The organism is Streptomyces albus subsp. albus, assembly GCF_000725885.1.
Lineage (GTDB): Bacteria > Actinomycetota > Actinomycetes > Streptomycetales > Streptomycetaceae > Streptomyces > Streptomyces albus.
This window is the reverse complement of record NZ_JODR01000018.1, coordinates 115,344-173,014: the sequence shown is the minus strand read 5'-3', so window position 1 is coordinate 173,014 and position 57,671 is coordinate 115,344. Positions and strand designations below refer to the sequence as shown.

The following is a 57,671-nucleotide window of genomic DNA, read 5'->3' as shown; positions in this document are numbered from 1 at the left end:
CCCGCCCTCGACGACTACTACCAGCCCTGGACCTACGACTACGAGACCCTCACCACCGCCCCGCTCGGCGACGATCTGCCCACCGCGCGCCCCCGCTCCCTCATCGACGGCACCGACACCGAGATCACCTGGGGGCCCAACTGGGACGACGATCTGGGCGGCGGGCCCGCGCATCTGGCGGACGATCCGGTGCTCAAACGGCTCGGTGAGGTCGGCGAGCGGGTACGGCTGGAGTACGAGCAGGCGTTCATGTTCCACCTGCCGCGCATCTGCGAGCACTGCCTCAACCCCACGTGTGTGGCCGTCTGCCCCTCGGGCGCGCTCTACAAGCGCATCGAGGACGGCATCGTGCTGGTCGACCAGGACCGCTGCCGCGGCTGGCGGATGTGCGTGTCGGGCTGCCCGTACAAGAAGGTTTATTTCAACCACCGCACCGGCAAAGCGGAAAAGTGCACCCTATGCTACCCGCGCATCGAAGCGGGCGAGCCGACCGTCTGCTCCGAGACCTGCGTGGGCCGCCTGCGCTACCTGGGCGTCATGCTGTACGACGCCGACCGGGTGGGCGAGGCCGCGGCCACCGCGGACGAGAAGGACCTCTACGAGGCGCAGTTGGCCTGCTTCCTCGACCCGGACGACCCGCTGGTGGCGCGTGCCGCCGAGGAGTCCGGAATTCCCCACGACTGGGTGACGGCCGCCCGCCGCTCCCCCGTGCGGGCCCTCATCAGCCGCTACCGGATCGCGCTGCCGCTCCACCCGGAGTACCGCACCATGCCGATGGTCTGGTATGTGCCGCCGCTCTCCCCCGTCGTGGAGGCCCTCACCCGCGACGGTCACGACGGTGAGGACCCCGCGAAGCTGTTCGGCGCCATCGACTCGCTGCGCATCCCCCTGGAGTATCTGGCGGGCCTGTTCACCGCGGGCGACACCGGCCCCGTCGAGGCGGCGCTGTGCCGGCTGGCGGCGATGCGCTCGTACATGCGCCGCATCAACCTCGGCGAGGAACGCGACCCGCGGCTGGCTGAGGCCGTCGGCATGGAAGCCGCCGACATGGAGGAGATGTACCGGCTGCTGGCAGTGGCCAAGTACGAGGAGCGGTACGTGATCCCCACCGGCTACACGGGCGAGGCGCCACGCGACCCCGCCGCAACAGGCTGCGGACTCGAGACCGAGGGCGGCCCCGGTATGTACCCGGACCCGGCGGAGACCTTCCACTCCACGGCACCGCTCGCACACATCCCGACGCAGACCGCCGCCCAGGCCCGCGACACGGGCGCCTCCCCCACCGCCGGACGGCTCAATCTGCTCGGCTGGAACGGAAAAGGCCGGCCCGCCGGTCTCTTCCCCCGTCGCCGGAACGGGGACGGCTCATGACCGCCCCGCTCGTGCACCAGGCCGCGTCCCTCCTGCTGAGCTACCCGGACGACGGCTGGCCGGCACGGCTGCGGACCGTCACCACGACGCTGGAAGAGGTGCCCGCCGCCTCCTGCGCCTCCCGTGCCGGGCTGCTGCGGTTCTGCGCCGAGGCCGCGGACGCCTCCGGGCTGGAGCCCGCCGCCCGCTATGTGGCCACTTTCGACCGCAGCAGGCGGCGCACCCTCCATCTCACGTACTACACCCACGGCGACACCCGCGCCCGGGGCGCCGCGCTGGCCGCCCTCAAGGCGTTGATGCGACAGCACGGCTGGGAGGTGAGTCAGGGGGAGCTGCCCGACTTCCTGCCGGGCGTCCTGGAGTTCGCGGCCCGTTGTCCTGAGCCGGGTGGCCGGCTGCTGGCGGACCACCGGGCGGCGCTCACCCTGCTGACCGAGGCACTGGCGCGGTACGGCAGCCCCTACCGTCATGTGCTCGGCGCGGTCCTGAGTACCCTGCCGGCCCCGCCGCGCGCCGAACGTGCCGCCGTGCGGGCGCTGGCGCGGTCGGGGCCGCCCACCGAAACCGTCGGCCTGCGCACCGCCGCGCCGCCCGCCCCCGGCACGCCCGCCCCCGTCCCGTTTCCCCGCACGGAAGGCACACTGTTCTCCCGCACGGAAGGCCCACGCCGGTGACGCACCTCCACATCGCCCTGTGGGGCGTCCTGCCGTACCTGGTGCTCGCCGTTTTCCTGGGCGGCACCGCATGGCGGTACCGCTACGACCGGTTCGGTTTCACCACCCGTTCCAGCCAGCTGCACGAGAGCCGGCTGCTGCGGGTGGGCGGACCGCTGTTCCACTACGGACTGTTCTTCGTGTTCTGCGGCCATGTTCTGGGGCTGCTGGTCCCCGAACAGGTGACGGACCGGCTGCGGGTGAGCGAGCACGTCTACCACCTCAACGCGCTGATCGCGGGCGGGGCGGCCGGTCTCGCCGCACTGGCCGGCCTGACGGTGCTGCTGTGGCGGAGACTGCGGGTACCGGCCGTGCGCGCCGCCACCAGCCGCAGCGACCGCGTCGTCCTGCCCGTGCTGCTGGTGGTGCTGCTGGCCGGGCTGGCGGCGACCGCCTCCAGCGGGATCTCCGGCTCCTACGACTACCGGCTGGGCGTGTCCGTGTGGTTCCGCAGCCTCTTCGCGCTCGACCCGGACGTGGCGGCCATGCGGCAGGCCCCGCTCGTCTACCAGGTGCACGCACTGCTGGCGATGGCGCTGTTCACCCTGTGGCCGTTCAGCCGGCTGGTGCACGCCTTCACGGCGCCGCTGGGCTACCTGGTGCGCCCGTACATCGTCTACCGCTCCCGGGGCCGCACCGTGCCGCCCGGCGGGCCGCGAGCCCGCCGGGCACGCCGGTAGTCCACCCGGACGTTCCCGGCCGTCCTGCGCCGCGGGGGTCCCGGCGGTTATCGTCGGGGCGGCACAGGGACGGCGTGGGCCATCAGGGGGGGGGAATGCCGTATGACATCGGGCCGAGGCCGCCTGCTGGCGGTGAGCGATCTGCACGTGGGCATGGCCGACAACAGACCGGTCACCGAGTCACTGCGTCCCCACACGGACGAGGACTGGCTGATCGTGGCCGGAGACGTCGCCGAGATCTTCGCCGACATCGAATGGGGACTGCGCCTGCTGGCCGAACGGTTCGCCCGCGTCATCTGGACACCCGGCAACCACGAACTGTGGACCCCGCGCGGCGACGCCGTCCAGTTGCGGGGCGCCGCCCGGTACGCGCGCCTGGTCGAACTGTGCCGCTCCCTGGGCATCCTGACGCCCGAGGACCCCTATGCGCGCTGGTCGGGCCCGGACGGCGAGGTGGTGATCGCGCCGCTGTTCCTGCTGTACGACTACACCTTCCGAGTACGCGGGACGCGCACCAAGGAGGAGTCACTGGCCCGGGCCCACGAGGCCGGTGTCGTGTGCACCGACGAGTATCTGCTCCACCCCGACCCCTACCCGACGATCGACGCCTGGTGCCGCGAGCGGGTGGCGGCCACCCGGCGGCGCCTCGACGCTCTTGACGCGGACACCCCTGTCGTCCTGGCCGGCCACTGGCCGCTGCTGCGGGAGCCGACCGACGTCATGTGGTACCCCGAGTTCGCCCAGTGGTGCGGTACGGAACTGACGGCCGACTGGCACACCGCCTACAACGTGGCCGCCGTCGTCTACGGCCATCTGCACATCCCCCGCACCACGTACCACGACGGGGTCCGCTTCGAAGAGGTCTCCGTCGGCTACCCGCGGGAATGGCGCCGCCGGGGGCACCCGCGCGGGCTGCTGAGGCAGATCCTGCCGGCCCCGGCGGCCGGCTGAAACCGCTCAGCCGGCCGGCCGCACCAGCGCCTTCGCACGCCGCACGACAGCGAACAGCAACACCGCGGTCACCCCCGCGGCAACCACCACGGGCCGTACGAGGGACGAGACCGGCGCCCCCGCGTCGAGGACTCCGCCCAGCCCGAGAGCGGCCGTCAACGGCCCCACGGCGGACACGAACGGAGCCGCGTACCAGCCGAGGAAGACGAAGACACTGGCGTCACCGGCGGGCGTCACCAGCCCCAGCGACAGCAGTTCCGTACGCACCGGTCCGCGCGCCGCCGCCAGCACCGCCGCGGCGGCGAACGGCGGTACGCACAGCGGCATCAGCAGCAGTGCCCGGCCGCCGCCCTGCAGCGCGAACGGCACGGCAGCCGCCAGCGCGAGCAGCACACCGGCCGCCACCGGCACCAGCACGTGCATGAGCAGCAGAGTGGGCAGCCGGAACGGTGACCACGAGGAGCGCCGCAGATCGTCCGTCTCCAGCCGCGCGGTCTCCGCGAGTCTGGCCACGCCCAGCCAGCCGAGCGCCAGCGCGGCAGCCAGCACGATCAGCCGGGTTCCCCCGTCCAGCGCCACCGCGAGGGCGGCCGTGCCGGCACCGGCGCCCAGCCACAGCGCGGCGGCGACGAGCCGCTCCGGTGCGCGCAGCAGGGCGAGGGCGTCCCGCCACACGACGGCGAGCCGGCGCGAGCGCGGCACCCGCAGCCGGCGGCGTGCGCCGGTGGTGCCACCTGCGAGGGCTTCGGTGACGGCGAGCCGCGCGGCGCGCAGTTCGGCGGACCACAGCACGGACGTCACGGTGGCGACGGTCGCGGCGCGGGCCCGCAGCCGCCGGGTCGGCACCGTCCCCGCCGCCTTGTCGGCGTGCAGCACGGCCGCCGACGCGGCGACGGCCAGCAGCGCGACGGCCACCGGCCAGCCGGGCGCCTGCCCCGTCACGGCGTGCACCACCGGCAGCGCCGCCCACCCCCAGGGGCCGGACCACAGTTCGGCCGTCTCCAGGACCGTCGACCGGTGGCCCGCCGCAGCCCACGCCGCCTGCCCCGCGAGCAGGGCAACCGCCAGCAGGACGTACGGCGTCAGAGCGCGCACCCGGTCCGCCGCCCGCCCGCTGCGCTCCACCTGGAGGGCGAGCGCGGCGGCCAGCGGCGGCAGGCACACACCGGCGGGCGCACACAGCGCCAGCGCCTCCCCCAGCCCGGCCAGCCCGGTCAGCCGCAGCAGCACCGCACCGCCGACGGCGCACAGCGCACCGGCGGCCGTCAGCAGGCCCAGCGTCCACCGGAACACCGGCCGCAGCATCCGTTCCCGGCGCAACGGCTGGGACAGCAGCCACGACAGGTCGGGGCGCGAGACCAGCACGGGGCCGCGCCACAGGGCGTCCCGCGCGGCGAGCAGCGCCAGCCCGCAGGCCAGCAGCAGGAGTACGGCCGGCAGGGCCCGCCGGAGCGCCTCGGTCACACCGTCCTGCGCGGCGAGGTGTTCCAGGTCGCGCACGAAGCGGTAGCCCAGGGTGCTCCCGTAGCCGACGGCGAACAGCAGCGCCACGTATCCGCTGACGGCCAGATCGCGGCGGCGCTGCCCACGGTGGGCCCGCCGCTTGTCCCGCAGCAGGCGCAGCGTCTCCTCGGTACGGTCGTCCTCCGGGCCCCAGGCGGCACCGTCGTCGTCCTCCTCGTCGGTGGACGGACCGTCAGGGCCGGTCCCGTCGCCGGCCGCGTCGGCGGAGTCGTCGGCCGTGCGCGCGCTCCCGGGGCCGGGAAAGGCGCGCGGTGCGGCGCCGTCATCCTCGTCGCGGGAGGGAGCGTTGTGGCCGGGGCCGGTCTCGTGGGCGTCCTCGCGCGCCTCCTCGCGGATGTCCACGTGAGCGTCCTCGCGGAGGTCCACGTCGGCGTCGCGTGTACTGCGCCCGCCCTGCGCACTCTTGCGGCCCGCTCCGGGCGCACCTTGCGAGCGGGTGTCCGTGCCGGTCTCCGGGCCGGTGGCCCGCTCCGGGGCCGCGCCGGTGGCCTGGCCAGTGCCCGGAACGGCACCGGAGGCAGCGGGCGTGACCGCGCGGGTGGCCGAGTCGGCGCGGGTGGCCGTGTCCGGGCCGGTGCCGTCCGTGCCGGACCCGGCCGCCTCGCCCGGCGGCACCGCACCGTCCACCGGCACCGCACCGCGCGGCGGTACCGAACTGTCCACCGGTGCCGCTCCGTCCGGTTGCCGGGACCGGCCGGCGGTCCCCGTCATCCGGCACCTCCGAGGGCACCCGGAGCCACCGGTTCCTGGGCGCTGTCGAGCACGTCGGGGCCGCCCTCGGCGATGATGCGGCCGTCCTCCAGCACCAGTACGTGATCGGCCACGGCACGCGCGAGTTCGACCTGGTGGGTGGCCAGGAGCACGGCCACCCCGTCGTTCTTCTCGGCCACCAGGAGTGCGGCGAGCCGGGTGCGGGCGCCCGGGTCGAGCCGCTGCTCGGGCTCGTCCAGGACGAGCAGGTCACGGGGGCGGACGAGTGCGGCGGCCAGTTGGAGGGCCTGTGTCTGCCCGGAGGAGAGCGCGGAGGGCAGTTGGTCGGCGTGGCCCGCCAGGCGCCGGTCGGCCAGCACCTGGTCGATCCAGGCGCCGGCGTCGGCCACGTCGTGCGCGACGGTGATCAGCTCCAGGTGCTCCCGGACGGTCAGGTCCGGGTAGAAGGCCACCGTGTCCCCGGTGACGGCGACACGGGCGCGGACCTGCGGATCGTCCTCGTCGACGGGACGCCCGTCGAACAGCGCCGTCCCCGTTGTGGGCCGGTCCCGGCCGCAGGCCAGGCGCAGCAGTGTGGACTTGCCGGAGCCGTTGTGCCCGAACAGGACGGTGCACCGGCCCGCGGCCAGTTCCAGGTCGAGAGGATGGAGTGCCTGCCGCTCGCCGTAGCGGCGGCTGACGCCGGTGAGCCGCAGCAGCACCGGGTGCTCTCCCCCCTCGCCCGCGCCGTGGTCCTGCGGGCGCGTGCGTTCCTCCGTCATGAGCCGGTTCCCCCTCGTGTGCGTTCCGTCTGCCCGGTCATCCGTTCCGGGTGCCGGGCCGGTGCAGGACGTGGACGATCACGTCGTGCCCCAGGAAGCGGTCGCGCCGCCCCGGTGTGAACCCCAGCCGGGCCGCGACCTTCGCGGAGGCCGTGTTGGCGGGGTCGATCATGGCGGTGAAGTAGGGCACGTCCAGTGCGGCGAACCCCCACTCCAGGCAGGCCCGTGCCGCCTCGGTGGCGTACCCCTGCCCCCAGGCGGATCGGCGGAAGGTCCAGCCGGCTTCGACCTCGTCGAAGACTTCCCAGTGGTTGAGGCCGCAGCGCCCGAGGAAGGCGCCCGTCTCCTTCAGTTCCACGGCGCACACTCCGTGTCCGCGCTCGTCCCACTGCTGTTCGATCTCCGCGAGCCGCTGCCGGGCCTGTTCGCGGGTGTAGGCCGGTACGAAGCGGGTCACTTCGGGGTCGGCGTGCAGGTCGACGAACGGGTCGAGATCGTCCGCGGTCAGCGGACGCAGCACGAGCCGCTCGGTCTCGAGGAGCGGACCGGAGTTCCCCGGTCCGTAAGGTCTGGTGCGGACGTATCCATGGCGGTCATGCTCTCAGAACGCCGTACCGGCCCTCCGGCCGGTCGGAACCGGTGCGTAACGGATTGTCGGTGCCGCGCGTCATACTCCTGTCACAGCCCGGCGCCATGCGCTGACCCTGGAAGCGGTGAGTTGGTTAATCTGCATGGGCAGCGCGTCGTGTGCGGCGTGCGGGTGCGGATCTGACGGGGAGGGGACGTCGATGCCGGAGACTCGGGGGAGCTCCGATGAGGGCCGGACGCCGGGGCTGCGTCCACGGCGGCTGGTCGACGACACCACGAAGGACGAGGAGGAGCGCGGCCCGCGGGGCCTGGCCGCGCTCCGAGCGCGCTGCGCGGCGCTCGCCGCGGCGGCGTGGGCGGCGGTACGCCCGACCAGACGCCGCGCGACGGGTTACATCGCGCTGTGTTCGGTGGGCGCGCTGGTGGGCACATCGGTCGTGGTCGGTTCCGGCAAGGCGGGCGCGGTGCCCGATCTGGCCGACATCGGCGCGTGGCTGACGAGTTCGCGCACGGGAGAGGCCGCGCACGCCAACGGGCTGACGGGTGACGTGGACGGCAAGGTGAAACTGCCCGGCATGACCGATCATCCGGTCTCCGTCTCGCAGGACGGCAAGACGGTCCTGGTGCTGGACGAGAAGACGGGCAAGCTGGTGCGAATCGACCCGTCGCAGCTGACGGTCGAGCAGTCCTCCCGCTACGGCGCCGGGCTCCAGTTGGTCTCCGGCGGCAAGTACGCGTATCTCGTCGATCCCGTCAAGGCACAGGTGCAGCGCATCGATCCGGTGCGCACGACACCGATCGGCGCTCCGGTGGACCTGGGCGCGGGGCCGCTGGGCAAGGCCGTGGCGGACCCGAAGGGAACGCTGTGGGTGCCGGTGCCCCGCAAGGGCACGGTGGTGCCCTTCCCCCACGGCAAGAAGGCGCGGGGCATCAAGGTGGCGTCCGGCGGTGGCAGGCCGGAGTCGCTGCTGATGACCCTCGCCGACGGCCGGCCGGTGGTGACCGACACCAGGGCGGGCACGGTCACGGTGCTGCGGCACACCGGGCGCGGGATGCGTTTCCAGCTGCCGGACGCAATCACCAAGGCCCCGGCGGACGCGGTGCTGGTGCCGTCCGCGACGGCCGGTGACGTGGTGCCGGTGCTGGCCCGCACCTCGGGCCGCATGTCGCTGGTCAACACCCGTACGGGCTCGCTGCTGAGCGCCTCGCTGGGCTCGGGCAGCCACGACTACGGCACTCCGCAGGTGCTCGGCTCCAAGGTCTACGTGCCCGACCACACCAACGGCACGCTGAAGGTGTACGACACGGAGGCCGCCGCGATCACCGAGCCGGTGAAGGTGACCGGCAAGCGGGGCAAGCTGAGCCTGTTCGTCCGCGACGGTCTGCTGTGGGTCAACGACGAGGACAACGAGACCGCCGTCGTCATCAACTCCTCGGGCCGCGTCAACCGCGTCCACAAGTACGACACGGATGTGCCCTCGGGCCGTAAACGTGACGAGGACACCCCGTCCGGCGACGACGCCAGGCGCGATCCCGACCCGGGCCGCGACGCACCGGACACCGCGCCGCAGGCGCCCAGCGGGCCGGGCCGGGACGAGTCCCCCTCGGGGCCGGACGGGCCGGCCGGGAAGCCCGACAAGGGCGGCGCCGCGCGCAAGCCGGTGCCCCCGGAGAAGCCGCAGCCGCCCGAGAAACCGAAGGACGAGGAGGAGCCCGAGAAGCCGAAGGACGAGGAGGAGCCTGCCAGGACGGAGCCGCCGGGCACCCCGCAGGCGCAGTCCGGCCCGGGCACCGTCACGGTCACTTTCGCGCCCTCGCCCGGTGTGAAGCCCACCGGCTACCGGCTGGAGGGTGCGCCGGCCGGTGCCGAGGTGAAGCCGGGCAAGGTCGGTCCCGACGGCCCGTTCACCTTCGAGGTGAAGGGTGGTTCCTGTGACCAGCAGTACAGCTTCTCGGTGGTGGCCGAGTTCGCGGGCGGTGAGACGGCGGAGTCGGGCCGGTCCGTGCCGACCCGTCCGTGTGTGGCGCCGGGCGCACCGCAGAACGTGAAGACGGCATTCCCGCAGGGCGGCCGGGGCATCGACCTGAGCTGGCAGGCGCCGGCGAACGCGGGGAACGGCACCAAGTACGCGGTCAGCGGTACCGGTTTCGCCGCGCAGAACGACCTGGCCCGGCCGCGGGCGGCACTGCGCGGGCTGAAGAACAACCGGACCTACGACATCACCGTCGCCGCCCGCAACGCGGCCGGGGCGGGCGGCACCACGCCGGTGCGGGTGGACCTGTCGAACGTGCGCAACCTGCGCATCGCCGACAACGTCGCCGACGGCAATGAGGTCGGTATCCGTTCGGTGCCCTCCACGAAGGAAGGCGGGCGCCTGGGCGAGGTGCCCCCTGGCGAGACACCACCGATAAAGGTGATCTGCCAGGTCAAGGGCACGGAGGAGACGCACGACTCCTTCGGCTGGAAGAGCGACATCTGGGACCGCATCGAGTGGGAGGGCAAGACCGCGTATGTGAGCGACCTGTGGGTGTCCACCACCAGGCACAAGGAAGGGCAGTTCTCACCGGAGGTGTGGCAGTGCGACTAGAAAACAACCAACCGGCTGCCACGACCGCCTCCCCGGAGGCCGTCGCGCTGCTCGCCCAGTGCTTCCACGCCCTGGGGGACAACATCGAGCGCGTCGTCAAGGGCAAACGCGACACGGTCGAACTCGCCCTGGTGTGCCTGTTCTCCGAAGGCCATCTGCTGATCGAGGACGTGCCCGGCACCGGCAAGACGACCCTGGCCCGCTGTCTGGCGGCCTCGCTGGAAGCCGACTGGCACCGGGTGCAGTTCACTCCCGACCTGCTGCCCTCGGACATCACCGGGGTGACGGTCTACCGGCAGAACACCGGCACCTTCGAGTTCCTGCCCGGCCCGGTGTTCGCGAACATCGTGCTCGGCGACGAGATCAACCGCGCCTCGCCCAAGACGCAGTCGGCGATGCTGGAGGTGATGGAGGAGCGGCAGGTCACCGCGGACGGCAGCACCCATCCGGTGCCCCGCCCCTTCATGGTGATCGCCACCCAGAACTCGGTGGACATGGGCGGCACCTACCCGCTGCCCGAGGCGCAGCTCGACCGGTTCCTGATGCAGGTCACTCTCGGCTACCCGGACCACGCATCCGAGGTCGCCGTGCTCTCGGGCGCCGCCTCCCAGACGAGCATCGAGCAGCTGCCGACGATCGCGACGGGCCGGCACATAGCGGAGTTCATCCAGGTCGCCCGGCAGATCCAGGTGGCGCCGCAGCTCTACGACTATCTGGTGCGGGTGGTGGCGGCCACCCGGTCGCTGCCCGAGGTGCGGCTGGGCGCCAGCCCTCGCGGGTCGGTGGCCCTGCTGCGCGCAGTACGGGTGCGGGCCGCTTCGCAGGGACGTACGTACGCGCTGCCGGAGGACGTGAAGGCGCTGGCGGGCCCGGTGCTGGCGCACCGGCTCATCCTGACACCGGAGGCCGAACTGAGCGGACGCTGCGGCGCCGATGTCATCGCCGAGGCCCTGGCGACCGTCCCGGTACCGCAGGCGGGAGCCCCGGTCTGATGCTGTCGCCGACGGGTTGGGGGGCACTGGTCGGCGGCGCGGCACTCACGGGGGTCGGGTACGGGTTCGGCTACACGGAGGCGGCCGTGCTGGGGCTGGCCGGTCTGCTGGCGGTGGCCGTCGCCCTGCTGTGGACGGGGCGTGCGCCGCGGCTGGCGGTACGCCGCCGGGTGACACCGCGGAAGGTGGCGCGCGGTGACCGGGCGGAGGGCACGGTCGTTCTGACCAGCGCCCAGGGCCGTACCCGGCGCGGTCTGGAGCTGACCGACATGTGCGGGGACACGCCGCTGACCCTGCACGTGCCGCCGCTCGCGCAGGGGGCCGCGCACACGGTGCGGTACGCGCTGCCCACCGAACGGCGCGGCCGGATCACCCTGGGGCCGCTGCGGCTGGAGCGTACGGATCCGCTCGGACTCGCCCGCCGGGTGCGGGTGTTCGGCCCGCGCGAGGGGGGCACGGACACGCTGCTGGTGCGTCCCCGGGTGTGTCTGCTGCCCGTCCTGCCCTCCGGTACGGCCCACCATATGGAGGGGCCGACCTCGGACACGGCGGACGAGGGCTCGCTGACCTTCCACGCGCTGCGCGAGTACGTCCTCGGTGACGATCTGCGCCGGGTGCACTGGCGGTCCTCGGCGCGGACGGGCACGCTGATGGTCAAACAGCTGGTGGACGTCTCCTTGCCGCACACCACGCTGGTGCTCGACACCCGGGCCGCCGCCTACCGGACGGAGGACGATTTCGAACTCGCCGTGGACAGCGCCGCCTCGGTGGCGTACGCGGCGGCACGCTCCCACTTCCCGGTCGACGTGCTGAGCGAGACCGGCCCGGTGCTGCGCACGGACGGCGCCGGCGGCAACGACGCGGAGGCACTGCTGGACCGCCTCGCGCTGGTGCGGCGCTCCGCGCAGGCGTCGGCGGCCGGCGCCTTCGACGAACTGGAGCGCTCCCGCCGCCGCGGCTCCCTGATCGTCGTCACCGGCACGGGAGACACCACCGGGCTGGCGGCGCTGGAGCGGGTGCGCCGCCGCTTCGACCGGACGGTGGTGCTGCGGGCCGGGGCCGACGCGGCGGACGAGCCGCCGCAGCCGCACCACAGTCCGGGCGGTGAGGTGCCGCAGCTGCGCATCACGGGGCCGGACGCACTGCTGGCCGCCTGGCGTCGGGAGGCCGTGCGATGAGTCCCGCACCTCGTGCCACGGCCGTGCCCGGGCTGCGGCCCGCAGGACACGACGGCCCGTCATGGGCGCCGCCCCGGCCCGACGCCCCCGGCTCGGCTCCCCCTCCGGCGGCCGTGCCCGGGGCGCGCGACGGCGGCGGCACGGGCGGCGGGGGCGCCCCGGAGGGCGTGACGGCCTCGCCGACCGCGCCGCGCCGGCTCCCGCTGACACGCCGTCTGTGGTCGCTGCTGCCGCTGGCCGGTGTGCTGGCCTGCGCGGGGCTGGGCTTCCACCGGGTGTTCGGTCCGGCCCCGCTGCTGCCGGTGCTGGCGGTCGCGGTCGTGGGGCCGATGGCGGTGGCCACCGGATTGTTCCTGGGGCAGAGCCGCAAGGGCCGTCAGGCGCCGCTGTGGCCGTCGCTGGTGCTGGGCTGCGTGGTGTGGCTGGTGGTGGTGTGCGCCACGCTGTTCAGGGACGCGGCCGGCGGGCTGCCGACCGGCGGTGCGGTGGCGAAGGCGGCAGCCGCGCTGCTGGACTCGCCGCACGCGATCCTCACGACCATCCTGCCGGCGCCCGCGGGCGGGGAGTACCTGGTGCTGCCGCACGCGGTGGTGTGGCTGGCCGGGCTGGCCGCCACGGAGCTGGCGTTGCGTACCCGCGGGCCGCTGTTGCCGGCCCTCCCCGCCGTGCCGGCCTTCGGTTCCGCGCTCGTACTGGGCGTGGACGGCCCCGGCTCCAACACGCTGCCGGCGGCCGGTCTGGTGGCCTGCACGGCGCTGCTGGTGCTGCTGCGTTCCGGGGCGGCCCGGCGCGGCACGGTACGCATGCTGGGGACGGGACTGCCGGTCGTCGCGGTGGTGGCGCTCGCCGCGACGCTGCTGGGGCCGCGACTGCCCGGGCTGTCCGCCCGTGAACCGTTCGACCTGCGGCAGGACGTGCGCCCGCCCACCGTCCGCCCCCAGTCCACGAGCCCCCTCGACCAGATGTCGGCGTGGATGCAGCACCCGGAGACCCGGCTGTTCACCGCGCGGACGACGGCGGAGCACAACTGGCGGCTGGCGGTGCTGGACCGCTACGACGGTGTGAAGTGGACCTCGGGGGCCGAACTGGCCCGCTCGGGCGGCCGGGTGCCGCCCGAGCGGGGCGCCGTTTCGGGGCGGCGGGAGCGAGTGGAGCAGCACGTCACGGTGCAGAATCTGCCGGGCATCTGGCTGCCGGCGGCCGACCGGCCCGCCTCGGTGGAGGTCACCAAGGGCTCGGCACGGCTGGCGGTCGATCCGGCGAGCGGTGTGGTGGCCGTCGGCAAGGGCGGGGCGACGGGGTCACGCACCAACCGGGGGCTGTCGTACACGGCGGTGTCGCAGGTGCCCGTCCCCGAAGCGAAGCGGTTGCAGTACGCGGCGGTTCACGAATCGTCCGCCTACACGTCGCTGCCCCGTACCGACGCGGCGGGCAAACCGGTCAAGGCCGTGGAGACGTTCCGGCAGCTGGCGGCCATCGCCACCTCGGGCAGCAGCTATCCGTACCAGCAGGCGTACGAACTGGCCACCTGGCTGCGGGAGCACTACCGCTTCGATCCCCGGGCGGTGCCGGGGCACGCCTACCGGAACCTGGAGTTCTTCCTCACCACGGGAAAGCACGGAACCTCCGAGCAGTTCGCCGCCTCGTTCGCCGTGATGGCCCGCACGCTGGGGCTGCCGACACGGGTGGCGGTCGGTTTCCGCGCGGACGAGGACGGCGGAAAGGGCGGCACCCGCCAGGTGCGGGGGCAGGACGCGCTCGCCTGGCCGGAGGTGCGCTTCCAAGGTGTCGGCTGGGTGCCGTTCTATCCGACGCCGGGGCAGACTTCCCAGGACGGCTCCACGGTGCCGCCCGCCGGCCGGCCCAAGGAGCGCGAGAAGGCGGACCGGGACATCGCCGAGCAGCCGCGGCCCTCGGTGCCGCCGGTCCGGCAGGACGACACCGACCGCTCCGGCCGGGCGGCCGGCTCCGGCGGCGGGTTGCCCGTCTGGGTGTACGCGCTGTCGGCGGCCCTGCTGGCGGCAGTGGCGTACTGCGGTTTCGCGGCCTGGGTGCCGTACGTCACGCGCCGGCGGCGCCGCCGTGCGCGTGATCCCGGGCAGCGGGTGCTGGGCGCCTGGCAGCAGATCGTCGACCGACTCACCGAGATCGGACTGCCGGCCACCGCCGCGCACACCGCGACGGAGGTGGCGTCCTTCGGTGCGGCCCGGATCGGGGGCAGTGGCAGCGAGCAACTGCCGGCGCTCGCCCGGCTGGTGAACGAGGTCGGCTACGGCGGGCGGGTGCCCGACGAGGCCACCGCGGAGGCGGCCTGGCGGCACTGCGATGCGATCGAACAGGTCGTGACCCGTACGGTGCCGCGCCGGGAACGCGTCAGGCGGGCGCTGCGTCCGCTCACGTTGCTACGTCACAGCCGAGCAGGAGCACGCCAGTGAATGTGACGCCCAGTTGGGGCCCTGCCGAGGGGACGGCCGGTGCGGCTACCCCAGCCGCGCCCCTGCACGTGCCCGGTCCGCACCCCTGGAACGGCGCCCCGCCCGCTGCCGCACCGGGCCGCGCGCCGGGTGCCGTCCCCGTGCTGCCGGACGGTTACGAGCCGGGACGCGTGCTGTCGGCGGGCCCGCGTGGCACCGTCGTGCAGTGCCGGGAGACCTCCAGTGGCCGGGAGGTGGCCGTCAGGGTGCTGCCGCCCACCGTGGACGATCCCGCGCGCCGTCTGGCCGCGCACTCCGAACTGCTGGCGGCAGGAGCGGCGGCCAGGCACCCGTGCGCGGTGACCGTCCGGGACGCGGGTTTCACCTCCGCCGGGCAGCCGTATGTGGTGGAGGATCTCTGCCGTGGGGGCTCGGCGCAGGACCGGCTTGCCGCCGGCGGGCCGTTCCCCGTGGAGGACGTGCTGGTCGTCGGCGTGCGGCTGGCCCTGGCGCTGCACTCGGCGCACCGGCGCGGCGTGCTCCACCTGGATGTGCGCCCGGCGAACGTCCTCCACCACGATGCGCGCGGCCCGCTGCTGGCCGGGCACGCGCTCGGCAGGGTGGTGCAGCGTGCGGCGCCCTCCCAGGGGGCGGTGTTCGACCCGGCGTACGCGGCGCGGGAGTTGTTCGGCTGGGAGGCGCCGGGCCCGGCCGCCGACGTGTACGCGCTCGGTGCCACGCTGTTCGCGCTGCTGGCGGGGGCGCCGGCCCGTGAATCAGCGGTGCGCCAGGGCGGTGCCGCCCTGTACGAGGCCGTCATGACAGGCGGCCTGCCGCGTCCGCCGCGCGGGGACGTCCCGGAGCCGCTGTTCGCGCTGCTGCACCGGATGACGGCCCCGCACGCGGAGGGCCGCCCTCCGCTGACCGAGGTCCACGAGGTGCTGCGGTCCCTGCTTCCCGTCAGCCGCGCCGCGCAGGTGCCCGACCTCCAGCCGGAGGCCGAACCGGCGGTGCCGCTGCCCGGCTGGGACCCGGCCGACGACGCGCTGACGGAGCCGCCGCCCGTGGTGGACGACGATCCGGACTCGCCCGAGGCCGTCGCCCGTCGCCGCCGGGTCCGCAACCGGGTGCTGGCCGCGTGCGGCGCCCTGCTGCTGGTGGCCGGTGCGGGGGCGGCGCTCTTCCTGGTGCGGGCGGCGGGCGGGGGCGGGGAGCCCGCGGCGGACGGCCCGTCCAAGCGTCCCGCCGGCTCGGCCCACCCGCTGCCCAAGGGGCAGGTTCCCGACTTCCAGGCGCAGAACGTGAAGGTCACCCGCGTCGGACAGCAGGTGCAGGTGGTCTGGGACGCCCCGAAGAAGCCTCAGCCGGTGTACGGGTACGCCATCACGGCACAGTCCGCCGACGGCCGCACCGTCAAGGTCAAGAACACCAACGCCGACGAGCCGACCGTCGTCTTCTCCTCACCGCCTGTCGAGCCGGGTTCCTGCTATGTGGTGACCTCCCTCGTCCAGACGGCCGACGGCAGCGTCGGGCTGGCGTCGGCGGAGTCGGTGTGCGACAAGGGGGAGCGGCAGGACTGAGCGGGAACGCCGCGGGAGCGTCGAGCGTCTTGAACATGCGTGTGTGGTAGGAGCGTCGTGCGAACGGCGGGCGGCCCGGGGCCGGCCGCACGGTGCGGTGGCCGCCGTCATCGGGGGGAGCGGAAGGAATGAACGACTTCAGCGGGGTCGACCCGTACCGGCTGCGTGATCTGGCCAATGCCTTGCAGGGGCTGGCAGACACGCTCGACAGGGAGGGCAAGACCATCCGTGACCTGTTCACCAAGTGGGAGGGGACACTCGGACAGGGTGTACTGACGCAGCAGGCGGCGCAGGTGCGTGACGATGCGCGCAGCATGGCCCTGCGCGCGGATTTCGCCTACAACGTGCTGCTCCAGCCCCGGATCGGGCCCGTGAACAGTCCGCTGCCGCCCAACTGGGTCAACATTCCGTGGGACGTCTCACGTATCGACACGGCGCAGGAGGGGGCGCAGGAGGCACGGAGCCTGCTGGCCGCGCTGAACAACCCCGACAGTCCTCAGTCGCGCACGACCCTGCGCATGCTGTCGCAGTCGTTGGCGGACCATGCGAACGACCCCGCTTTTCTCCAGGCGTTCATGAACGCGGGCGGGCTGGAGGCGTCGGCCCGCGCGGCGCGTTTTCTGCACACCCAGGACGGCACGCACGGAGAGGCCGTGCTGTCCCAGGAGTCTGAGCAGATCCTCGCCCGCTTCGGGCAAGCGGTGCAGGCGGCGACGAGCCTCGCCGAGCAGGGCAAGATCAAGTTGTCGCCGACGTATCTGGAGGCGCTGACCAAGCCCAAGGGCGGCGACATGTGGTCGGTCGCCATGCTGTTCAAATACGGCCCCAAGGGCGACAAGTGGGACGCGAAGGTGCTCTCCTCCGTGGGGGGAGCGATGCTGGACTGGCGGTCCAAGCAGCAGATGCGGCCCGACTACTCTCCCCCGAGCATGAACATCGGCGGCTATGTGCCGGGCGGCTATGTGGAGGGCGACAACCCCTGGTACGAGAGTCTGGGGCTGAACGTGTCGTATCTGTCGGTGGGCTCCGGCGACGCGGCCGTCCGCATCCGGGGCATCGCCGCGAACGATCCCTCGCTCATCCTCATGCAGCGGGTCGGCGAGAACGCGGACGCCTCCCGGCAGTTGCTGACCGGTCCGGACGGCGCTCGCCACGCCAAGGCGCTCGTCAACGACAAATGGCACACTCCGGGCCCGCAGTCGTTCAACGACGCACAGTGGCCGGCGGCCGTCATCATCGCGGCAACGACGGACCGCAAGGGGCATCCGGAGCAGTCGGCGGAGGCGGCTGCCAACGTCATCAACGCCGGTGCCGCGGAGTACGGCGCGGAGAAGGGCAAGAACGAGTACCAGAAGACGCAGTATCCGGTGCCCGCCGGCATCACGCGCGCACTCGCACAGGTTTTCGCCACGTATGTGCCGGACTTCGCCGAGTCGCACGGCATGCCCAAGGACCAGGCCGCAGCCGCCGCGACGGGGAAGGACAACGCCGGCAGGCTCATCGTGGGGCACCAGACGGCACTGAACTTCCTCAGCATGATCATGCAGAACAAGGACGATGCCGGGAACGTCGTCAACGCCGTCAACGCGCAGGTCTCGCTGACCGCCGCACGGGGAATGGACTCTCCCGAGGCGGGGACGTACATGGAGAACCTGGCCGAACTCCAGGGAGAGGTCACCGCGGCCGGTCACCAGGTCGGGCTCGACGCGGAGAAACTGAAGGACGAGGCGAACAAGAAGACGGTGCTGTGGGTCGACTCGCTCGGCGCCGCCGTCACCGCGATCCCCGGCATCCCGGTGCAGGGCGAATGGGTGCAGACTGCCATCGCCGGGGCACTGCCCGCCATCAAGGACAGCTTCTCCGTGGACAACGCCCAGAAGTACCAGGAGGCGGCGGACATCAAGTTCTACGACGACCGGTCGGCCATGCGGCTGCCGCTGATGAGGGGCCTGCTGCTCGGCGGGAAGATCAAGCCGCCCGAGGGCCACCCGGAATGGGCGAACGGACAGATCTCCCTCAAGACGCCGGGCGATCTGACGGACTTCAACAGCTGGTGGCAGCAGGTGGCCCGCCAGCAGGGCGGCCAACTGGACCGGTTCGACGACGGCATGCGGACCGCTTTCGACCGCGGCAACAGCGCCCGCTGACATCGGATCCGGCGGAGGGGGACGAAGGGAAGGGCATGGGCCAGCACGAAGCCGAACTGTGCAAGCAGGACATGGCGAAGATCGAGACCGCGGTCGGCAACATCCGCACCGCGATGAAGAGAGTGACCGATCTGATGGGCGCCCAGACCTGGGTGGGCCCCACAGCGGACCGGTGGGGCGGTGACTTCCAGGGCCGCATGGGCTCGCTGAACTATCTCTTCAACTCCTACCCCGCGGAGGAACAGCGGCTCATCACCAAGGCACAGCAGGAAAACAAACCGGAAAACCCGAAGTAGACAGGCCGAGCGGGGGCGCACATGGAACTGCGGTTGACCGCTGTCGACGCCGTGGGCGGGCGGCGGGCGGATCTGCTGCTGGAGGCGGAGGCCGACGCCGCCGTCGGCAGCGTCGCGCAGGAGGTCGCCCGGCACCTGGGCGGTGCCCCGCCGCCCGGTGGCGCGGGGCCCGCGCTGCACGTGGGCGGGTACGCCCTCGATCCCACGCTGCCGCTGGCGGACTCCCCCGTGCGGGACGGGGCGACGGTGTCGGTGGGTGCGCCGGGGGCCGGTCCGGTACCGCAGGCGCAGGGCCTGGTGGAGGTACGCGTCGTGGGCGGGCCGGACGCCGGGCGGGTGTACCGGCTGGGGCCGGGCGTCGCGGTGGTCGGCAGCGGGCCGGAGGCGTGGGTGCGCCCGGCCGACGGCACCCTGCCCAGTTCGGCGTTCGAGATCGACGTGGCCGTGGACGGCGGGGTGCGGGTCAGCCCGGCGTTCGGCAGCGGTGTCACGATGGACGGGCGGCCGGTGGAGGGCACCACGCCGTGGCGCCGGCGCGGTGTCGTGGCCGCCGGGCACTCGCTGTTCGAGCTGCGGGAGCCCACGTTTCCCGACAGCGCGCTCAAGCCGTCGAAGGACGGGACGGGGCTGGACTACAACCGGCCGCCGCGGATCAGGCCACCGGCCCGCAAGACCCAGTTCCAGTTGCCGCCGCGGCCCAAGCAGGCGGAGACCCGGCCGATGCCGTGGGCGGTGGCGCTGGCCCCGCTGCTGGCCGCGGTGGCGATGGTGGTGCTGCTGGGCAGCGCCATCTACCTGATCATGGCGGTGCTGACCCCCGTCACGCTGGTCGCCAACCACTTCTACGACCGGCGGCAGGGCCGCACCTCCCACCGCCGCAAACGCCGCGAGTGGGAGCAGCACAAGGTCTCCATCGAGTACCAGGCCCGCAAGGCCATGGCCGAGGAGACGGCGGCACGGCGGCTGGCCTGCCCCGACCCCGCGGAGCTGTACATCGTCGCGACCGGGCCCGGCCAGCGGCTGTGGGAGCGGCGGCTGGAGGACGACGACTACGGCGTGCTGCGCGTGGGCACCGGGGCGCTGCCCTCGGAGGTGGCCGTCAGCGACCCGGAGCAGCAGGAGCACCGCCGGGCCGAGCCGCGGGTGCTGAGTGATGTGCCGGTCTTCGTCCCGCTGCGCACCCACGGCATCCTCGGTGTGGCCGGACGCGGCCAACTGCCCCGTGCGATCGGGCGCTGGCTGGTGGCGCAGGCGGCGGTGCTGCACTCGCCGAAGGACCTGAGCGTCTGCGTGCTGACGGACGCCTCGGGCCGGGAGTGCTGGGAGTGGGTGCGATGGCTGCCGCACGCCCGGGGCCGCGAGGGGCACAACACGGTGGCGCTGCTGGGCACCGATGTGGAGAGCGTGGCCCGGCGCATCAGCGAGCTGCTGGCCCTGCTGGCTGCCCGCCAGGAGGCCGCCGGGGAGCGCCCGCCGGGCGCCGACCAGGAGTGGCGCGGGCCGTCGGTGCTGGTGGTGCTCGACGGTTCCCGTCGGCTGCGGGCGCTGCCCGGTCTGACGCAACTGCTGCGGGAGGGGCCGCGGTTCGGCATCCATCTGATCTGTCTGGACGCGGACCGCGGACTGCTGCCCGAGGAGTGCCGGGCGCTGGTGGAGGAGGACCACTTCGGGCTCTTGCAGGTGTCGCAGTTCGGCGGCTCCCCCGTACGGTCGGTGCGCCCCGACTGTGTGCCGCCCGGCTGGTGCGAGGAGGTGTCCCGTGCGATGGCGCCCGTGCGGGACGTGAGCGAGAAGGAGTCGGGCGCTCTTCCGGACGCCTGCCGGCTGCTGGATCTGCTGGGGCTGGAGCCGCCGTCCGCGGCGGACATCGCGGCACGCTGGAAGGCGGGCGGCCGGTCGACGGCGGCGGTCGTGGGCGTCTCGTTCGACGGGCCGTTCACCATCGACCTGGTGCGGGACGGCCCGCACGGTCTGGTGGCGGGCACCACCGGGTCGGGAAAGTCGGAGCTGCTGCAGACGCTGGTGGCGTCGCTGGCGGTGGCCAACCGGCCGGACGCGATGAACTTCGTCCTGGTCGACTACAAGGGCGGGGCGGCCTTCAAGGGGTGCGAGCAGCTGCCGCACACGGTCGGCATGGTCACCGACCTGGACACCCATCTGGTGGAGCGGGCCCTGGTGTCCCTCGGCGCGGAGGTGCGCCGCCGGGAGGAGATGCTGGAGCCGGTGGGCGCCAAGGACATCGAGGCGTACGAGCTGGCCGGCCGCCGCGATCCGTCACTGCCTCCGCTGCCGCGGCTGCTGATCGTGGTGGACGAGTTCGCCTCGATGGCGCGGGAGCTGCCGGATTTCGTCACGGGCCTGGTCAACATCGCCCAGCGGGGCCGTTCCCTGGGCATTCATCTGATCCTGGCCACGCAGCGGCCCAGTGGCGTGGTCTCCCCCGAGATCCGTGCCAACACCAATCTGCGGATCGCGCTGCGGGTGACCGACAACGCCGAGAGCCAGGATGTGATCGACGCGCCGGACGCCGCGTTCGTCTCCAAGAGCACTCCGGGGCGGGCCCTAGTGCGGCTGGGCGCTTCCTCGCTGCTGCCGTTCCAGTCGGGCCGGGTGGGCGGGCGCCGCCCGCAGGAGAGCACTGCCGCGGAGAGCGAGCCGTGGGCCGTGCCGGTGGAGTGGGCGGATCTGGGCCGGCCGGTGCCCGTCCGGCCCGAGCCGCCGGGCGGGGACGACGACGATCCGCTGACGGATCTGGCGCTGCTGGTGGCGGCCGTACGGGAGAGCGCGGCGCTGCTGGAGTGCCCCGAGCCGTACCGGCCGTGGCTGGAGCCGCTGCCGGATCTGGTGACGGTCGCCGAGGTGCCCAGCGCTCCGGCGGGCCGGCCGGGTGACGTGCCGCCCGCCGTGTTCGGTGTCACCGACGTGCCCGCGCGGCAGGCCCGCCGGGCGCTGGCGCTGGATCTGGTGGACGGTGACCATCTGCTGCTGGTGGGCGGGCCCCGGTCGGGCCGCTCCACGGCGCTGCGCACCATCGCCGCCTCGCTGGCCGATCTCGCCTCGCCGGGCGATGTGCACCTGTACGGGGTGGACTGCGGTTCCAACGCGCTGGTGCCGCTGTCCGTGCTGCCGCACTGCGGCGCGGTGGTCACCCGGGAGCAGACCGACCGGCTCACCCGGCTGCTGGGCAGGCTCCAGCAGGAGATCTCCCGGCGGCAGCAGATCCTGGCGCGGGCGGGCGCGGCGAACGTGGCCGAGCAGCGGGCGTCGGCCGCCTCTCCCGAGGAGCGGCTGCCGTGGCTGGTGCTGCTGCTGGACGGCTGGGAGAGCTACACGGCCGCCTTCGAGTCGTACGACTACGGCAAGCTCATCGACGGGATGACGCAGCTGTTCCGCGAGGGCCCCTCGGTGGGGCTGCGGGTGGTGATGTCGGCGGGCCGCGGCGGTCTGTCGGGCACCGTCTCCTCGTCGTTCGGCGACCGGCTCATCCTGCGGCTGGCCGATCCCAACGACTACACCACGGCCGGTATGACCCCGCGTGACATCCCCTCCCATCTGCCGCCGGGCCGCGCGCTGCGGCCGGGCGACGACGGGGTGCTGGAGAGCCAGCTCGCGCTGCTGGACGCGGACCCCTCCGGGCAGGCGCAGGTTGCGGCGGTCCGCCGTATCGCCGAGCGCGCCGAGGCCGCGCACGGGCGCCCGCCGCGGGCGCTGCGCCCCATGCGGGTGGACGCGCTGCCGGGACGGGCCACCAGCACCGAGGCCCTGGCGCTGGACGCGGAGTTCGTCCCGCCGTCGCCGCTGTGGGCGCTGGTGGGCGTGGGCGGGGACGAGCTGGCGCCGGTCGGTGTGGACCTGGTGCAGCACGGCCCCGGTTTCGTGATCGCCGGCCCTCCCAAGTCGGGCCGCTCCACGTCGGTGTGCGCGGCGGCCCGTTCGCTGCTGCGCGCGGGGGTGCCGCTGGTCGTCGTCACCCCGAAGCGGTCGCCGCTGCGGGAGCTGGAGGGCGAGCCCGGTGTGGTGGGCGGGGTGCGGGAGACCGCGGACTCGGCCGCGTTGCAGGAGTTGCTGGAGCGGGCCGGGGCACACGGCCCGTACGCGGTGGTCGTCGACGACGCGGAGCTGGTGTACGACACTCCGCTGGACGCGGTGCTGGAGGCGGTGGTGCGCAGCGGTGTGGACGGCGGTCACGGGCTGGTGGCCGCCGGTACGGCCGACTCCCTGGTCTCGCAGTACCGCGGTTTCGTCAAGGAGGCCCGCCGGGCCCGCAGCGGTCTGCTGCTCTCCCCGCAGAACAACACCGAGGGGGAGCTGTTCAACGTGCGGCTGCCCCGGTCGGGCGCCGCGGGGGTCACCGGCCGCGGACTGCTCGTGCTCAACGGCGACATGATGCCCGTACAGGCGGTGACCGACGAGTGAGAGGCGTGACCGTGGTACGTGGTACACCAGAGGGGCAGCAGGACGCCGCTGGCGTCGTCTGGGGCCTGAGGCGGGTTGTGACATCGGCTGGGCGGACCGCGTATCCACGGTTCAAGCGGCTCGTCACCGTGCGAAGCTGCGCCTGTTCTTCTCCCCCAGCCTGACGAGCCGGAGTCTACGGCCGATACCACGGACCGCGAGGAGCGGCATCTGCCGGCCGGGGAGGTCGTCCAGGAGACTCTGTGCTCCTTGGCTGGAGGCAGCTGCGAAGCGCCGCCGCGGCGGCGGATGCCGGGTGTCCGGGGAACGACGGTCCGGTGATCGATCCGGTGACGGGCATCCAGTCGTTGCGGGCGTTCCGGGCGGACGGTCAGCGGCCCCCGGCAAACAGCCGGAGCAGCAAGGCACCCGGCCAGGCCGCGTGACCGGCCACGGGCCTCCTCGTGTGAGCGCGGGGCCGTACAGGCGAAGCGGCGCCCGAGGTCACCTCATGCGGCCTCGGCGCCGCTTCTGAAGCGACCGGGCGGTCAGGCGCCGGGCTGCTGCCGCCCGCGCACGAGCCGCAGCGCCGTACACGGCCGGCTGACCGCTCACTGCCGACTGGGCGAAGCGCCCCTGATGACCGTACGTTCGCCGGCCCGTCTTCGTCAGACGTCACCGAGGCTCACGCCGTTTGTCCTTCTGGATAGGGCACGTCAGGTTTCGCGGACGAGGAGGTTCTTCGCGGATTCACGGAAGTGGGCGACGAGCGGGTTGGTGTCCGCGGAGCGAGTGACGAGTGCCACTTGGCAGGGTTCGACTCCCTCGACGGGGATGGTGGCGAGGTCGTCGCGGAGTGCGCAGCGCCGGTCGTCGGCCGGCACGAGGGCGATGGCCCGGCCGTCGGCGACGACTTCGAGCTTGTCCTCGAAGGTGTCGACGAGCATGGGGCCGAGGGGAGCGGGGCTGCCGTCCGGACGGGGGTCGAGCCGCCAGAACCCGGTCCACTGCGCGGCCATACCGGCACAGGCCACGAGGGGTTCGTCGGTGAAGTCGTCCGGGGTGACCGACTCCTTGCCGGCGAGGCGGTGGAACGCGGGCACGAGGAGTGCCCGGGGTTCGTCGTAGAGGACGGTCACGTCCAGACCGTCGCTCGGGATCGGGAGCGGCGTGCGGACGACGAGCGCGTCGATCCGGCCCTCGGGCAGGGCGCGGGCCTCGTCCCAGTCCAGGTGGCGGGTGCGGACGTGGGCTTCGGGGCGGCGGCGGCGCAGGTCCCGTACCGCGGGGGTGATGACGAGGTCTTCGACATACCCGATGGTGACCGTGCACGAGGGGGCGGCGGCACGGGCGGTGAGCACCGCCTGGTGAGCCGTGTGCAGGAGCGTCTGAGCCTGCGGGAGGAAGGCCGCGCCGGCCGCGGTGAGGCGACTGCCCTGGTTGGTGCGCTCCAGCAGGCGCACGCCGAGGGCGTCCTCCAGCCGCTGGATCTGCCGGCTCAGGGAGGGCTGGGCGACGTGCAGCGCGGCAGCCGCCCGGGCGAAGTTCAGGTGCTCGGCGACGACCGCGAAGTACCGCACCAGTCTCAGATCCAGGTCAGGGCCGGGACGGGGTGCCGTGGAGGGCGAGGCTGGGTCGGACATGCCAGCAGCCTACCGTCATGCAGTTGCTGCATGACGGGGTGCAGAACAGGTATTGGACGCCCGGTTCGGTCCGGTTGTTGACTCGATGTTGTCCGGCTGGGTCAACCGCTCGGACGAAAAGCAACAATCCTGCTCACAGATGGAGTGTGTCCGAAAATGGGCAAGTACGAAGGCAAGCGTGTGGTGATCACCGGAGGCAGCAGCGGTTTCGGACTGGCCACCGCACAGCTGCTCGTGGACGAAGGCGCACGGGTGCTGATCACCGGGCGTAACCAGGCCGCCCTCGACTCCGCACGCGACCGGCTCGGCGAGAGGGCGATCGCGGTCCGCAGCGACGCCGCGTCGCTGCCCGACATCGATGCGCTGGCCGACCGGGTGAAGGCCGAGTTCGGTACGGTCGACGCCCTGTTCGCCAACGCGGGCATCAACGGCTTCGCGCCGTTCGAGTCGACCAGCGAGGAACTCTTCGACCAACTGCTGAGCATCAACGCCAAGGGCCCCTACTTCACGGTGCAGAAGCTCGCTCCGCTGCTGGCGGAAGGCAGCGGCGTCGTGCTCACCACATCTGTGGCGAACGTGCTGGGACTTCCGATGCTCAGCGCGTACGCGGCCGGCAAGGCGGCGCTGCGCTCGATGACCCGCAGCCTGGCCCGTGAGCTGCTCCCGCGCAAGATCCGCGTCAACGCGGTCAGCCCCGGCCCGATCGACTCCGGAATCCTGGAGAAGTCGATGCCCCGGGAGGCGGCCGAACAGACCAAGGCACAGATGGCGGGCGACAACCCCATGCTGCGCATGGGCACCCCCGTCGAAGTCGCCAGGGCGGTGCTGTTCCTCGCCTTCGACGCCACCTACACCACCGGCGGGGGAAAAGGGAGGGGGGGCGCGGGGAAGAGAGGCCCCGGCCCCGCCGGGCAGCCGGCAAAGGCCGGCGGTGGGTCAGTTGGTGGCGTGGTCGATGTTGTCCGCGTTGGTCCGCGCGGCACGGCCCGCGTCGCGCAGCGTCTCCACGAACCGGTCGAACGTCGGCTTCAGGCTCTCCCATTCGGCGCGGAACTGCTGCGCCTTGCCGCCGGTCCAGTAGCCGCCGCTGTCGTTGCAGGCGGTCTGCAGGCTGGTGATCAGCCCCTGGAGCTGGTTGGCGTCACCGTCGAACTTGCTCGCCAGCTCCCGCAGTCGCGCCAGGTCGGCACCGTTCATTCCCATAAGGAACCCTCCCCGTTTTCCGGCTTTGACACGTCTGGCAGCACGGTAACGCACCCCGCGGCCCCGTGCGCCCCGATCGTGTCACAGACCGTCAACAGCCTTGTTCCGCACGGCGGGTGGCCGGTGCCGCGGGGGGGGTTCAGAAGACGGGCAGGGCCGTGAGTGTGCCGCCCTGGAGGAGGAAGACCCGGTTCCCCGCGGCCTCCGCCCGCCAGGGGCCGGCGGTTCCCTGGACGTACGTCCACGCCTGTGCGCCCTTGCGGGTGTCGAGCGCCGTCACACCGTCGGAGCCGTCCCGCTGAAGGGCGACCCACGCGGTGTTGCGCTGCACCACCGGCGCATCGGGCGGCAGCGTCGTGGTGTCGAGGGTGACCGTCCAGTCGCCGGTGCCGTTCTCCGCGTCGCGGGCCTCCACGTCGCCCGCGTTCGCCGCGTACAGCACCGCGCCCCGCCGGGCGGGGGCGCCCCAGCCGCTGTCCTCGGCGGCGGGCTGCGCCCACTTCTGCGAGCCGTCGGCCACCGCGAGCGCCACCAGGCGCCGACCGCCCAGGTGCACCAGGCCGTCACCGCCCGTTGCGGGGAGCAGCGCGGTGCCCTCCGCGCTCTGCCGGCGCGGCCCCCACACGGTGCGGCCGTCGCGGACGTCCACTCCGGCGACCCGCCCGTCGGAGCCGTGCACCACCAGCCGGCCCTGTGCCACGGCGGCCAGCGCGGGACGTTCGGGGGACGAGGCGACGGGCAGCTTGGCCGTCCACACCGTCTTGCGCGTCACGAGGCCGACCGCGCGCAGCCGGTTGTCCTTCGTCGCCAGGTACAGCGTCTCGGTGTCGGCGGCCAGCAGCACGGACGCGTCGGCCGCCGCCGACCAGCGGCCCTCGCCGTCCGCGCCCACGGCGAACACGTCACCGGAGTCGTCGGCGCCCAGCACCGCCGGCTCCCGGCCCGCCGAGGCCAGCAGCGGCCCGACGGGGGTTCCGGCCGCCCGCCAGCGCCGGCCGCCGGTGCGCACGTCGTACCCGTGCACGCCGCCGTTCTCGGCCGCCACGACCACCACGTCCCGCACCGCGACCGGCGCCGGGGCGTCCTCGCGGGCCACCGTGAAGGGGCCCCACAGGGCGGACGGCGGCTTGCCCGTCTCGTAGCGGGACAGCGGCTCGGCGTCCCACCCGCCGTCCTCGCCACCGCCGTCCCCCAGCCAGTACCAGGCGCCCGCGCCGCCCGCCGCGAGGACGACTCCCCCGCCGGCCGCGGCGGTCAGCAGCCGACGCCGCGACGGGCCCCCGCGGCGCTGTTCACCGGCCGCAGGCCACGCGGTCAGCCGCGCCGCGTTCCGCTCGCGCTCCGCGATGTCCTCGGCCAGCGGCCCCTTGCGCCACACCCGCCGTGCGGTACGGGGCGGCGCCAGCGCCCGCGCCACCCCGGCGGGCGCGGGGCGGCGCGCGGCGTCCTTGTCGAGACACGCAGCGACCAGTGGCAACAGCCCCTCGGGCACCGCCTCCAGACGCGGCTGCCCGTGCACCACCTCGTACTGCACCGCGGCCACGTGCTCCCCCGTGAACGCCCGCCGGCCCGTCGCCGCGAGGACGAGGACGGCGCCCAGCGCGAACACGTCGGCCGCCGGGCCCACCCGCTGCCCCAGCACCTGTTCCGGCGGACCGTAGCCGGGGGTCACGGGCGCCTGACCGGTCGCCGTGAGGGTCAGCCCGTGCTCGGGCCGGGCGATCCCGAAGTCGATGACGCGGGGGCCGCGGGAGGTCAGCACGATGTTCGACGGTTTCACGTCCCGGTGCACCAGGCCCGCCGCGTGGATCTCGTGGAGCGTCTTGCCCAGTGCAGCGCCCAGCAGGCGGACCGCCGCCTCGTCCAGCGGGCCGTGCCGCTGCACCGCCTCGTGCAGGGTGGGTCCCGCCAGGAACTCGGAGGCGATCCACGGCCGCCCGCCCTCCGTCCGCGCCGCCAGCACCCGTGCCACGCCCGTGCTCCGCACCGCGCTCGCGGCCTGCGCCTCCCGTACGAAGCGCTGTGCCATGCCCGCGTCGTGCGCCAGTTCCGGCCGCAGCACCTTCACCGCCGCGGCCCGCCCCTGCCCGTCACGTCCCAGATAGACCTTGCCCATGCCCCCGGCGCCGAGCACGCCCACCAGCCGGTAGGGGCCCAGCCGCAGGGGGTCGCCGACACCGAGAGGATTCATCGAGGGGCTCCTGGGTTCGCGCGTGCGGTCATGTCAGGGGGAGGGCGAAGACGCGCCGGTCGGTGGCGACGACCAGTTGGCCGGAGCGGCGGTGGGCGAGCAGCCGCGGCGCCAACTCCTTCCTCTTGCCGGCCGATGTCCACCGCACCGCCCGCGCGGCGGGGTCCACCGCGGTGACCAGCGCGGTGCCGGCGGAGGGGAAGTAGAGGTACCGCCGGCCCGCCACCGGGACGGCGTCGGGCGGGATCCGTGCGGCGATGTTCGTCTTCAGCTCCCAGCGCAGCTTTCCGCTCGTGGCGTCGAGCGCGACCATTCCGTTGCGCGACTCCAGCGCGTACACCGTCCCGCCCCGGGCCACGGGCGGCCCGTAGGCCGCGTAGTCCTGCGAGTCGGTCGTGTGCTTGCGGCCTTCCCCGAAGCGCCAGAGCGTTTTCCCGTCCCGGGCCCGGAGGGCGACGATCTCATCCAGGTTGAGGTACAGGGTGCCGCGCGTGTCGGCGCCCGAGGTGACCAGCGGGCGCCCGAAGCCGAGGTGGAAACTCCTGGACCAGACTTCCTCGCCCGTTTCGATGTCGAGCGCCCACACCTTCTCGTCGAGGGCGCCGGCCAGGACGAGCAGGCCGTCGGTCGTCGCCACGACGCTCGTCTCGCGTGGGATCTTCTTCCGCCATCGTTTCCGGCCGGTGTCGCCGTCGAGGGCGACGCACGGCTGTTGCGGGTCGAAGCCGCCCCGGCGCACCACGACGATCCCGCGGTGCGCGGCGAGGACGGACACCGGCTCGGTCGCCTTGCTGCCCAGCAGTTCGTGCACCGCGCCGAGGGGTTCGGTGAAGGCGCCGGCCCGCGGATCGAGCGGGCGAAGTTCGCCCTCGGCGCCCTGGATTCCGTAGAGGCGGCCGTCGCCTCCGCCGGCGGCCCGCACGTCCTTGAGCGTCCCGGCCTCCTCGCCGTCCGTGGAGAGCAGCAGCAGTTCGTTCGCGGGGACGGTCGCCACGGCCAGCCGCTGCCCGGCCGCCAGCGGAACCGGCACCGTGACGCTGTCGAAGAGCGTCTGCCACCGGGGGCTCGGCGCGGTCCGGGCAGCCGCGGCGGGCGGGGAGGAGGGGGCGGGCGCCGTGGTGGCGTCGTCCGTGGGCCGCGTCCACAGCCACGCGCCGGTCGCTGCTGCGGCGGCCACCAGTCCGCCGCCCGCGAACGCGACCAGACGGCGACGGGACGGCCCCGACGCGGAGTCGCCCCGCTGCTCGTCCGCCTGCGGGCCGGCCGGCGGCTCGTCCCGCGCCGGCCGTATCGCGCAGACCTCGGCGCTGCGCCGGAGGATCTCCGCGTGCACGGTGTCGGGCAGCGTGTCGGCGAACTCGGCCTCGCCGTCGCCGCCTTGCGCGCCTGTTGCGCCGTCCCTCAGCAGTGCGGCGAGTTCCGCCGGGTCCGGGCGGCGGCCGGGGTCCTTGTCCAGACACCGGGCCAGCACGGGGACGAGACGTTCCGGTACCCGGGTGAGGCAGGGCTCCGCATAGCGGACGCGGTAGAGCAGGTCCGCCGTCGTGCCCGTACCGAACGGGCCGCTGCCGGTGCAGGCGAAGACGAGCACCCCGGCCAGCGCGAACACGTCGCCCGCGGACGTGTGTTCCCGCCCGGTGGCCTGTTCCGGGGACATGAAGGCGGGCGTGCCCGCCGCCGCGCCCGTACGGGTCAGTCTGTCGTCGCCGGCGGCACGCGCGATGCCGAAGTCGATGACCTTCGGGCCGGTCGCGGCCAGGAGGATGTTCGAGGGCTTCAGATCACGGTGGACGACGTCCGAGGAGTGCAGCTGGGAGAGGGCCTCGCACAGCCGGACGCCCACGGCCCGCACGGTCTCCTCGGGCAGCGGCCCGCACAGGGCGACGGCCTCGTCGAGCGGCGGCCCCAGCACGTACTCGGTCGCCAGCCACGGGGTGTCGGCCAGCGGGTCCGCGTCGACGACCTGGGCACCGTGGTGGCCGCCGATGATCCGTGCCGCGTCCGCCTCCAGCCGGAAGCGGGTGCGGAACTCCGCCTCCGCCGCGATCTCCCGGTGCATCGTCTTGAGCGCGACGGTCCGCCCGCGCGCGGACCGGCCGAGGTAGACCGTGCCCATGCCGCCGCTGCCGAGCCGCGCCACCAGCCGGTAGGGGCCCAGGTGTGCGGGATCGTCATGAGCGAGGGGAAAAGCCATGTGATCAGTCCACCGGAAGTCCGTAGATGCCACCACTGTCGTTCACCACGACGGCGACTCCGGGCGCGCTGACGGGAACCACGCCCGCGTTCGCCGCCAGTTCTCCCTCGCCCACCGTCGCGAGCCGCCACCGCGGTGATCCGTCGCGGGTGTCGAACGCGTCGATCTCCGTGCTGCTCGACCGGAACAGGGTGCGCCCCGAGGCGCTGAGCGTCATGGCGGAGACGGAGGAGTCCTCGTCGGCAGCGCCGTTGTCCTTCCTCCTCCACCGCACCGAGCCGTCCCGGAGGTCGACCGCGTAGGTCGTCAGTGCGGAGTCGGCCGCATAGAGCAGGTGACCACGACGGGCCGCGCCGGTGGCGACGGTGCCGCTGACGGGGACGCGCCACCGTTCCGCGCCGTCGGCGAGGTTCACACCCAGCAGGGCGTCGTCGACGGCCGCCACGAGGAGTCCGCCGGGCAGGGGCAGCAGCAGCCCCGCCGCTCTGCGGGGAATGCCGTCGTACGTCCTCTTCCATTTCTCGCGGCCGTCGCGCACGTCGATCGCGCGGTAGACCAGATGGTCGCCCGTCGCCAGCAGGCCCGCGTTGGCCAGCAGCAGGGTGGAGCCCACCACCGCGGGCCCGGCCACCCCTTCCTGCGGCGGCTCCAGGGTCTCGATGAGGCCGCTGGGCAACCGGCGGCGCCACAGCTCCTTGCGGTCCCGCACCCGGTAGGCGAGGAGGAAGGTGTCCGGTTTCTCCGATGATGCGGAGACGTCCTCCGCCACGAGGAACAGCACGCCCGCCCGGTGGCCGGCCACCAGCGCCATGGTCAGCGGCTGGTCCGGGCCGGTGCTCAGATACTTCCTCTCGTGCCATTTGACCGCGCCGTCGCGGGCCGACAGCAGGCTGAACACGCCCTGGTCGCCGGACGAGGTCGCCACCACCCGGCCACGCGCCGCGGGCAGCAACTGCCCGGTCAGGACGTCGTCCCGCCTCCACAGTTGCCGCCCCGAGCGCACGTCGAGCGCGAACGTTCCGGCCCCCGCCCCTGCCGCCATGACGAGGGTGCGCTCGCCCACCAGCGTCAGCGCCTGAAGTCCGTCGCCGGGTGTCTTGCGCCGCCACAACGGCGCGGGCGCCGCCCCCGGCACGGTGCGGGGGACACTGGCGCGCCGCGGAGGGCTGACGGTGCGCCATGTGGCGACCGCGGCCGTGCCGACGGCCAGGCCGGCCACTCCGGCGCCCGCGGCGAGGAGGAGGGTGCGGCGGGCGGGGGCCGTCCCCGGCGGGGGCCCGGGCGGTGGTGGGGGCGGAGGCGCGGCGGGTGCTTGTGCCCGCTGGGCGGCCAGGGCCGCTCGGACGGGCTCGGGGAGAGCCACGTCGTGCGGTCCCGCCGGGCGCAGCCCGCGCAGCACCTCCTCGGCGCGGGGCCGGTGCGCGGGGTCGGCGGCCAGGCAGCGGCTCACCACTTCTGCGAGGCCGCCCGGTGGTTGCGGCGGACGGTGCGGCAGCCCTGCGGCGTGCGCGAGGACGGAGCCGAGGGCGTAGATGTCGCCGGCGGGCAAGGGCCTGGCGCCGGCAGCCTGTTCGGGAGGCACGCTGTCCGCCGGGACGCCGGGCACACGGGGGCGTGCGGAGCCTTCCTGGGCCGCCGCACGCACCAGGCCGTATCCGGTCAGCCGCGGCCCGTCGTCGGTGAGCAGCACCGAGTGGGGCGACAGGCCCGCGTGCACCAGCCCGTGCGAGTGGGCGGTGAACAGCGCCTCGGCCAGCGCCCGGCCCAGTACGACGACGGTGTGCTCGGGCAGCGGCCCGTCGTGTGCCGCCAGCGCGGCGCTCAGGGTGAGCGCCGGGAAACAGCCGTAGCTCACCCAGGGGACGGCGGCCCGCGCCGGGGAGACGTCCTTGACCGGTGCCGCCCAACGACTGTTCAGCCGCTGCGAGTTGCCCGCCTCCGACCAGAAGCGCAGGCGGTACCCGGCGTCTTCCGCGCGGGGCCCGTCGGCGGCCATCAGCACGCACGGGGCACCGTCGGGCCCGGTCGCCGTCCACCAGCCGATGTCGCCCGGCGGGGTGTCGAGGCGGCTCAGGAGGACGTGGCCGTCCAGGGTGTGCGGGGCCGGCGGGGGCGGCGTGTCCGTCCGTTCGGCTTCTGTGACGGGTGTCGGTCCAGTCGGTGTCGGCATCTCGTCCCGGTTCAGGCTCGGTCCAGGGGCAGTGCGTGGACGCCGCGTCCGCTGACGACCAGTACGTGCCGGTCGCCTGCGGCGACACGGCGGCGGCGGGCCACCTTCCGCGACGACGGGGGCAGGTCGGTGAAGCGCCACAGCAGGGTGCCTTCGGCGGCGTCGAAGGCGTCGGCCTCGAAGTCGCCGGCGCTCAGCAGCACTTCGCCGTCCGGGGTGAGGGACACGTCCGGCGCGGCGTTCCGCGCGGTGGGCCGCAGCGCGTCGGACGGCTGCGCCCGCCACTCCACTTCTCCGCTGCCGGCATCGATCCGGTGGACGACGTGGCTGGTGTCGGCGATGTAGATCCGTCTGCCGCGGGGTACGGGCACCCCGAAGTACGCCGACTTGTCGTCCAGCCCGCCCTTCGCCTTCACCTTCCACTGCGTTCCCCCGGACGCGGTGAGGGCGTAGCCGCGCAGGGTGGAGCCGGTCGCGGCGACGAGGGTGGCCGGTTCGGCCACCGCCGTGGCCGTCTCGGCGTGGCCGGATCCGCAGGTGCGGGCCGAGCGTGTGCGGCCGGTCCTCCGGTCGAGGACGGTGCATCTGCGCGGCTCCCCGTCCGCGCCGGTGACCACGACGAGGAAGTCGCCGAGCAGGTGGGCCGTCCGGAAACCGGCGGGCAGCGGGCTGCTCCACAGCTCCCGGCCGGACGCGATGTCGTGGGCGACGACGGTGCGGCGGCGGGCCCGGCCGCCGGAGCGCGCCTCGACGGCCAGCCACACGATGCCTGCGTGTGCGGCGAGCACCGCAGTCCAGGGGCGGTCGCCGCCCCTGCGGTAGCGGCGTGCACGCCACGTGGTGCTGCCGTCGTGCGGGTCGAGCGCCATGAGGTCGTCGCCGGCCAGCAGCACCGAACCGTCGTCCAGGCCCCAGGCGCGCCCCCGGGGGCGGAGTGCCGTACGGCGCCACAGTTCGTTGCCCGTGCGGATGTCGACGCCGACGGCGGTGGTCCCGTCGGCGAGGAGCGCGATGCGGTCGCGCCACAGGAACGGGGAGAAGCTGCCGGACGGTTCGCGCAGGTCGTACCGCCACAGCGGGGTCGGCGGCGCCCCTTCGGGACGCTTGCGCGTGCTGCGGCGCGCGGCCAGTTTCTGCGCCTCCGTCAGCCGGGCCGGGGACGGCGAGGTGAGGGCCCACGTGCCGGCCCCGCCGACGGCGGCGCCGGCCACCCCGGTGCCGGCGGCGGTCAGCACTGCCCGCCGTGAGGGGGCACGCCGGGAGCGTGCACGGGGCTGCGGGGACGGTTCCGTGCTGCGGGGCGGTACGGGGGCGTGCCCGCCCGCGGCGGTGGGTTCGGGAGCCGGTACGGCGGCCGGCACCAGGTCCTCGTCCGCCTCGGCGGCGAGGACGGCGGCGGCCTGCACCGCCAGGGCGGCGCTCACCCGCCGGGGCAGCCACCCGGGCGCGAGCGGCACCACGCCCGCTCCCCCGCCGGGCGGGGCGGAGAAGCCACCCGTGTGCGCTCCGGCGGCGCCGTCGAGCACGGTGGCGCCACGGCCGGCGGCTTCGCCGCCGTCCAGCACAGTGCCGCCGCCGTCCAAGGCGGCAACGCCGTCCCGCATAGTGCCGTCGCGGTGCGTGGCCTCGCCGCCGTCAGGCGTCGTGGGCTCCCGGGGCGGGCCGGGCGTCGTGACGGGGACGCGCGGCGGGGCCGGGGGCGGAAAGCAGGCGGGGAGGCGCGCAAGGACGGTGTCCGCGGTGGGGCGGGCGGCGGGGTCGGGATCGAGGCAGGCGGTGAGGAGGTCGCGCAGGGGGCCGGGCGGCAGGCCGAGGGGCCGGGGCGGTCGGGCGGTGGCCGCGAAGGCGAGGACGGCGGCGAGGCCGTGGACGTCGCCGAGGGGGTGGGGCGGGCCGCCGTCGAGCTGCTCGGGCGGGAGGAAGGGATGGAGGTGGCGCGGCGTGCTGCCGGCCGCCCTGATGCGGGCGGTGCCGTAGCCGGTGAGCCGAGGTCCGTCGGCGGTCAGCAGGACGGAGTCGGGGAGCACCCCGGCGTGGGTGAGCCCGGCGGCGTGGAGCCGGGCGAGGGCGTCGGCGAGTGCGGTGCCGATCGCGAGCAGGGTGCGGCCGGGCAGGGGCCCGTGCGCGTCCAGCACGGTGGGCAGCGGCAGCGCCGGGCGGTAGGGCGAGGCGTACCAGGCGGTTTCCGCGTCGGGGCCGCCGACCTCGCCGACGGGCAGCAGCCAGGGCGCGGGCGCGGTGGCAGCGGCTGCCGTCGTCTGCGCTGCGCGGGCCTCGGCGTGGAAGCGCTGCCGGTGGGCGGGGTCGTGCGCGGCTTCGGCGGGCGGGGTGACGAGGAGTGCGGCACCGTCGCCGTCGGGCGCCAGCGCGAGGAACCGCCGGGCGGCGGGGCTGATCCGGCCGGTCTCGGGCTCCAGGCGTCCGACAGGTGTGTACGGCCCGAGACGTCGCGGATCGTCCTGGCGCAGCGGTTCCATGCCCTCCCCCATGGGTTACGGAGAGCAGCGAGCCTACGCCAAACGGTGTCGTCGCAGCCACACGGTGCTGTGGGCGGCTCACCGTCCGGAACCGGCATCCGGCACACCTGCGGATGTGACGTGAATCACGAACCTTGTGGTGATTTCTTTCCCCTCACTGTTCACCCGGCTGGTCGGCGGGTGAGTTCCGATCGCCCACCGCAGGCGCTCTTCGGAAGGAGGAAGAGGACCATGGCAGTGCCTACCACCGGCAGCAGCATCGAGCACCACCCGGATCTCGTGGAGATGCGTGCCCGGTACGAGAAGGCGGGATCGACGCCGGTCGCTCAGATCGTGGAGGGTCTGAGCTTTCTCACGGGCCTCTACATCGCGATCTCGCCGTGGGTGGTCGGGTTCCACACGACGACGACCCTGGCGGTGAGCAACCTCGTCGTGGGTCTGGCGTTCGCGGTGCTGGCCCTGGGATTCGGTTCCGCGTACGAACGAACGCACCTGCTGGGCTGGACGGCGCCGCTGCTCGGTGTCTGGGTGATCGTCTCGCAGTGGGTGATCCGGGGTGCGCCGGACACGACGTCCATCGTCCTCAACAACGTGATCGCGGGAGGTGTCGCGGCCCTGTGCGGCCTTGCCGTCATGGGCCTGGCGATGACGGGCAAGCGCAAGAAGCACTGAGTCCGTCCATCCGGCCGGTGCGGGCGGGGCGGTGACCGACCGCCCCGCCCGCTCGCGTCCGCACGCCGGCCCGGCCCCGGCGGACGCCGAACGGCCCCCGGCACCGTGCGGGAACGGCGGCCCTGGGATTGGCTGGGCTGGGGGCTGAGCGTCCCGCCCCGGCACGGCGGGCCCGGGCGGACGGGCAGGGAGGCTGCTGAGAGACGATGGGCAGGGCCAAGGGCACCGGTACGGCGCGGCGGATCGACGCCTTCCAGCAGCGGCACCGCTGGGCCGGGCTGCCCCTCGCCGTCGTCTACAAGATCTTCGACGACCAGGCCCTGTACCTGGTGGCCCTGCTGACCTACTACACCTTCCTGTCGATCTTTCCGGTACTGCTGCTGTTCGTCTCCGGGCTGGGCGCGTTCCTGGAGGGCGACCCCGAACTCCAGCGCCGGCTGCTGAACTCCGTCCTGCGGGAGTTCCCCGTACTGGGCGATCAGATCCAGGGCCGCATCCACCCCTTCCGCAGCAACGGCGTAGCCCTCGCCGTCGGTGTCCTGGGCAGCCTCTACGGCAGTCTCGGTGCCGCACAGGCCGCCCAGTACAGCCTTAACAAGGTGTGGGCGGTGCCCCGGCACCAGCGGCACAACCCGTTCCTCTCCCGGTTCAAGGGCATGCTCTTCCTGATGACGGTCGCCGGCGGCCTGAGCGTGACGCTGCTGCTGTCGCTGGCCGCCTCGGAGGCGGAGACGTTCGGCACCGATCTGGGCTCCGGGCTGCGGTCCGCCATCACCGTGGTGGCCGTCGGCGTGAACGCCGGACTGCTGCTGGCCACCTACACCTTCCTGACCCACCACCAGGTGCCGCTGCGGCACATGTGGGCGGAGTCGCTGGGCGCGGCCTGCGCCTGGCAGGGCCTGCAATGGGGCGGCAGCTACTACGCGACCCATGTGCTGCGCGGGGCGAGCGCCACCTACGGCATGTTCGGCATCGTGCTGGGACTGCTCGGCTGGATCTACCTGGGGGCGCTCATCTTCGTGGTGGCGGCGGAGGTGAGCGTGGTACGCACCCACCGGCTGTGGCCGCGCACCCTGCTGACCCCGTTCACCGACCGGGTGTGGCTCAGTTGGGCGGACCGCAAGGCGTACACCTCCTACGCCACCACAGAGACTTTCAAGAGCTTCGAGACGGTCACCGTGGAGTTCCACCAGCGGCCTCCCCCCGGCCCGCCACCGGACGACGACCCGCCGCGGGACACCTCGCCCGATGCCCAGCCGGACAGCCCGCCTGGCACGGACGGCGGAGACGGTGCGGGCGGCGGAGACGGCGCGGGCGGCGAGCACCCGGAGAACTGACCCGACGGCCGACGGGGAAAAGGGGAAAAGGCGTGCGAGGCATCCGTCCCCGCTGTCAGCATGTCCGCGGCGAGGGCCGGCACAAGCTGCGGGAGGAACACATGGCCTCGGGCACGGGGTGCCTGATCCTGTCCGGGATGCCGGGGGCGGGCAAGTCGACCGTGGCACCACTGGTCGCCGCGCACCACCCGCGCGGGGCACACATCAGCGGGGACGTGCTGTCCTACATGGTCGTCAAGGGGCGGGCGAGTCCGCTCGGCGACGGCGAGGAGTCACAGCGCCAGCTGCGCCTGTGCTTCCGGAACATGGCCGCACTGGCCGACAACTTCGCCGAGAGCGGCGTCTTCCCCGTCATCGAGTATCCCGTCACGCGTCCGCTGCTCGATCTGCTGGTGTCCGAGCTGCGCTGCCGGCCCCTGCTGTTCGTGACGCTGGCGCCGCCGCTGGAGGAGTGCCGGCGCCGGAACGCAGCACGACCCGCACCGCAGCGGGTCGCCTACGACATCGCCCCGTACTACCGGGCGATGCGCGGGGAGCTGGAGGGGACCGGCTGGTGGCTGGACTCCTCGGGTCTCACCCCGCAGGAGACGGCCGCCCTGATCGCGGCGGAGGCCCGGGAGCGGGCGCTCCTGGCGGTGGACTGACGGCGCGGAGCACCCCACGCGGCCGGTGGGCGTGCCCGCGCGGGGGTGCGCCGCGGTGGCCGGGGGTACTCGGCCGACGGGGTGGTGTGCGGCCATGCGCCGGCGGAGGGGTTTACCGGACGTCTTCCCTGGAACTCCGTGGCGTGTGTGGCTGCTGAGACCGCCCGGGGTGTACGCCCCGCAAGGCGATTCCGAACTTCTGCTCGAAGCGCTGGCAGAGGCGACCGTCCCGCGCGGCGCACGCATGCTCGATGTGTGCACCGGCACCGGTGTGGTCGCCCTCGCGGGCGCACGCCTGGGTGCCCGCGAGGTGCACGCGGTCGACATCTCCGCGCGGGCCGCCCTGGCAGCCGCCTGGAACGCCCGGCTGCGGGGTCTGCCCGTGCGCGCCCACCGCGGCGACTTCCTGGAGCACGCCGCAGGACGCTTCGACGTCGTGACCGCCAATCCCCCCTACGTGCCGCACTCCGGCAGCCGTCACGGCGCCCCGCGCCGGTCCCGCGCGTGGAACGCCGGGCAGGACGGACGCCGCTACGTGGACCGGCTGTGCGAGGCGGCGCCCCGGCTGCTCACCCGCAACGGGGTGCTGCTGATGGTCCACTCGGCCCTGTGCGGGCCCGACCGCACGCTAGAACTCCTGCGCCGGGCCGGGCTGGAGGCGGCCGTGACCGCGCGCCGCATCCAGCCCTTCGGCCCCGTGCTGCGCGAGCGCGCCGCCTGGCTGGAACAGCAGCGACTGATCGCCCCCGGACAGCGACATGAGGAACTGGTGGTCATCCGTGCCGACCTCGTCCCCCCGGAAGAGCGCTCCGACAAGCGGCCGGGAACGCTCCACGCCCGCGCCGGAATCCGGCACGGCAGAAGGCTCTCCCCCGGTGAGCGGCCCGGCGCACAACCCGCGGAGGACTGACACGCCGGCCGGCGCCGCGGACACCGCCGTGTCCCGCGACACGAGCCGGCCGGCACGTCGGGTGACGCTGGAGCGGGGCGGGCCCGTCCTGCTGGAGGGGCCGGTGGAGGTGCGTCTCGACGACGGCCGGACCGTCACCTCGGACCGGTTCATGGTGGCCCTGTGCACCTGCCGCCGCAGCCGCACCTACCCCTGGTGCGACACCAGCCACCGCCGCCGTTCCCGCACACGCTGAAACGCTGTCACACCCTGCGCCCAAGCCGAGCGCCGAGCGCCGGACGCTGCGGCAGCGGATGCGCCCGGCGCGGCGGCGGTGCCGCGCCGGGCGTATCCGGCCGAGGTCTGTCAGCGGGTGTCCGTCAGTCCGCCCGTCACGGCGATGATCTCGCCCGTGGTGAAGCTGGCGTCCGGATCGGAGGCCAGATAGACGTACGCCGGCGCGATCTCCTCCGGCTGCGCGGGGCGGCCCTCGGACGCCTCGCTGCCCACATGGGCCAGGCCCGACTGGGGCATGTGCTGGTCGGCGACGTTCAGTACCGTCCAGGTCGGCCCGGGGGCGACGATGTTGGCCCGCACCCCGCGCTTGGCCAGGTCCGGGGTGATCGACTTGGTGAACGCGATCAACGCGGCCTTGGAGGCGGCGTAGTCGATCATGGTGGGGCTGCCCTTGAGCCCTTCCTCCGAGGCCGTGGCGATGATCGAGTCGCCCGGTTCCAGATAGTCCAGCGCCGCCACCACCAGGTGGAAGTAGGCGTACACATTGGTCTTGAAGGTGCGGTCCCAGTCGGCCGAGGTCAGTTCCGACAGCTTCAGTTTGCTGTTGAGGTAGGCGGCGTTGCTGACGAGGATGTTCAGACCGCCCAGCTCCCGCACGGTGCGGTGCACGCTCTGACGGCAGAACTCCTCGTCGGTCAGGTCGCCGGGGATCAGCAGACAGCGGCGGCCGGTCGCCTCGATCTCGCGCCGCGTCTCCTCGGCGTCGGGTTGCTCGTAGGGCAGATAGACGATGGCGACGTCCGCTCCCTCCCGCGCGTACAGCAGGGAGACGGCCCGGCCGATCCCCGAGTCACCGCCGGTGATCAGCGCGATCTTGCCCTCCAGTTTGCCCGCCGGCCGGTACCGCTCGGCGCGGTACCGGGGGCGGGGCCGCATCTCGGATTCGAGCCCCGGCGGGTCCTGTTTCTGCTTCTCGAACGGCGGCAGCGGTTCCGCGTCGATCTGCGGGGTGCCCGGTTTATCCTCCGGCATGGTGCTCACTCCTGTTCGCTCGGTCCGCGGCGGCACGGGCACGCCCGTGTCCCGCCGGGCGGCGGCCGGCGGCCCCGGCCCGGCCCGCTCAGGGCAGCGGGGTGCCGCCGGTCGCGTTGAGGATTTCCGCGGTCACGTAGTTGGCGTCCTCGGAGGCGAGGAAGACGTAGCCCGGTGCCATCTCGGCGGGCTGCGCGGGCCGTTGCAGCAGGCTCTTGGCGCCGAACTCGCTGGTGTCGGGCAGGGTGGAGGGGATCAGCGGCGTCCACACCGGGCCGGGCGCGACCGCGTTGACGCGGATGCCGCGCTCGGCCAGGTTCTGGGCCAGGCCCTGGGTGAAGGTGACGATGCCGCCCTTGGTCGTCGCGTAGTCGAGCAGATGCGGCTTGGGCTGGTACGCCTGCACCGAGGTGGTGTTGATGATGCAGCCGCCCGCCGGGATGTGCGGGAGCGCCAGCTTGGTCACGAAGAACATCCCGTACAGATTGGTGCGCACCACCCGGTCGAACTGTTCGACGCTGATGCCGTCGATCCCCTCCGACTGCGCCATCTGGTACGCCGCGTTGTTGACGAGCACGTCGATCCCGCCGAACGCGTCCACCGCCCGGTCCACCAGCCGGCGGCACTCCGCCTCCTCGCGGATGTCGCAGGCCACGGGCACCGCACGCCGGCCCGCGTCCTCCACCAGCCGCGTCGTCTCCTGGGCCTCGGTCTCCTCCTCCGGCAGATACCCGAACGCCACGTCCGCGCCCTCCCGGGCGAACGCCAGCGCCACCGCCCGGCCGATGCCCGAGTCGCCCCCGGTGATCAGCGTGCGCCGCCCGGCCAGCCGGCCCGTCCCCCGGTAGGTGTGCTCACCGTGGTCGGGACGGGGGTCCATCGCCTCGGTGTCCCCCGGATGCGGCTGGTCCTGCTGCGGATACTCCGGCTTGGGATGCTTGTCGGCGGGGTGCCCGCCGGCCGGCTCGGCACCGGTGCCGTCAGCGTTCATGGCTCTCCTCCTCCGGATGCGGGCCGGGACACCCACCGGGTGTCCCGCGTACAGGGAGGGCACCGCACGGGTGCCCCCGCTCGGGGCGCCTACCGGGCCGCCGGTCACCGGCGCGGCGGTGCGCCGTGCCGCGGACTCGTACGGTGCCGGCGGCCGGAAAGGGCGGGGTGACGGGGCAGTGCGACGGGGCCCGGCCGCCCCCGCGGGACCGGGCCCCGTCGCGGAGTCACCGCGTGGCCGTCGTACCGGGCGGGAAGCGGTCCCACACCCGGTGACGGGTCAGCAGGTCGGTGACCTCGGACAGGACACTCCCGGGGTCCTGGGAGACGACCACGCCGGGCGCGTCCTGCGGACAGCCCGCCGCGGCGAGCGCGTCGGCGCCGCCGCCCCACGCGCCGAGCGCCTTGGCGTGCCGGTACGCCTCGGAGAGGAGCAGCAGCACGCGCGGGTCGATGTTGCCGCTGCCCTGGCGCTGCGCCGCCTTGACGTCGCGGGCCCCGTAGGCGTCGGCCCCCATGCCGGGAGCACCGGCCACGAGGAGGGCGTCGAACTCCACGGAGCGGGCGTTGGCGAAGGTCCGCTGGACGGTGACCGGGCCGCCGCTGCCGGCCAGCTCACCGCCGTGCGGGGCGATGACGAGCGGCACCATGCCGCCCTCCAGCACGGTGGAGCGCAGGTCGCTGAGTGCGGCGAGGTCGCTGTTCTCGTCGGCGATGATGCCGATGATCCTGCCGTCGGTCGGCCAGGTGTGCCCGAGCTGGGAGAGGGCCGGGCTGGGCTCGACGTCGGGCAGCGGACCGGACGGCTCGGGCGCGGGCAGACCGAGACCGGCCGCGACACCGGCGCACAGCTCGGGGTCGATGTCGGCCAGTACCCGCAGATTGCGTTCCTTGACGGCCTGCTCGTAGCACTTGCTCAGCTCGAACGTGTACGCCGCGATGACGTGTTCCCGCTCGACCGGGTCGAGGCTGAGGTAGAAGCGGCGCGGGTGGCTGGTGTGGTCGGCGAACGAGGCGGGAGCGGCGCGCACCTTGGTGGACTCCGGCACGGTGACGGGCGTCTCGACGTAGGCGCCGTCCGCCGCGCCGGCCAGGAACGGGCAGCCGCCGTCCAGCGAGTTGGGCCGGTAGGGCGCCACCCCGCTGTGCACGGCGGTCTGGTGCAGCCCGTCCCGCAGCATGTCGTTGATCGGCGCGTGCGGGCGGTTGACGGGGATCTGCGCGAAGTTGGGGCCGCCCAGCCGGGTGATCTGGGTGTCGATGTAGGAGAACAGCCGGCCGGCCAGCAGCGGGTCGTCCGTGATGTCGATACCAGGCACCAGATGGCCGGGGTGGAAGGCGACCTGCTCCGTCTCGGCGAAGAAGTTGGAGGGGTTGGCGGTGAGCGTCATCAGCCCGATCGGCTGCACCGGGGCCCACTCCTCCGGAACAATCTTGGTCGGGTCGAGCAGATCGATGCCGCGGAAGGTCTGCTCGGGGTTGTCGGGGAAGGTCTGGATGCCCAGCTCCCACTCCGGGAAGGCCCCGGCCTCGATGGCGTCGGCCAGGTCCCGGCGGTGGAAGTCCGGGTCCACGCCCCCGGTGATCTGGGCCTCCTCCCAGGTCAGGGAGTGGACGCCCAGCCGCGGCTTCCAGTGGAACTTCACCAGGGTGGTGCCGCCCTGCTCGTCCACGAGCCGGAAGGTGTGGACGCCGAAGCCCTCCATCATCCGGAACGAACGCGGGATGCCCCGGTCGGACATGTTCCAGAGGGTGTGGTGGGCGGCCTCGGTGTGGAGGGAGACGAAGTCCCAGAAGGTGTCGTGGGCGCTCTGCGCCTGCGGGATCTCCCGGTCCGGGTGCGGCTTCCCGGCGTGGATGATGTCGGGGAACTTGATGGCGTCCTGGATGAAGAAGACCGGGATGTTGTTCCCCACCAGGTCGAAGACGCCCTGCTGGGTGTAGAACTTGGTGGCGAAGCCCCGGGTGTCGCGCACCGTGTCGGCCGAGCCGCGGGAGCCGAGCACCGTGGAGAAGCGTACGAAGACGGGCGTCTCGACGTCCTTGCCGAGGAACGCCGCCTTGCAGATGTTCGAGGCGGTGCCGTAGCCGCGGAAGACGCCGTGGGCCGCGGCGCCCCGGGCGTGCACCACCCGCTCGGGGATCCGCTCGTGGTCGAAGTGGGTGATCTTCTCGCGCAGGTGGTGGTCCTGGAGCAGCACCGGGCCCCGCTCACCGGCCTTGAGCGAGTGGTCGGTGTCGTACAGGCGCAGGCCCTGGGCGGTGGTCAGCCGGCTGCCGGTCTGGGAGCGCACCGTGGGGTCCGCGTCGAGGGCGCGGCCCGTGGCGGTGTAGACCTCCGGGCCCGACTGGTCCTTCTTCGGCGGCAGCGGCTCGCGCGGTTCGGTCGGCTCCTCCAGCTGCGGCGCCTCCGGTCCGGGACGGCCGGGGATGGGCGGCTCACCCTTCTGCTGCTTGTCGTGCGTCGGGCCGGCCATGGCACCTCCAAAGAGCTTTCGGGACGGACCACCGCAGGGGTAACCCGGCCGCCCGACGTCGAAACGGACGGTGTGCGAAGTAACCGCCGATGCCTCAGCACACGACCCGCACGCCCCTCCCCCGGGCCGGACGTGTGCCGCCTCGACGGTCCTTCGCCCGGCGGTGTCCGGCGCGCCCGGGTCCGGTCCGGCGCGTCCGGGCCTGGTCCGGTCCGGCGGCTTCGGCCCGGCGGTGTCCAGCCCGCCCGGTGCCGGGCCCGACGGCGGTGTCCGGCGCGCCCCGGCCCGGTCCGGCGGTCGGTTCGGCGCGCCCGGTGCCGGCTCCGGCGGGTGTCCGGCTCAGTCGGCGTCGGGCAGGCGGACCTCCAGCACGCCGTCGCTCACCCGCGTCTCGAAGCAGGGCTGCGGTGCCGTGGCCGGGCCGGAGACGTTCTGGCCGTCCGAGAGGCGGAAGGTGCTGCCGTGCCAGGGGCAGGTGACGCAGCCCTCGGCGACGGTGCCCTGCGAGAGGGGACCGGACTGGTGGCTGCACCGGTCGGCCAGCACCCGGACGGCGCCGGAGGACTCACGGTGGACCAGCAGCGGCACCTCGCCCAGCATGGCGCGCACCGCCTGCCCTACGGGGAACTGGTCCACCTTGCCGACCCGCTGCCAGCCCTGCCCGACGATGTGGGGTACCGGCTCCGCCTTGTTGGGGCCGACGCCCTGACGGTATGCCAGATGACCGCCGATCAACCCGCCGAGTCCTGCGGCGGTCAGTCCGCCGTATCCCAGCAGCCGGCCGCGGCACTCGCGTCCGCGGGCCCGCGCCGCCAGGGACGCGGTGTACAGGCCCAGGGCCACGGTGTTGGCGGCGGCGTGCACCAGCCCGCTGCGCAGCTGGGGCTTGTGCAGTTCGGCCCAGTCGGCGGCGCCGGTCAGCGCCGCCGGCACGGCGGCCAGCACGCCGGTGGCGATCAGCACCCGGCTGGCGCGCCGGGTGCCGGGCAGCATGTCCAGCACCCCGGCCGACATCCAGGCGCCCACGGGCAGCTGCACCAGTGCGGGATGCAGGGGGTGGCCCAGCCACCGGCCGTGCAGCACGTCCCGCAGTCCGCCGAGGGGAAGTTTGCGTACCGCGTTCTGCACGGGGCTGATCACCGGGTCGAGGGCGCGCAGCCGGCCGAGCGCGTCGAGCGGACCGACGACCGGCAGCCGTTCCAGGCCGCTCTCCATGGCGCGGACGGCCCGGGGGCGCTCCAGGCTCTCCTTGGTCAGGTCTTGAGTCGACATACCGCTCCGGTTGCCACGCCACGCCGTGCACAAACGGTCCGCGCACGGCGCCACTCCGTCAGCGCGCCCAGGACCGCCGTTTGGGCACATCCGCCCCCGGCTACCCGGCACGGGCCCGATCGACGGCCGGCTGTTCTTCCCATCCCGAGTCCGAGAGGAGCCGAGATGACCACGGCACGAGAGATCATGAATCCGGGCGCCGACTGTGTGCGGACCGACCAGACGGCGGCCGACGCGGCGACCCTGATGACCCGCCTGGGGGTGGGCGCGCTGCCCATCTGCGGGAAGGACGACAAGCTCAAGGGCGTCGTCACCGACCGGGACCTGGTGGTCAAGGTGCTGGGGCCCGGACGGGACCCGGCCACGTTCCCGGCCGGCAGCCTCAACCAGCAGGAGGCCGTCACCATCGGCGCCGACGACAGCGCCGAGGAGGTGCTGGAGACCATGGCGCGGCACAAGGTGCGCCGCCTCCCGGTGATCGACGGTGACCGGCTGGTCGGCATGGTGGCGGTCGCGGATGTGGCCCGTTCGCTGCCGCACCCCGAGGTGGGGCGGCTGGTGGAGGTCATCTCCACGGACTGACCCACAGGGCGGCTCGCGCGGCGGCCGGGCCGCGGTACCCGCACGGCCCCGGGCGCACCCCCGTTGGTGTGCCGCGGCCCGGCGTCGGGGGCAACCCTCGGGCGGACGTGTTTGGTGTGACAACTGCGGGGGACTGAGGTATGCGGTCATTCCGAGGGAGGGCGACCGCATGACACACTCGCGGGCCCGTGCGGCCCGGCGGGCCGCGCTGCGCAAGGCCGCCGAGCGCGGCTTCCGCGGCGCCGACGACCGGCTGCCGGTGGCGGCGGGCGGCCGGGTCCTGCTGCGCAAGGCGTTTCCGGAGCACTGGTCTTTCCTGCTGGGCGAGCTGGCGCTCTACAGCTTCGTCGTGCTGCTGATCACGGGTGTCTACCTCACCCTGTTCTTCGACCCGGACATGACGCAGATCCGGTACCAGGGGCCGTACGAGCCGATGCGCGGCCAGCTGGTGTCCACGGCGTACGACTCGGCGCTGAGGATCAGTTTCGAGATCCGCGGCGGGCTGCTGGTGCGGCAGATCCACCACTGGTCGGCGCTGATCTTCCTGGCGGCCATCGGCGTGCACATGCTGCGCATCTTCTTCACGGGGGCGTTCCGCAAGCCGCGGGACGTCAACTGGCTGGTGGGGATGACGCTGTTCGTGCTGGCGCTCGCCGAGGGCTTCACGGGCTACTCCCTCCCCGACGACCTGCTGTCCGGTATCGGGCTGCGCATCGCGCAGGGGATCATGCTGTCGATCCCGGTGGTGGGCACCTATGTGGCGCTGTTCGTCTTCGGCGGGCAGTTCCCCGGCCACGAGATCATCGAGCGGCTCTACCCCGTGCACATCCTGCTGCTGCCCGGGCTGCTGGTGGCCCTGGTCGTGGTGCATCTGATCCTGGTGGTCTACCTCCAGCACACCCAGTGGAGCGGTCCGGGCCGCACCGACAAGAACGTGGTGGGGCACGCGATGGTGCCCCAGTTCGCCGCCCGCTCCACGGGGCTGTTCTTCACGCTGGCCGGGATCATCCCGGTGCTGGGGGCCGTCGCCCAGATCAACCCCATCTGGGACTACGGGCCCTATGAGCCCTCGCAGGTCTCGACCGCCGCCCAGCCGGACTGGTACGTAGGGTTCCTGGAGGGCTCGCTGCGGCTGATGCCGCCCTTCGAGACGAACCTGTTCGGGCACACGGTGATGTGGAACGTCCTGGTGCCCGCCGTGATCCTGCCGGCGCTGCTGTTCGGGCTGCTGTACGCCTACCCGTTCTTCGAACGGTGGATCACCGGCGGCACCGAGACGCCGCACGTGTGCGACCGCCCCCGGAACCGGCCGGTGCGCACCGGGCTGGGCGTCGCGGGCGTCACCTTCTACGCCGTCCTGCTGCTGGCCGGCGGCAACGACGTCATCGCCGAGGCGTTCGGGGTGTCCCTCAACGGACTCACCTGGTGTTTCCGCGTGGCGCTGGTGCTGGCGCCGCCGCTGGCCTTCGTCCTGACGAAGCGGCTGTGCCTCTCCTTGCAGAAGCAGGACGCGGAACGGGTGACGCACGGCGAGGAGACCAGCCGGGTGAGGCAGTCGGTGGAGGGCACGTTCGGCGCGGACCACGAGCCGCTGCCGCAGAGCGAACGCTTCCGGCTGGCGGCCCAGCGCTTCCCCCGCCCCCTGGAGGCCGGCGAAGGCGCCGGCCGGATCGCACGGCTGCGGGCCGCGCTCAGCCGCTGGTACTACCGGGACGCGGTCTCCCCCGCCTGGCAGGCCGTCGACCGGCACCGGGAGCGGGCGCAGGCCGCCGTATCGGGCGCCCGCCCACGAGAGGGCGGGCCCGCCGGGCGTCCGAAGCCGGCGCCCTCGCCGGCCCGTGCGGTGCGGCGGCTGGTCAGTGGTCGCTCCGCGCGTACTGGAAAACGAATCCGCAGACCGCGGCGCCGGTGACACCCGTCCCGATGAGGAACAGCCACAGGCCGAACACCGTCCCCGTGCCCAGCAGGGCGACGCCGAGCGCGGTCATCGCGGGCCAGGGACTGCGGGCCGGGAAGAGTCCCAGCGGTCCGCCGCGTTCGCGGATCTCCCCGTCCCTGCGGTCCTCGGGCCGCGCGCCGTGCCGTTTGTGCTGGACCGCCAGGAAGAAGGAGACCAGCGCGGCCATCAGACAGGCGATGACCACCGCGGCGGTGCCCGCGGGGTCCTCGGAGTAGGTCGCGTAGGGAACGGTGACGCAGGCGAAGAAGAGGGCGACGCCGGCGAAGAGGGTCGCTTCGAGTTTCATGACGGCATCCCCTTGCTGGGTGTCCGCTTGGAGGCGGGGTCCTGCATGCCCACGTTGCCCGGCTCGGGCGGCTCCTGGGGGCCGGCGGGCCGCATCATCGGGCTCTCCGGGGTGCCCGGCGCGATGATCGCCGCGCCCTCCTCGGCCTCGGGGTGGTGCACCCAGAAGGCGGGCGAGTCGGAGCGGATCTGCGGGAGGGCGACGAAGTTGTGGCGCGGCGGCGGGCAGGAGGTGGCCCACTCCAGCGAGCGGCCCCAGCCCCAGGGGTCGTCCTCGGTGACCTTCTCGGCGTGGGTGGTGGTCCACCACACGTTGTAGACGAAGACGAGGGTGGAGACACCGAGGAGGAAGGCGCCCAGCGAGGAGATCGTGTTGAGCACGGTGAAGCCGTCGGCGGGCAGGTAGTCGGCGTAGCGGCGGGGCATGCCGGCGGCGCCGAGCCAGTGCTGCACCAGGAACGTCGTCTGGAAGCCGATCAGCGTCGTCCAGAAGTGGATCTTGCCCAGACGTTCGCCGAGCATCCGGCCGGTGAACTTCGGCCACCAGAAGTAGAAGCCGCCGAACATCGCGAACACGACGGTGCCGAAGAGCACGTAGTGCAGGTGGGCGACGATGAAGTAGCTGTCGGTGGTGTGGAAGTCCAGCGGCGGCGAGGCGATCAGCACTCCGCTGAGCCCGCCCAGCAGGAAGGTGACCAGGAAGCCGATGGACCACAGCATCGGTGTCTCGAAGCTGAGCGAGCCCTTCCACATGGTGCCGATCCAGTTGAAGAACTTCACCCCGGTGGGCACCGCGATCAGGAACGACATGAGGGAGAAGAACGGCAGCAGCACGGCGCCGGTGGCGAACATGTGGTGGGCCCACACGACCGCGGACAGCATGGTGATGGCGGCGGTGGCGCCGACCAGCCCGATGTAGCCGAAGAGCGGTTTGCGGCTGAAGACGGGGAAGATCTCGCTGACGATGCCGAAGAACGGCAGGGCCACGATGTAGACCTCGGGGTGCCCGAAGAACCAGAACAGGTGCTGCCACAGGATGGCGCCGCCGTTCGCCGGGTCGAAGATGTGCGCCCCGAACTTGCGGTCGGCCTCCAGTGCCAGCAGTGCCGCCGTCAGCACCGGGAAGGCGAACAGCGCCAGGATCGAGGTGAACAGCACGTTCCAGGTGAACAGCGGCATCCGGAACATGGTCATGCCGGGGGCGCGCAGGCAGATGATGGTGGTGATGAAGTTGACGGCGCCCAGGATGGTGCTCATGCCCGCCACCACCAGGCCCATGGTCCACAGGTCACCGCCGTGGCCCGGGCTGTGGGCGGGCCCGTTGAGCGGCGCGTAGGCGAACCAGCCGAAATCGGCGGCGCCGTTCGGGGTGAGGAACCCGCTGACCACCATCAGCCCGCCCAGCAGGTACACCCAGTAGGTGAAGGCGTTCAGCCGGGGGAAGGCCACGTCGGGGGCGCCGATCTGGAGGGGCATGACGGCGTTGGCGAACCCGGCGAACAGGGGCGTGGCGAACAGCAGCATCATGATGGTGCCGTGCACCGAGAAGAACTGGTTGTACTGCTCCTCGGAGACCAGTTGCATCCCGGGCCGCATCAACTCGGCGCGCATCACCATGGCCAGTGCGCCGGCCGTCAGGAAGAAGCAGAAGGACGTGACGAGATAGAGGTTGCCGATCACTTTGTGGTCGGTCGTCGTCAGCCACCGCAGCACCATGGCACCTTCTCCTCGGTTCCCTCTGCTCGGTCCGCTCCCCCGTTCCGCCCGCCCCTGACCCGCCCTGCGGCCCCGGTGGCGCGGGCCGCCGCCCGGTGCCCGCTCACCGCGCCGGCCGGCCCGCGCGCCGGCCGGCCGCGAGGGCGGTGGCGGTGGCCAGCGCGGCCGGTACCGCCAGCCGGGCGGCTCGCCTGGGCCAGGCGGGGGCGGGTTTGGCCGCCTGCTGCGCAGGACCGGTCCTGCCGTCGTGGGCCTGGTAGGCGCGGCGGACGAGTTCGGCGATGTGCACCGGGTCCCGGCCGGTGCCCGCGTGCTGGATCTGCGTCGTGCAGGAGAAGCCGTTGGCGACCACACGGGTGGCCGGGTCGGCGGCGCGGACGGCCGGCAGCAGGGCCTGTTCGCCGCAGTCCATGGAGATGCCGTACTTGCCCTGTTCGAAGCCCCAGGACCCGGCCAGACCGCAGCAGCCGCCGGCCAGGTCCTCGGTGGTGTGGCCCAGTTTCTCCAGCAGTTTGCGGTCGGCGTCGGTGCCGCCGGTGGCGCGCTGATGGCAGTGGCCCCACAGCAGGGCCTCTCCTGCGTCGTCGAGCGGGGGCGGGGTGATGTCGTGGACGTCGAAGAACTCGGCGAAGTGGTGGGCGCTGGACGCGAGCCGCCGGGCGTCGTTGTCGTGCGGGAGGAGCTTGGTCAGCTCGTCCTTGAAGACGGCCAGACAGCTGGGCTCCATACCGACGATCGGGGTGCCGGCGTGCAGATGGGGGCCCAGCATCCGCAGGACGTTGCGCAGATAGCGTTCGGCCGCCTCCAGGAAGCCGAAGTCGTAGAGCGGGCGCCCGCAGCACACGTGCTGCTCGGGCATGATCACCGACCAGCCGGCGGCCTCGACGGCCTCCACGCAGGCCACGCCGACATCCGTGTCGAAGTAGTTGTTGAAGGTGTCGGGGAAGAGCACCACCGGCCGCCCGCCCGGGTTGGCGGTGCCGCCGCGCTCGCGGAACCAGCGCTGGAGCGTCATCGGCGCGAAGGAGGGCAGCGGCCGGCGGCGGTCGATGCCCGCGGCCAGTTTGGCGAGCCGGGCCAGGCCGGGGGTGTGGGTTGCGAGATTGGCCAGTTCGGGCACGTGGGAGGCCAGCCGGGCCGCCTGGTCGATGAAGCCGAAGGCATAGGCGCTGCGGGGCCGCCACCGCCGCACCGACTTGTAGTGGTGGTGCAGGAACTCGGCCTTATAGGTGGGCATGTCCACGTTGACGGGGCAGTCGCTGGTGCAGCCCTTGCAGGCCAGGCAGAGATCGAGGGCGTCGGCGACCTCCTTGGACTGCCAGCCGTCCTTGATCGTCTCGCCGCGCAGCATCTCGTGCAGCAGCCGGGCCCGCCCCCGGGTGGTGTGCTTCTCCTCGCGGGTCACCTGGTAGCTGGGGCACATCGTCTGGCCGGACTCGGTGGCCTCGGGCACACGGCAGGCCCCGACCCCGACGCAGCGCAGGCTGGCGTGGACGAAGTCGCCGGCGTCCTGGGTGTAGGCGAAGGCGACGGGCGGGCGGGGCGGGTTGAAGCCGGCGCCCAGTTTCAGGTCCTCGTCCAGCCGGTAGGCGTCCACGATCTTGCCGGGGTTCATCCGGGACTCGGGGTCCCAGATCCGTTTGAACTCGCGCATGGCCTCGACGAGCTCGGCGCCGTACTGCCGCTCCAGCAGTTCGCCGCGCTGCTGGCCGTCGCCGTGTTCCCCGGACAGCGAGCCGCCGAAGGAGGAGACCAGGTCGGCGGCCTCCTCCATGAAGGCGCGGTAGCGGGCCACGCCCTCGGCGGTGCGCAGCTCGAAGCTGATCCGCGAGTGGACGCAGCCTTGCGCGAAGTGCCCGTACATCGCGCCGCGCAGCCCGTGCCTGTCGAGCAGTTCGCGCAGCGCGGGCAGGTACTCGGCGAGCCGGTGCGGCGGCACGGCCGAGTCCTCCCAGCCGGGCCAGTGGTCGCCGTCGGGCGGGAAGGCGGTGGCGCCCAGGCCGCCCTCGCGGACGGTCCACAGGTTCTTCGCGGTCTCGGCGTCCTGGTCGCTGGTGGTGATCCGGTCGGCCGCGTAGCCGCGCTCCTCGGTCAGCCACCGCGCGAACCGCTCGGACTGGGCGCGGGCCTCCTGTTTGGTGTCGGCGCCGAACTGGACGAGCAGCCAGGCGGCGCCGCCCTGCCGCGGCAGCTGCTGGAGGGAGGCGAGGTTCATGTGCTGGAGCTTCTGGTCCTCGATGAGCTGTTCGTCCAGCGCCTCCAGGCCGATGGGGCGGAACTCGCGGCAGCAGATGTCGGCGTCCCTGGCGGCGTCCACGAGATGGTCGTACTCGACGACGACCAGGGTGCGCTCCAGCAGCGCCGGGGTGAGCAGTACCTGGGCCCGCAGGACGGTGGCGCAGGTGGACTCGGTGCCGACCAGGGCGCGGGCGACGTTGAAGCCGTTCTCGGGCAGCAGTTCGTCCAGGTTGTAGCCGGAGACCCGGCGGGGCATCTCGGCGACCGTGGGGAAGCCCGCACGGATGGCGTCGGCGTAGCGGTCGCGCAGCTCGCGCAGCTGGGCGTAGATCTCGCCCTTGCGCCCGCCCGCGGCGATGATCTCGTCCAGCTCCTGCTCCTCGTCCACGCCGACCCAGAAGCGGTCGCCGCCGTAGGTGACGACCTCCAGCGCGTGCACGTTGTCCGAGGTGCGCGGCCCGGGGCCGTACAGCTGGGCCTGCACGGAGTGGGTGCCGCAGGAGTTGTTGCCGATGTTGCCGCCCAACGAGCAGCGCGAATGGGTGGAGGGGTCGGGGCCGAAGACGAGGTTCCACTTCCCGGTGTGCCGGTTGAGCTGCTCGTTGATGACGCCGGGTTCCACGGTGACCCGGCGGGCCTCGGCGTCGACCTCGCCGATGCGGGTGAGGTACTTGGAGTGGTCGATGACGACGGCGTAGTTGACGGTCTCCCCCGACAGACTGGTGCCGCCGCCCCGGTTGAGGATCGGGGCACCGTACTGGCGGCAGATCCGGTGGACGGCCACCACGTCCTCGGCGCTGCGGGGCACGACGACACCGATCGGGACCTGGCGGAAGTTGGAGGCGTCGTGGGCGTAGAGCGCTTTGGAGGCGCTGTCGAAGCGGACCTCGCCCTCCACCGCGTCGCGCAGCGCCCTGGCCAGCTTCCCGACGGCGATCACCTGCTGGGCGCGCGGCGGCCCGGGAATGCCGGGGTCGGTCCTGGCGGGGATCTGCTCGGTGTGCGTACGGGCGGGGGTCCTGTCGGCCATCTGCGGTCGCCTCATTCGTGAATTCGTGAACGTCACTGGCGGGAGCGGTACGCGGCCCGCCCGGCGGGGCGCGTACCGCCGCACCGGGTCAGCCGGGGCGGCTGCCGCGGATCCGGTACTGCTCGGCGTCCGCCCATCTGACGCGCAGTCCCAGTCCGGGCCGGTCCGCGGCCGGCCGCAGGGCACCGTCCTCGGGGCGGGGCACCCCGTCGAACAGCAGCGCTTCCGCCCGTACGTGGTCGTGGAAGTACTCCAGATGGCGCAGCCGCTGCACGGCGCAGAACGCGTGCGCCGAGACGGCGGGCGCGCAGTGCGCCGACAGGTCCACCCGGTGCGCGGCGGCCAGCCCGGCCACCTGGAGCAGCCCGGTGATGCCGCCGCAGCGGGTCACGTCCGCCTGGAGGCAGTCCACCGCCTGGGCCTCCAGCAGCCCGGCGAAGTCCCCCAGGACGTAGCCGTACTCCCCCGCCGCGATCTCCAGCCGGCCCGGCCCCTGGTCGCGCAGCAGCCGCAGGCCCGCCGGGTCGTCGGAGGAGACCGGCTCCTCCAGCCACCGCACGTCCCACTCCTCGGCGAGCCGCCGCGCCCAGTACAGGGCCTCCTTGCGGCTGAGCGCCCCGTTGGCGTCGGTGTACAGCTCCACGCGCGGGCCGAGTGCCTCGCGGACCGCCGACAGCCGTGCGGGGTCCTGCTCCGGATGGCGGGAGATCTTCAGCTTCACCCGGGGGATGCCCTGCTCGGCCCAGCCCGTGAGCTGGTCGACGAGCCGGCCGAGGGGGTAGTTGGTGAAGCCGCCGCTGCCGTAGACGGGGACCTCCTGGTGGGCGGCGGGCAGCAACCGGTGGAGGGGCAGCCCCAGCAGCCGGGCTTTGAGGTCCCACAGGGCGATGTCGACCGCGGAGACGGCCATGGCCCCCAGGCCGGGGCGGCCCGCGTTGCGGATGGCGGCGAACATCCGGTGCCAGAGCGCGGCGGGGGCGAGTGCGTCGCCGCCGCGGACGGCGGGGGCCAGCGCGGAGCCGATGAAGTCGGCGATCGAGACGTCACCGTAGGTGTAGCCCAGTCCGGTGTGTCCCCCTGCGTGCGCCTCCACGACGACGGCCGTGGTCGCCTGCCACCGCAGGGTGCCGTCCTCCTCGGCTCCGCCGGGGCCGTCGGTGGGCACCCGGAAGGCGTGGATGCCCAGGTCGTCGAGGGCGGCCCGGCCCGCACCGGGGCCCGCGTCCGCCTCCCGCGCCGTGCCCGTCCCGGTCACTGCCCGCCGTCTCCTTCCGCGCCCCGGCGGTCGCCGCCGTCCTTCGCCGACCGCTCATGGGTACCTCGCGGTGGCGTGGCGAAACGGCCGGACGCATCCGCAGTAGCGGACGGTTTGCGGGTGTCCGCGGTGTGGGACCCGGGGCGGGACCGTCGCGTCGACCACGTGAAGGGGAGTACCCATGGCGCAGCAGGTAGCCGACTACGTTCTCGACCGCTTCCGCGAGTGGGGTGTGCACCGGGTCTACGGGTACCCCGGCGACGGCATCAACGGCATGCTCGGCGCGTTCGACCGGGCGAAGGGCGACCCGAAGTTCATCCAGACCCGGCACGAGGAGATGGCGGCGTTCATGGCGTGCGGGCACGCCAAGTTCACCGGCGAGGTCGGCGTCTGCGCCGCGACGTCGGGACCGGGCGCGATCCACCTGCTCAACGGCCTGTACGACGCCAAGCTCGACCATCAGCCGGTGGTGGCCCTGGTCGGCCAGCAAAAACGGCTCGCGCAGGGCACCCACTACCAGCAGGAGGTCGCCCTCGAACAGCTCTTCGCGGACGTCTCGGAGTTCTGCCAGATCGTCATGCATCCGGGGCAGATGCGGCATGTGATCGACCGCGCGTTCAAGACGGCGCTCACCACGCGCGGAGTCGCGACGATCATCGTCCCCGAGGACATCCAGGAGTCCGACGCGCAGCCGTCGCCGCCCAAGACGCACGGTTCGGTCTACTCCAGCGTCGGCTGGAGCCGGCCGCGGGTGCTGCCCAACAAGGACGAGCTGCGCAAGGCCGCCGACATCCTCAACGAGGGCAACAAGGTCGCCATCCTCATCGGACAGGGCGCGGCCAACGCGGAGGCGGAGGTCGTGGAGGCGGCCGAACTGCTGGGCGCGGGGGTCGCCAAGGCCCTGCTGGGCCGCGAGGTCGTCCCGGACGACCTGCCGTTCGTCACCGGTCCGATCGGTCTGCTCGGCTCCAAGGCGAGCGACGAGATGATCATGAACTGTGACACGCTGTTCATGATCGGCACCAGCTTCCCGTACGGGGAGTGGCTGCCCGACGAGGGCCAGTGCAAGGGCGTGGAGATCGACATCGACGGCCGCATGATCGGCATCCGCTATCCGATGGACGCCCACGTGGTCGGCGACGCCAAGGAGACGCTCAGGGAGCTGATCCCGCTCCTCCAGCGCAAGGAGGACCGCTCCTGGCGCAAACAGATCGAGGAGAACGTCCGCACCTGGAACGAGGTGCTGGCCAAGCGCGCCGGACAGAGCTTCGAGGGCAAGATCAACCCGCAGGCCGTCGCCCACGAGGTGTCCTCGCTGCTCCCGGACAACGCCATCCTGACCGCGGACTCCGGTTCGGCGACCAACTGGTGGGCCCGCCACATCAAGCTCCGCAAGGGCATGCGGGCCTCCCTCTCCGGCACCCTGGCCACCATGGGCCCCGGCGTGCCCTACGCGATCGCGGCCCGCTTCGCCTACCCGGACCACCCGGTGATCGCCTTCGTCGGTGACGGCGCGTTCCAGATGAACGGCATGAACGAGATGATCACCGTCAAGCGCTACTGGGACCGGATGGCCGGGTCGCCGCCGCTGATCTTCTGCGTCCTCAACAACCAGGACCTCAACCAGGTCACCTGGGAGCAGCGCGCCATGGGCGGCGACCCCAAGTACCCGGGCTCCCAGTACCTGCCGGACTTCCCGTACGCCGAGTACGCGGAACTGACCGGTCTGCGCGGCATCCGCTGCGACGACCCGAAGCAGGTCACGTCCGTGTGGGAGCAGGCCCTGGCCAGCGACCGTCCGGTCGTCCTGGAGTTCGTGGTGGACAACGAGATCGCCCCCATCCCGCCCCACATCATGAAGGAGCAGGCCAAGAAGGCGGTCAAGGCGGGCATCCGCGACCCCGAACGCGTCGGTATCGCCACTCGCGGCTTCCGCCAGAAGCTCACCGACTTCTACGAGAACCTGCCCGGCCGCAAGCACGACTGAGCTGCCGGAGCTCCCCCGGCAGCTGTGGTTGGCGGGGCCCCGTCCGGCCGGCGGCCCACGCCAGGGTGCGGCGGCCCGCACCGGGGCCCGGCGGCCCTGCCCCGGGGTCACGCCCCTGCCGGGTCAGCGGACCGGCGCATGCGCCCGGCGGTGCCGGCCGCCGCACCCGTCACCCGCGTCACCCGCCGGACGCACCCGGTACCGGCCAGGACGGGGCTGAAGCCGGCAGGAACGGCTCCGGGCGGCGTCCGGGCGTTCGTTCCGGAGCGTCAGGAGGCTTCTGCGACGTCCCGCCCGTTCCCCCCGCCCTCTCCCGGACGCCCCGGCGATGACCGCGCACAGCGACCGGGCACAGCGGGCCCGGAGACCTGTGCACAGCGGGCCCGGCGGCCGGTCCGCCGAGGCCGGGACCGGTCACAGCGGCCGGTCGGGCAGACTGATCACGTGCCAAGGCGCCAGGTTCCACGGGCTGGCGCGGTTGGCGGGGTCGAGGAGGGTCCGCAGATGGGCGTCGGAGACGGCCTGCGGGGCGGGGAAGTCCTCGCTGGACGTGCCCCGCAAACCCTCCATCCACACCTGCCGCACCAGCAGGTAGTCCCGCGCGAATGTCTCCCACGAGTGGTAGGCGGCGACCGTCGGCCGCACGGCGGCGCGCAGCAGGCCCCAGGCGGTGTCCGCGTCGAGGTACCCGGCCGCGTACCCCTTGCGGGTGATGTCGGCGTAGAGCGCGACGTCCCAGGCCAGCGGCTCGGTGCCCGTCTGCTCCCGCAGCGGTGCCCGGTATCCCTCGCGCAGCAGCCCGTCCAGCCGATCCAGCAGCTCGTCACGGCCCGGTATGCCCCACTGCTCCCGCAGCCAGCTCCCGGCCGCGGCGTCGTCGCGGTACCGGAAGGGGTACAGGCTCGTGCGGGCGGCCTCCCCGCCCCGGTTGACCGGTGCGGCCAGGGAGACCAGCCACAGTTGGTGGGTGGAGAGCGGCGGCTCGTGCGGAGGCGGCTCGGCACGGTGCTGACGGCGCAAGCGCCCGAACAACTCGAACATGGTGCCGCACCCTACTGGTGCCGCACCCGTCACACCCCCGGCTTGGTGCCGACCGCCGCCCAGCAGCCCACTTCGGACCGGCTGATCGAACCGGCCGGCCGCCGCATTCCGTCCTGGCCGTCCTCCATCTCGGGGTGCCATTCGCAGGTGGCCACGATGCCCGGCTCGATCAGCGTCAGCCCGGCGCCGGCGAACAGTTGGCGGATCTCCCGCTCGCCGCGCAGCTGCACGGTGATGCCCTGCGACTGGTAGACGTCCACCACCTTGCGCAGGGCGATGTCGAGTTCGTCGGTGCCGTGGGAGAGGACCATCGCGCTGCCCGGCGGCAGGGCGTCCATGAGGGTACGGACGATGCCCTGCGGGTCGTCCTCGTCGCCGAGGAAGTGCAGCAGCGCGACGAGGGACAGCGCGACGGGCCGCTCGAAGTCCAGGGTTCTGCGGGCGTGTTCGAGGATGCGGCCGGGGTCGCGCACGTCGGCCTCGATGTAGTCCGTGGCGCCCTCCGGCGTGCCGCTCATCAGCGCCCGTGCGTAGGTGAGGACGATCGGGTCGTTGTCGGCGTACACCACCCGGCAGGCCGCGTCCTCCCGCTGGGCCACCTGGTGCAGGTTGGGGGCGCTGGGGATGCCCGTCCCGATGTCGAGGAACTGCCGGATGCCCCGCTCCCGGGCCAGGTAGCGCACCGCGCGGTGCATGAACTCGCGGTTCTCGCGGGCGGCGGTCAGCGCGTTGGGGTAGACCCCCAGGGTCTGTCCGGCGACCTGCCGGTCGGGGCCGTAGTTGGTCTTGCCGCCGAGGTAGTAGTCGTAGATCCGGGCCGAATGCGGCTTGGGCCCGTGCGGCTCGGGCATCTGGTGGCTCATGACGGCGGCTCCCGCATGCTGCGCGTAGGGTGAGGGCCCCTCCGGTCCGGCAAGAGCGGGACCCTCACCCGCCGGGAGGGACGACGGACGGACAGAACTACTGTCCTACACCGGCCTGTTCACTTTCCATCGCCCTCCCGCCGGGAGCGGCCCGCCCCGTCGAGGGCGACGATCAGACCGCGCACCTCGTAGCTGCCCAGGTTCTCCTTGAAGCGGACGGTGGGTTCGGCGGCCATCCGCACGCCGGGCTCGGCCAGCAGACGGGTCAGGAAGATGTCGGTCTCCTGGAGGGCGACATGCGCCCCCGGGCACTTGTGCGGGCCGTCCCCGAAGGAGAGGCCGGGGCCGTCGGTGTACCTGTCGGCTCCGGGAGCAGGACGGAGGCGGCAGGCCTCGG

General features: G+C 73.3%; 39 protein-coding genes and 1 pseudogene (2 of these 40 cut by a window edge). 21 read left to right on the top strand and 19 right to left on the bottom strand.

Going from position 1 to position 57,671, the window contains the following annotated elements; all coding sequences use genetic code 11:
* The 4 genes from narH to IO40_RS0121600 all read left to right on the top strand — a co-directional run.
* Positions 1 to 1,371, top strand: partial view of a nitrate reductase subunit beta gene (narH, locus tag IO40_RS0121615; RefSeq protein WP_199789935.1) — the 3' portion only. 297 nt of this gene lie to the left of the window's left edge; the window shows 1,371 of its 1,668 coding nt (coding positions 298–1,668); its start codon lies off the left edge, out of view; the stop codon is at positions 1,369 to 1,371.
* Positions 1,368 to 2,045, top strand: a complete 678-nt coding sequence (narJ, locus tag IO40_RS0121610) for a nitrate reductase molybdenum cofactor assembly chaperone (RefSeq protein WP_031175957.1) — start codon at positions 1,368 to 1,370, stop codon at positions 2,043 to 2,045. Before narH ends, narJ begins: the two co-directional genes overlap by 4 nt.
* Entirely contained in the window at positions 2,042 to 2,764 is a 723-nt protein-coding gene (gene narI / locus IO40_RS0121605; RefSeq protein WP_016470790.1) for a respiratory nitrate reductase subunit gamma, read from the top strand. The genes narJ and narI overlap by 4 nt, the downstream gene beginning before the upstream one ends.
* Before the next feature lie 102 nt (positions 2,765 to 2,866).
* The gene (locus tag IO40_RS0121600) at positions 2,867 to 3,715 is read left to right on the top strand and encodes a metallophosphoesterase family protein (RefSeq protein WP_016470789.1); all 849 of its coding nucleotides are present in this window, start codon (positions 2,867 to 2,869) and stop codon (positions 3,713 to 3,715) included.
* 6 nt (positions 3,716 to 3,721) lie between these two features.
* Here the strand turns inward: IO40_RS0121600 and IO40_RS0121595 are convergent, their stop codons facing one another.
* Genes IO40_RS0121595 through IO40_RS0121585 form a run of 3 tightly spaced genes read right to left on the bottom strand, consistent with a single transcriptional unit; the run spans position 3,722 to position 7,231 of the window.
* On the bottom strand, positions 3,722 to 5,902 hold the full coding sequence (locus IO40_RS0121595; protein WP_135566880.1) for a DUF6297 family protein: 2,181 nt from the start codon (positions 5,900 to 5,902) through the stop codon (positions 3,722 to 3,724).
* A gap of 44 nt (positions 5,903 to 5,946) precedes the next feature.
* Complete coding sequence (locus IO40_RS0121590; RefSeq protein WP_016470787.1) at positions 5,947 to 6,711, bottom strand: ABC transporter ATP-binding protein; 765 nt, start codon at positions 6,709 to 6,711, stop codon at positions 5,947 to 5,949.
* Positions 6,712 to 6,748: 37 nt separating this feature from the next.
* Positions 6,749 to 7,231, bottom strand: a complete 483-nt coding sequence (locus IO40_RS0121585) for a GNAT family N-acetyltransferase (RefSeq protein WP_016470786.1) — start codon at positions 7,229 to 7,231, stop codon at positions 6,749 to 6,751.
* Between the two features lie 268 nt (positions 7,232 to 7,499).
* Here IO40_RS0121585 and IO40_RS0121580 point away from each other — a divergent pair, with 268 nt between their 5' ends.
* The 8 genes from IO40_RS0121580 to IO40_RS0121545 all read left to right on the top strand — a co-directional run bounded on the left by IO40_RS0121580 (position 7,500) and on the right by IO40_RS0121545 (position 22,910).
* On the top strand, positions 7,500 to 9,887 hold the full coding sequence (locus tag IO40_RS0121580; RefSeq protein WP_016470785.1) for a fibronectin type III domain-containing protein: 2,388 nt from the start codon (positions 7,500 to 7,502) through the stop codon (positions 9,885 to 9,887).
* Positions 9,878 to 10,879, top strand: a complete 1,002-nt coding sequence (locus IO40_RS0121575) for an AAA family ATPase (protein WP_016470784.1) — start codon at positions 9,878 to 9,880, stop codon at positions 10,877 to 10,879. Before IO40_RS0121580 ends, IO40_RS0121575 begins: the two co-directional genes overlap by 10 nt.
* Positions 10,879 to 12,057, top strand: coding sequence for a DUF58 domain-containing protein (locus tag IO40_RS0121570; RefSeq protein WP_016470783.1), 1,179 nt, complete (start codon positions 10,879 to 10,881; stop codon positions 12,055 to 12,057). The genes IO40_RS0121575 and IO40_RS0121570 overlap by 1 nt, the downstream gene beginning before the upstream one ends.
* Positions 12,054 to 14,492 carry a transglutaminase TgpA family protein gene (locus IO40_RS0121565; RefSeq protein ID WP_016470782.1) on the top strand — a complete coding sequence of 813 codons (2,439 nt, stop codon included), beginning with the start codon at positions 12,054 to 12,056 and terminating at the stop codon, positions 14,490 to 14,492. Before IO40_RS0121570 ends, IO40_RS0121565 begins: the two co-directional genes overlap by 4 nt.
* Complete coding sequence (locus IO40_RS38015) at positions 14,489 to 16,051, top strand: serine/threonine-protein kinase (RefSeq protein WP_106967428.1); 1,563 nt, start codon at positions 14,489 to 14,491, stop codon at positions 16,049 to 16,051. Before IO40_RS0121565 ends, IO40_RS38015 begins: the two co-directional genes overlap by 4 nt.
* 128 nt (positions 16,052 to 16,179) lie before the next feature.
* Complete coding sequence (locus IO40_RS0121555) at positions 16,180 to 18,198, top strand: hypothetical protein (protein ID WP_016470780.1); 2,019 nt, start codon at positions 16,180 to 16,182, stop codon at positions 18,196 to 18,198.
* Between the two features lie 35 nt (positions 18,199 to 18,233).
* Entirely contained in the window at positions 18,234 to 18,494 is a 261-nt protein-coding gene (locus IO40_RS0121550) for a hypothetical protein (protein ID WP_016470779.1), read from the top strand.
* A 21-nt stretch (positions 18,495 to 18,515) separates the two neighbouring features.
* Complete coding sequence (locus tag IO40_RS0121545) at positions 18,516 to 22,910, top strand: FtsK/SpoIIIE domain-containing protein (RefSeq protein ID WP_031175955.1); 4,395 nt, start codon at positions 18,516 to 18,518, stop codon at positions 22,908 to 22,910.
* A gap of 695 nt (positions 22,911 to 23,605) precedes the next feature.
* On the opposite strand, the gene IO40_RS0121540 is transcribed toward IO40_RS0121545, so the two are convergent.
* Positions 23,606 to 24,532 carry a LysR family transcriptional regulator gene (locus IO40_RS0121540; RefSeq protein WP_016470777.1) on the bottom strand — a complete coding sequence of 309 codons (927 nt, stop codon included), beginning with the start codon at positions 24,530 to 24,532 and terminating at the stop codon, positions 23,606 to 23,608.
* 156 nt (positions 24,533 to 24,688) lie between these two features.
* On the opposite strand from IO40_RS0121540, the pseudogene IO40_RS0121535 reads away from it, so the two are divergent.
* Positions 24,689 to 25,426, top strand: a pseudogene (locus IO40_RS0121535) (SDR family oxidoreductase); the annotation flags it as partial.
* A 448-nt stretch (positions 25,427 to 25,874) separates the two neighbouring features.
* Here IO40_RS0121535 and IO40_RS0121525 read toward each other — a convergent pair.
* Genes IO40_RS0121525 through IO40_RS34940 form a run of 4 tightly spaced genes read right to left on the bottom strand, consistent with a single transcriptional unit; the run spans position 25,875 to position 34,767 of the window.
* Entirely contained in the window at positions 25,875 to 27,926 is a 2,052-nt protein-coding gene (locus tag IO40_RS0121525; protein WP_016470774.1) for a protein kinase domain-containing protein, read from the bottom strand.
* Positions 27,927 to 27,954: 28 nt separating this feature from the next.
* Entirely contained in the window at positions 27,955 to 30,120 is a 2,166-nt protein-coding gene (locus IO40_RS0121520) for a serine/threonine-protein kinase (protein WP_016470773.1), read from the bottom strand.
* Positions 30,121 to 30,124: 4 nt separating this feature from the next.
* The gene (locus IO40_RS39480; protein WP_051719292.1) at positions 30,125 to 32,290 is read right to left on the bottom strand and encodes an outer membrane protein assembly factor BamB family protein; all 2,166 of its coding nucleotides are present in this window, start codon (positions 32,288 to 32,290) and stop codon (positions 30,125 to 30,127) included.
* A gap of 11 nt (positions 32,291 to 32,301) precedes the next feature.
* Positions 32,302 to 34,767 (bottom strand): outer membrane protein assembly factor BamB family protein, encoded by a 2,466-nt coding sequence (locus IO40_RS34940; RefSeq protein ID WP_051894405.1) that lies wholly within the window; start codon positions 34,765 to 34,767, stop codon positions 32,302 to 32,304.
* Positions 34,768 to 34,998: 231 nt separating this feature from the next.
* On the opposite strand from IO40_RS34940, the gene IO40_RS0121505 reads away from it, so the two are divergent.
* The 5 genes from IO40_RS0121505 (at position 34,999) to IO40_RS33885 (ending at position 38,565) form a co-directional block, all read left to right on the top strand.
* Positions 34,999 to 35,439 carry an SPW repeat protein gene (locus tag IO40_RS0121505; protein ID WP_016470770.1) on the top strand — a complete coding sequence of 147 codons (441 nt, stop codon included), beginning with the start codon at positions 34,999 to 35,001 and terminating at the stop codon, positions 35,437 to 35,439.
* A gap of 206 nt (positions 35,440 to 35,645) precedes the next feature.
* The gene (locus IO40_RS0121500) at positions 35,646 to 36,776 is read left to right on the top strand and encodes a YihY/virulence factor BrkB family protein (RefSeq protein WP_016470769.1); all 1,131 of its coding nucleotides are present in this window, start codon (positions 35,646 to 35,648) and stop codon (positions 36,774 to 36,776) included.
* 101 nt (positions 36,777 to 36,877) lie between these two features.
* Entirely contained in the window at positions 36,878 to 37,420 is a 543-nt protein-coding gene (locus tag IO40_RS0121495) for an AAA family ATPase (RefSeq protein ID WP_016470768.1), read from the top strand.
* 94 nt (positions 37,421 to 37,514) lie between these two features.
* On the top strand, positions 37,515 to 38,330 hold the full coding sequence (locus tag IO40_RS0121490) for a HemK2/MTQ2 family protein methyltransferase (RefSeq protein WP_199812987.1): 816 nt from the start codon (positions 37,515 to 37,517) through the stop codon (positions 38,328 to 38,330).
* A 28-nt stretch (positions 38,331 to 38,358) separates the two neighbouring features.
* On the top strand, positions 38,359 to 38,565 hold the full coding sequence (locus tag IO40_RS33885) for a CDGSH iron-sulfur domain-containing protein (RefSeq protein ID WP_031026284.1): 207 nt from the start codon (positions 38,359 to 38,361) through the stop codon (positions 38,563 to 38,565).
* A gap of 110 nt (positions 38,566 to 38,675) precedes the next feature.
* Here the strand turns inward: IO40_RS33885 and IO40_RS0121480 are convergent, their stop codons facing one another.
* The 4 genes from IO40_RS0121480 to IO40_RS0121465 form a co-directional block, all read right to left on the bottom strand.
* Positions 38,676 to 39,578, bottom strand: a complete 903-nt coding sequence (locus IO40_RS0121480; protein WP_016470765.1) for an SDR family oxidoreductase — start codon at positions 39,576 to 39,578, stop codon at positions 38,676 to 38,678.
* 88 nt (positions 39,579 to 39,666) lie between these two features.
* Positions 39,667 to 40,569: an SDR family oxidoreductase gene (locus IO40_RS0121475; protein ID WP_016470764.1), complete on the bottom strand. Its 903-nt coding sequence runs from the start codon at positions 40,567 to 40,569 to the stop codon at positions 39,667 to 39,669.
* Positions 40,570 to 40,795: 226 nt separating this feature from the next.
* Positions 40,796 to 43,045 (bottom strand): catalase, encoded by a 2,250-nt coding sequence (locus tag IO40_RS0121470; protein WP_031175952.1) that lies wholly within the window; start codon positions 43,043 to 43,045, stop codon positions 40,796 to 40,798.
* Between the two features lie 339 nt (positions 43,046 to 43,384).
* Positions 43,385 to 44,260, bottom strand: coding sequence for a Rieske (2Fe-2S) protein (locus IO40_RS0121465; RefSeq protein ID WP_041969019.1), 876 nt, complete (start codon positions 44,258 to 44,260; stop codon positions 43,385 to 43,387).
* A 222-nt stretch (positions 44,261 to 44,482) separates the two neighbouring features.
* Between IO40_RS0121465 and IO40_RS0121460 the strand changes: the two genes are divergently transcribed.
* Both IO40_RS0121460 and qcrB read left to right on the top strand, forming a co-directional pair.
* Positions 44,483 to 44,899 carry a CBS domain-containing protein gene (locus IO40_RS0121460; RefSeq protein ID WP_030405942.1) on the top strand — a complete coding sequence of 139 codons (417 nt, stop codon included), beginning with the start codon at positions 44,483 to 44,485 and terminating at the stop codon, positions 44,897 to 44,899.
* Positions 44,900 to 45,068: 169 nt separating this feature from the next.
* Positions 45,069 to 46,811: a cytochrome bc1 complex cytochrome b subunit gene (gene qcrB / locus IO40_RS0121455; protein ID WP_031175951.1), complete on the top strand. Its 1,743-nt coding sequence runs from the start codon at positions 45,069 to 45,071 to the stop codon at positions 46,809 to 46,811.
* On the opposite strand, the gene ctaF is transcribed toward qcrB, so the two are convergent.
* The 4 genes from ctaF to IO40_RS0121435 all read right to left on the bottom strand — a co-directional run bounded on the left by ctaF (position 46,756) and on the right by IO40_RS0121435 (position 53,383).
* Positions 46,756 to 47,145, bottom strand: coding sequence for an aa3-type cytochrome oxidase subunit IV (ctaF, locus tag IO40_RS0121450; RefSeq protein WP_016470759.1), 390 nt, complete (start codon positions 47,143 to 47,145; stop codon positions 46,756 to 46,758). The genes qcrB and ctaF overlap by 56 nt on opposite strands.
* The gene (gene ctaD, locus IO40_RS0121445) at positions 47,142 to 48,860 is read right to left on the bottom strand and encodes an aa3-type cytochrome oxidase subunit I (protein ID WP_078659744.1); all 1,719 of its coding nucleotides are present in this window, start codon (positions 48,858 to 48,860) and stop codon (positions 47,142 to 47,144) included. The genes ctaF and ctaD overlap by 4 nt, the downstream gene beginning before the upstream one ends.
* A 103-nt stretch (positions 48,861 to 48,963) precedes the next feature.
* A complete protein-coding gene (locus IO40_RS0121440) occupies positions 48,964 to 52,128 on the bottom strand; it encodes an FAD-binding and (Fe-S)-binding domain-containing protein (protein WP_031175949.1) in 3,165 nt (1,054 codons plus the stop codon).
* An 88-nt stretch (positions 52,129 to 52,216) separates the two neighbouring features.
* On the bottom strand, positions 52,217 to 53,383 hold the full coding sequence (locus tag IO40_RS0121435) for an enolase C-terminal domain-like protein (RefSeq protein ID WP_016470756.1): 1,167 nt from the start codon (positions 53,381 to 53,383) through the stop codon (positions 52,217 to 52,219).
* A gap of 181 nt (positions 53,384 to 53,564) precedes the next feature.
* Between IO40_RS0121435 and IO40_RS0121430 the strand changes: the two genes are divergently transcribed.
* Complete coding sequence (locus IO40_RS0121430; RefSeq protein WP_031175948.1) at positions 53,565 to 55,370, top strand: thiamine pyrophosphate-requiring protein; 1,806 nt, start codon at positions 53,565 to 53,567, stop codon at positions 55,368 to 55,370.
* A gap of 414 nt (positions 55,371 to 55,784) precedes the next feature.
* Here the strand turns inward: IO40_RS0121430 and IO40_RS0121425 are convergent, their stop codons facing one another.
* From IO40_RS0121425 to IO40_RS0121415, 3 genes are all read right to left on the bottom strand, one after another.
* A complete protein-coding gene (locus IO40_RS0121425) occupies positions 55,785 to 56,411 on the bottom strand; it encodes a DUF1266 domain-containing protein (RefSeq protein ID WP_016470754.1) in 627 nt (208 codons plus the stop codon).
* Between the two features lie 29 nt (positions 56,412 to 56,440).
* Complete coding sequence (locus IO40_RS0121420) at positions 56,441 to 57,274, bottom strand: SAM-dependent methyltransferase (RefSeq protein ID WP_030405936.1); 834 nt, start codon at positions 57,272 to 57,274, stop codon at positions 56,441 to 56,443.
* A 119-nt stretch (positions 57,275 to 57,393) separates the two neighbouring features.
* Positions 57,394 to 57,671, bottom strand: the final stretch of a protein-coding gene (locus tag IO40_RS0121415) for a cytochrome P450 (RefSeq protein ID WP_016470752.1). 952 nt of this gene lie beyond the right edge of the window; the window shows 278 of its 1,230 coding nt (coding positions 953–1,230); the start codon falls outside the window, past its right edge; its stop codon occupies positions 57,394 to 57,396.

Coding starts and splice junctions, on each gene's coding strand:
- narJ (WP_031175957.1), top strand. CDS start 1,368: ATGACCGCCCCGCTCGTGCACCAGGCCGCGTCCCTCCTGCTGAGCTAC.
- IO40_RS0121600 (WP_016470789.1), top strand. CDS start 2,867: ATGACATCGGGCCGAGGCCGCCTGCTGGCGGTGAGCGATCTGCACGTG.
- IO40_RS0121590 (WP_016470787.1), bottom strand. CDS start 6,711: ATGACGGAGGAACGCACGCGCCCGCAGGACCACGGCGCGGGCGAGGGG.
- IO40_RS0121580 (WP_016470785.1), top strand. CDS start 7,500: ATGCCGGAGACTCGGGGGAGCTCCGATGAGGGCCGGACGCCGGGGCTG.
- IO40_RS0121570 (WP_016470783.1), top strand. CDS start 10,879: ATGCTGTCGCCGACGGGTTGGGGGGCACTGGTCGGCGGCGCGGCACTC.
- IO40_RS0121565 (WP_016470782.1), top strand. CDS start 12,054: ATGAGTCCCGCACCTCGTGCCACGGCCGTGCCCGGGCTGCGGCCCGCA.
- IO40_RS0121555 (WP_016470780.1), top strand. CDS start 16,180: ATGAACGACTTCAGCGGGGTCGACCCGTACCGGCTGCGTGATCTGGCC.
- IO40_RS0121550 (WP_016470779.1), top strand. CDS start 18,234: ATGGGCCAGCACGAAGCCGAACTGTGCAAGCAGGACATGGCGAAGATC.
- IO40_RS0121545 (WP_031175955.1), top strand. CDS start 18,516: ATGGAACTGCGGTTGACCGCTGTCGACGCCGTGGGCGGGCGGCGGGCG.
- IO40_RS0121540 (WP_016470777.1), bottom strand. CDS start 24,532: ATGTCCGACCCAGCCTCGCCCTCCACGGCACCCCGTCCCGGCCCTGAC.
- IO40_RS0121525 (WP_016470774.1), bottom strand. CDS start 27,926: ATGAATCCTCTCGGTGTCGGCGACCCCCTGCGGCTGGGCCCCTACCGG.
- IO40_RS0121520 (WP_016470773.1), bottom strand. CDS start 30,120: ATGGCTTTTCCCCTCGCTCATGACGATCCCGCACACCTGGGCCCCTAC.
- IO40_RS39480 (WP_051719292.1), bottom strand. CDS start 32,290: ATGCCGACACCGACTGGACCGACACCCGTCACAGAAGCCGAACGGACG.
- IO40_RS34940 (WP_051894405.1), bottom strand. CDS start 34,767: ATGGAACCGCTGCGCCAGGACGATCCGCGACGTCTCGGGCCGTACACA.
- IO40_RS0121505 (WP_016470770.1), top strand. CDS start 34,999: ATGGCAGTGCCTACCACCGGCAGCAGCATCGAGCACCACCCGGATCTC.
- IO40_RS0121500 (WP_016470769.1), top strand. CDS start 35,646: ATGGGCAGGGCCAAGGGCACCGGTACGGCGCGGCGGATCGACGCCTTC.
- IO40_RS0121495 (WP_016470768.1), top strand. CDS start 36,878: ATGGCCTCGGGCACGGGGTGCCTGATCCTGTCCGGGATGCCGGGGGCG.
- IO40_RS0121490 (WP_199812987.1), top strand. CDS start 37,515: ATGCGCCGGCGGAGGGGTTTACCGGACGTCTTCCCTGGAACTCCGTGG.
- IO40_RS0121480 (WP_016470765.1), bottom strand. CDS start 39,578: ATGCCGGAGGATAAACCGGGCACCCCGCAGATCGACGCGGAACCGCTG.
- IO40_RS0121475 (WP_016470764.1), bottom strand. CDS start 40,569: ATGAACGCTGACGGCACCGGTGCCGAGCCGGCCGGCGGGCACCCCGCC.
- IO40_RS0121470 (WP_031175952.1), bottom strand. CDS start 43,045: ATGGCCGGCCCGACGCACGACAAGCAGCAGAAGGGTGAGCCGCCCATC.
- IO40_RS0121465 (WP_041969019.1), bottom strand. CDS start 44,260: ATGGAGAGCGGCCTGGAACGGCTGCCGGTCGTCGGTCCGCTCGACGCG.
- IO40_RS0121460 (WP_030405942.1), top strand. CDS start 44,483: ATGACCACGGCACGAGAGATCATGAATCCGGGCGCCGACTGTGTGCGG.
- qcrB (WP_031175951.1), top strand. CDS start 45,069: ATGACACACTCGCGGGCCCGTGCGGCCCGGCGGGCCGCGCTGCGCAAG.
- ctaF (WP_016470759.1), bottom strand. CDS start 47,145: ATGAAACTCGAAGCGACCCTCTTCGCCGGCGTCGCCCTCTTCTTCGCC.
- ctaD (WP_078659744.1), bottom strand. CDS start 48,860: ATGGTGCTGCGGTGGCTGACGACGACCGACCACAAAGTGATCGGCAAC.
- IO40_RS0121440 (WP_031175949.1), bottom strand. CDS start 52,128: ATGGCCGACAGGACCCCCGCCCGTACGCACACCGAGCAGATCCCCGCC.
- IO40_RS0121430 (WP_031175948.1), top strand. CDS start 53,565: ATGGCGCAGCAGGTAGCCGACTACGTTCTCGACCGCTTCCGCGAGTGG.
- IO40_RS0121425 (WP_016470754.1), bottom strand. CDS start 56,411: ATGTTCGAGTTGTTCGGGCGCTTGCGCCGTCAGCACCGTGCCGAGCCG.
- IO40_RS0121420 (WP_030405936.1), bottom strand. CDS start 57,274: ATGAGCCACCAGATGCCCGAGCCGCACGGGCCCAAGCCGCATTCGGCC.